The organism is Streptomyces sp. NPDC127119 (genome assembly GCF_042677425.1).
Classification (GTDB): domain Bacteria; phylum Actinomycetota; class Actinomycetes; order Streptomycetales; family Streptomycetaceae; genus Streptomyces.
This window is the reverse complement of record NZ_JBHXTO010000054.1, coordinates 1-52651: the sequence shown is the minus strand read 5'-3', so window position 1 is coordinate 52651 and position 52651 is coordinate 1. Positions and strand designations below refer to the sequence as shown.

The window sequence follows — 52651 nt, the reverse complement described above, 5'->3', positions numbered from 1 at the left end:
GTCTGACAATTCCCGCCCTCCGGGCGACGACGGGAATTGCTCAGACAGGCCCTAGGGCGCCGGTTTCACCACCATCGCCGAGCCGCCGCCCCTGCGTACGGTCTCCGCGGCTGCCAGCCACTTGCCGTTCGGGAGGCGCTGGACGCCCGTCGCCGCGCCGATCTCCGGGTTCTGGCGGAAACCGTGGCCGATGCCTTCCAGCTGGGTCCTCAGCGGGCTGTTCCACAGGCCCGGTTCGAGCTCGGTGGTCGTCTGGTTGCGCTGGCTGGCCCGCGGGGCGGCGATCGCGTCGACGAGCGGCAGGCCCCGGTCGAGGAAGCCCGTCAGCGTCTGCAGCACGGTCGTGACGATGGTCGCGCCACCGGGTGAGCCGAGCGCCACCACCGGCTTCGCGTGGCGGTCGAGCACGATCGTCGGCGAGATCGACGAGCGCGGACGCTTGCCGGGCCCGGGCAGGTTCGGGTCGTGCACGGCCGGGCTCGCCGGGGCGAAGGAGAAGTCGGTCAGCTCGTTGTTGAGGAGGAACCCGCGGTCCGGGACGGTGATCCCGCTGCCGCCGGTCTGCTCGATGGTGAGCGTGTAGGCGACGACGTTGCCCCACTTGTCGGCCGCCGTCAGATGGGTCGTGTTCTCGCCCTCGTACGTCGTCGGCGCGGCCTTGCCCCCGGTCGCGCACGCCGCCGGGTCGCGCGGGTCGCCCGGCGCCAGCGGGCTGGTGAGCACCGCGTCGTCCTTGATCAGGCACTCGCGCGAGTCGGCGAACCGCTGCGACAGCAGTTCCTTCGTCGGTACGTCCTCGAAGGCGGGGTCGCCGACCCAGCGGCCCCGGTCCGCGAAGGCGATCCGGCTCGCCTCGATGTACCGGTGCAGGTACTGGACGTCGGAGGCCTTCGAAAGGTCGGTGTTCTCAAGGATGTTGAGCGCCTCACCGACCGTGGTGCCACCGGAGGAGGAGGGCGCGATGGAGTAGACGCCCAGACCGCGGTACGAGGTCTTCGTGGGCGCCTGCCGCTTCGCCCGGTACTTCGCCAGGTCCTTCAGCGTCAGGTCGCCGGGGCGGGCGTCGTATCCCGAAGCGGGGTCCACCGGCGGCTCGTTGACCGTGTCGACGATGTCCTCGGCCAGTTCGCCGCGGTACAGGGCGTCCACGCCCTTGCGGCCCAACTCCCGGTAGGTACGCGCCAGATCGGGGTTCTTGAACGTCGAGCCGACCACCGGCAGCGCGCCGCCCGGCAGGAACAGGTCGGCCGTGTCGGGGAAGTTCCTGAACCGGGCCTCGTTGGACTCGGTCTGCGAGCGGAACGTGGCGTCGACGGTGAACCCGTCCCGTGCCAGCCGCTCCGCGGGCTCCAGCAGCGGCCCGAGCCGCTTGCTGCCCCAACTGTCCAGCGCCGTCTGCCAGGTGGCCGGTGTACCGGGCGTGCCCACGCCCAGGCCGCTGGTCACCGCGTCCGCGAACGGGATCGGCTGCCCGTTCTCCAGGAAGAGCCCCGAGTCGGCCGTCAGGGGCGCCGTCTCCCGCCCGTCGATCGTATGCACCGTACGGGACTTGGCGTCGTAGTAGACGAAGTAGCCGCCTCCGCCGATGCCCGACGAGTACGGCTCGGTGACGCCGAGGGCCGCCGCCGTGGCGACGGCCGCGTCCACCGCGTTGCCGCCCTCGCGGAGGATCTCCACCCCGGCGGCCGAGGCGTCCGCGTCGACGCTCGCGACGGCTCCGCCGTAGCCGACGGCCACCGGCACCTTCCCGGCCGGTCCTGAACCGCTCCCGCCGGTCCCCGAGGAGGGCGGTGCCGCCCCCACCGACACCACAGCGGCCGACACCGCCAGCACAGCAAGTCTCCGCGCGACCGAGCGCCCCATCAGTACCTCCAGTCAGCGATTCCCTGCGCAGCGTAACTTCCTCGGCATGGCCGCGTCAGGCGCCTCTCGAACACGGATGCGCTTGCCCGCTAACATGCGCGCCCATGACTGACGACGTGCGCAACATCGTCCTCGGAGTGGTCGCGGCGGGCCTCAGCGCCTCGCTGGGCTGGCTCGCCCGGACCTACCTGTGGAAGCGCAGGCTCCGCCGCAAGCAGGTCTTCTTCGGGCTGCCCGACCACTCCGAGTCGCTGCTCGTGGTCAACCGCGACGCCGGCAGCCCCGACCTGGCCGTGCACCGCTACGACGTGTTCGCGCTGCTGGAGCTGTCCGCGCTCATCAAGGACTGCAACGCGCACGCCGACGTGATCACCCAGGACGCGGCCCGGCAGGGCTTCGGGGAGCGCACGGAGTTCTGTGTCGGCGGCCCGGGGTCCAACCGCCGGATGGCCGCCCATATGCAGGCCATGCTGCCGGGTGTGCGGGTGAACGTCGATCCGGAGCCGGGTCCGGACCGTCTGGCGTTCCAGATAGGCAGCGATCGCCACCGTATGCAGCCCGGGGTGGCCGAGTACGTCCTGCTCGCGCGGCTCACCGCCGGGCAGCCGGGCCTCGGCAGGCCCGTGTTCCTCTTCTGCGGGCAGCGCGCGATCACCAACCAGGCGGCGACCCGCTATCTGGCCCGCAACCACGAGCGGCTGTACCGCAAGCACGGCAACAGCTCCTTCGCGCTCCTTCTGAAGGTCGTGAACTCCCAGGCGTACGGGCCGGATGTCGTCGAGCTGGTCGCGGACGTCACCCGCGCCGCGCAGACGCCCCTGCCCGAGGGGGCCACCCGGACCACCACCCATCGTGCCGGGCAGTAGGGCGGTGGCGAGGGGAGCACAACCCGACCGGCGCAGCTGACCTTCTTCTCACCAGCGGCCGACGTACATGTCGGTCCCGCTGCGTGAGCAGTGATCCCCGGCTGCCGCCGGACGGGCCATTGCCCCTCGCTACCGCGTGCCCGGCAGCAGCGTCCCTGGGTCGGCCGAGGCGCCTTCGACAGCCTCTGTCACCGCGGGGATGAACGACAAAGCGTAGTCGAGACCGGGCGCGGCCCGTCCCCCGGCCTGGCGGAAGCCCTCACCGGCGCCGAGGCGCGGAACCGACGCGGGTTCAGGGCGTACACGTGCCGCACGTGCCGTACGGGTCATGATCACGCTCCCCCGCTCAGTGTGTGAGGATCTTGGAGAGAAAATCCTTGGCACGGTCGCTGCGTGGGTCGGTGAAGAACTCCTCGGGGGTGCGGTCCTCGACGATGCGGCCGTCGGCCATGAAGACGACCCGATTGGCCGCCGAACGCGCGAAGCCCATCTCGTGGGTGACGACCACCATCGTCATACCGTCGCGCGCGAGCTGTTGCATGACCTCCAGAACCTCGTTGATCATCTCCGGGTCGAGCGCCGAGGTCGGCTCGTCGAACAGGAGGGCCTTGGGATCCATCGCGAGGGCGCGGGCGATGGCCACGCGCTGCTGCTGACCGCCGGAGAGCTGCGCCGGGTACTTCGGCGCCTGCGAGGCTAGTCCCACCCTGTCGAGGAGTTCGAGCGAGCGCTTGTCGGCCTGGTCCCTCTTGCGGCCTCGTACCTTCATCTGCCCCAGGGAGACGTTCTGAAGGACCGTCTTGTGCGCGAAGAGGTTGAAGGACTGGAAGACCATCCCGACCTCGGCGCGGAGTTTCGCGAGTTCCCTGCCCTCCTCGGCCAGCGGCTGTCCGTCCAGCCTGATCTCACCCGACCCGATGGGCTCCAGACGGTTGATCGCCCTGCAGAGGGTCGACTTGCCCGACCCCGAGGGGCCGATGACCACGACCACCTCCCCCTTGCCGACGGTGAGGTCGATGTCCTGCAGGACATGCAGCTCCCCGAAGTACTTGTTGACGTGACGCAGCTCGATCAACGGATCGACGGCCATGCTCAGCCCTACCCACTCTCAGCAGTGTCGCGATTGCGGCAAACTATCCAGACGAGGATGGACTTAATACACGACACGCACTTTTCGGGCATTAGCCGTATTTACTTCGCCAGTACGGGCCAGGGCTTCACGCTTCCGCGACCTCGGCGTACAGCTGAGAGAGTTCGGGAACTCCGCTGGCCGCCCATTCACGGCCCGACACGACCACGTCGATCTCCCGGCCCGACACCAGCCGCACCACCGGCTGACCGTTGGGCCACACCTCCCAGAGCGCGCCGGGCACCGTACGCACGATGACCGTGCCGAGGTAGAGGCCGGCGTCGTTGCCGAGCCAGGGCAGGCTCTCCTCGTCGTCGCGCCAGCGTGGCAGCAGTTGGTCGAGTGCCTCCAACGAGGCGACGGTGTCGTCCAGTTCGATCCCCGCCTGATGGGCCTGGGAGCGGAGCAGTTCACATTCGGAGAGCAGTTCGGCCACCCCCTCGTGGTCGCTCTCGCTGTCCGAGAACACCGCGACCCCATGGGCGGGGCCCCGCTTCTTGCGCCAGTTGCCCAGGAAAGGGATGTTCATACACCCAGCCTTTCATCCATATCGCCCACCGCACCACAGGGCGCGCGGAATGCCTGTTCCCAGGGAGTTCGCACGCAGTTCGCGCCTGCCTCATTGACGGGACCACGTCGTCTCCTTAGCTTCACGGTGCATCCTGAGCGGGAGGAGTCGGTGTGCGCCGACGCGTGTGGAGTACCACCGTTGCCCTGACCCTGCTGTCAGTGCTGACGGCCGCGGTCCCGGCGACGGCCGCGGTCCCTGCGGCGGACGCGGTCCCTGCGGCGGACGCGGTCGCTCCGGTGGAGGTGGTCCGTGCGACGGCCGCTCCGGAGGTCAAGGAGCGCCCGCTGCCCCTGGAGCGGCACTTCGACAACACGGCCGTGAGCGACGACGCCCGGCCCGCCCAGGCGGACTTCGACGGCTCGGGCCGTTCCCTGTCGGCGCGGGACCTCACCGCCGCCGGCTGGACACCGGGACGCGCACTCACCGTCCAGGGCGCCCGGCTGACCTGGCCCCGCCGGACCCCGGGCCGGCCCGACAACGTACGCGCCGACGGCCAGTCCGTACGGGTACGCGGCCACGGTGACGCGCTCGCCTTCCTGGTCGCGGGCACGGGCGGCGGCGAGGAGAGCGGCACGGGCGTGGTGCGGTACCTCGACGGGTCCAGTTCCTCGTACCGGCTGAGCGCGTCGGACTGGCGCGGCGGCCCGCTCGCCACCAAGGCCGTGGCCCTGCCCCACGTCAACACCCCCGACGGCCAACTCGCCGAGAAGGCACGGCTGTACGTGGTGACCGTGCCGCTCGTCCGAGGGCGCGCGGTGGACTCCGTGGACCTGCCGGACAACGACGACCTGCATGTGTTCGCCCTGTCGGTACGCTCCGACAGCCTCGGCTGGACGGGCAGTTGGGCCGCGTCGACCTCCGGCTACCCGGCCGTCGGGCCCTGGACCGACCGGACACTGCGGCTGGTGGTGCACACCTCGGCGGGCGGGCCACGGGTACGGATCCGGCTCGACAACACCTTCGCGGCCACGCCCGTACGGATCGGGAGCGCGACGGTGGCGGTGCAGGCGTCCGGGGCGAGCCCGCGCGGCGCTCCCGTGCCGCTGTCCTTCGGGGGCTCCGCGGGCACCGGGATCCCCGCGGGGGCGCAGGCGTTCAGCGATCCGCTGGGCTTCGACGTGCCCGCGGACAGCAACCTCCTCGTGAGCTTCCACCTGCCCGGAACGGTGGCGGCGGCGCCCGTGCACAGCCTGGCCGTGCAGCAGTCGTACGTCAGCGAGCCCGGTGACCACGCCGGCGACACCGCCCCGGACGCATACACCTCGACGATCCTCAACTGGCCGCTGCTGACCGGTGTCGACGTGAGTGACGAACCGGGCGGTGGGTCAGGCGGCGGTGCAGACGGCGGGCCGGGGTCCGTCGTGGTGCTCGGGGACTCGATCACCGACGGCGAGAAGTCGACGCGCGACGCGAACCGGCGCTGGCCCGATCTGCTGGCCGACCGGCTCCGGGAGCAGAATGTGGTGCCGCACTATGGGGTGCTCAACCAGGGGATCTCGGCGAATCGTGTGGTCACGGACCGGTACGTCGGTGACGGTGTCTCCACCGACACGGGCGGGGTGAGCGCGCTGCACCGCCTCGACCGGGATGTCCTCGCACAGACGTCGGCGCGTACGGTCGTCGTCTTCCAGGGGATCAACGACGTCCGCTGGGGCGCCGGTGCCGAGCAGGTCGTGGAGGGGCTGAAGGAGGTCGCCGAGCGGGCGCACGGGCGGGGGCTGCGGGTGCTGGCCGCGACGATCGTGCCCTGTGAGGGCGAGGCTCGGTGCACCGCCGATGTCGATGCCCAGCGGAGTGCTGTGAACCGGTGGATCCGGTCCGGGGCGGCCGATGCCGGGTTCGACGGGGTGCTCGACTTCGACGCGGTGTTGCGGGATCCGGGGGATCCTGCGCGGCTTCTTCCTGTCTATGACAGTGGAGACCATCTGCACCCTGGCGATGCGGGGCTCGCTGCGCTGGCTTCGTCCGTGGATCTGGGGTTGTTGTAGGGGGTTCTTTGGGGCGGGGCGGATTTTGGGCAGGTCCGGTCGCTGTTCGGGTGCGGGCCGGATGTGGCTGGTCGCGCAGTTCCCCGCGCCCCTTACGGGGCTTGGGTCGTGTGTCCGGTGCGGGTCCGATGTGGCTGGGCGCGCAGTTCCCCGCGCCCCTTGCGGGGCTATACGTCCAGGTCCACTACCACCGGGGCGTGGTCCGAGGCGCCCTTGCCCTTGCGTTCCTCGCGGTCCACGTAGGAGTCGGTCACCGCCTTGGTGAAGGGGGCGTTGCCGTAGACCAGGTCGATGCGCATGCCCCGGTTCTTGGGGAAGCCGAGCTGGCGGTAGTCCCAGTACGTGAACGGGTGGTCGTACTTCAGGGGGCGCGGGACCACGTCCGTGAGGCCCGTGCCGCGCAGGGCGGTGAGCGCGGCGCGCTCGGGCTCCGTGACGTGCGTGGAGCCCTCGAAGACGGCCCGGTCGAAGACGTCGTCGTCCGTCGGAGCCACGTTGTAGTCGCCCATCACCGCGAAGGGGCGGCTGCCGGCCGCGTCGCCCGCGACGGCCGCCTTCAGGGCCTCGAACCACTGGAGCTTGTACGCGTAGTGCGGGTGGTCCACCTCGCGGCCGTTGGGCACGTAGACCGACCAGACGCGGACCGGCCCGCAGGTCGCGGAGACCGCGCGGGGCTCCTCGACGCCCTCGTAGCCCGGGTCGCCGGGCAGGCCCCGCACGATGTCCTCCAGGCCCACCCGGGACACCACCGCCACGCCGTTCCACCGCCCGGTCGCGTTCACCGCCGACTCGTAGCCCAGCTCGCGCAGCTCCTCGGTGGGGAACTGCTCGGCGGTGGTCTTCGTCTCCTGGATGCACAGCACGTCCGTGCCGCTGCTCTCCAGCCAGGCCAGCAGCCTCGGGAGACGGGCGGTGATCGAGTTCACGTTCCAGGTGGCGATACGCATGCCCCACAACCTACCGGGCGCCTCCGACAGTCGGAGATCGGCCACTCAGAGGTCGGCGGTCTCGCCCGGGGCCAGACGCAGGTGCTCGGAGCCGCCCAGGGTGCCGATCTGACGGTCGTAGGCGGGGCGCGCGAGGTCCGTGAGCAGGGCGTCGTGGATGTCGTACGCGCGCTGCGGCTTGACCTCCCTGACGTAGTCGATGACCTCGGAGATCTTGCTCCAGGGGGCCTGCACGGGCAGCAGCAGCGTCTCGACCGGGTGGTCGGGAAGGGTGAGCGCGTCGCCGGGGTGGAAGACGCGCCCGCCGTCGACGAGGTAGCCGACGTTCGTGATGCGCGGGATGTCCGGGTGGATCACGGCGTGCAGTTCGCCGTGGACCTGTACGTCGAAGCCCGCGGCGGTGAACGTGTCGCCGTGCCCGACGGTGTGCACCCGGCCCGGGAACGCGGCCGAGAGCTGGTCGGCGACCGACTTCAGGGTCCAGATCTCCGCCTGCGGGTTGGCGTCGAGACCGGCCCGCAGGTGCCCTTCGCTGAAGTGGTCGGGGTGCTCGTGCGTGACGAGGATCGCGTCCGCGCCGACCGCGGCGTCCTCCTCGCTGAAGACCCCGGGATCGATGACGAGTGTGCGGCCGTCCTTCTCCAGGCGGACGCAGGCGTGCGACTTCTTTGTGAACTTCATGCCTTCCATCCTGCCTCCGCCCGTCGGCGCGGGCCCACCCGAGGGGGCCCTTTCCCGCCGCTCACTCCTGCGGAGTGGTCTCCTCGCGGATGACCTGCTGGGCCACCTTGAAGGCGCTGTTCGCGGCCGGTACGCCGCAGTAGACGGCCGCCTGGAGGAGTACCTCCTTGATCTCCACGGGGGTGAGCCCGTTGCGGAGGGCGGCCCGGGTGTGGAAGGCCAGCTCGTCGAGGTGGCCGCCCGCGACCAGGGCGGTGAGGGTGACGCAGCTGCGCGAGCGCCGGTCGAGGCCCGGCCGGTCCCAGATCTCGCCCCACGCGTAGCGCGTGATGAACTCCTGGAAGTCCCCGGAAAACTCGTCGGCCTGGGCCAGCGCCCGGTCCACATGGGCGTCCCCGAGCACCTCACGGCGGACCTTGAGGCCCGCGTCGTACGGATCGGACCTGCCCAGCAGCGCCTCGGGCTGCGGGGCCGGGGCGATCTCGGCGACGGGTGACGCCTGCTGCGGCACGGAGAGCACCGGGCTCGCCTGCGGGACCACGACCGACATCTGCCCGGTCGACGAGTCGTAGGCGGGCTGCTGCCAGGCCGTGGAGAAGTGCCGTACGAGGAGGTCCGTGACCGCCGCCGGCTGCTCCACGGGGACCAGGTGGGAGGCGCCGGGCACGACCGCGAGGCGGGCGTCGGGTATCCCGGCGACCAGGGTGCGGGCTTCGGCGGGGCCGGTCACCTGGTCGTCCGAACCGACCAGGACGAGCGTGGGCACACCGATGCGGCCGAGGTCGGCACGGATGTCGAACGCGGCGAGCGCCTCGCAGGCGGCGATGTAGCAGCCCGGGTCGGTGGTGCGGACCATCTGGACGGCCCACTCGGTGATCGCGGGCTGTGCCGCGGCGAACCCGGTCGTGAACCAGCGCTCGGGGGACGACCGCGCGATGGGGTCCAGGCCGTTCGACCGGACGATCACACCGCGCTGCCGGAACTCGTCGGCCGTGCCGAAGCGCGGGGAGGCCGCGATCAGCGTGAGCGAGGCGAGGCGCTCGGGGCGGCGCAGCGCCAGCTCGGCCCCCACGGCTCCGCCGAGCGCGCAGCCCGCGTAGCCGAACCGCTGGACGCCGAGCCCGTCGAGGGTGGCGAGCAGCCGTTCGGCGAGCTCGGTGACCGAGCCGGTCGGGTGCGCGGGTGCGCCGCCGTGACCGGGCAGGTCGTAGCGGAAGACCCGCCACTGCTTGGCCAGCTCCGGGACCTGCCGGTCCCACATGTGCCAGGTGGTGCCCAGTGAGGGACCCAAGATCAGGACAGGTGCGTCTTCCGGCCCGTCAAAGCGGTATTGAAGGGTGTTGGTCTGTGCGTCGCTCACCCGACTCACGCTCCCACATCTCACGATTTCTCACGCACTTGGGTCGGATCCCCGTGCAAGGCGTCCCACGTTGTGGCAGCCTCGCGAAGATCCTCCGCACCGGCCTTCACAACTCGCCGAGGGGCAGCCGGGTGGCAAGGGACCCCGGCCGCACCGCGCGTCATCGTACAGATGGACCCTACGAACCTTCAGGGGCTCGGGGCGACGGCCGGGGCTCCCCGTGGAGGTGGGCGTCGCGGGGCGCGGGTCACACCGCCCGGACCGGGTGCCGGACGACCGCGTCGAAGAGATAGCCCTGGGTGTTGTGGACGGTGGTCTGCGGCTGGGTGCGGCCCGTGGTGTCGGTCGCACGGGCCAGGAGTGTGTACGTTCCCGGGGTCGCCGGACGCCAGTCGGCGGACCAGCGGACCCAGTCGGCGCGGCGCGGGGCGTCGTGCAGACGGGCGCGCCGCCAGCTCGAACCGCCGTCGGTGCTCACGTCGACGCGCGCCACGGCGCCCGCGCCCGACCACGAACGGCCGGTGAGCCGGTGCTCGGCGGCGGCCTCCACGCTTGCGTTCCATGGGAGTTCGAAGGCCGACTTGAGCGTCTGACGGCTGAGCGGGGCGCTGCCGCCCGCCGGGTACGCGTCGCCGAACAGCCGGTAGAAGTCGGTGTTCCACGGGGAGTACAGCGGCTGGGCGGAGACCTCGATGTCACCGACCCACTTGATCGACGCGATCCCGATCCAGGACGGCACGAGAACCCGTACGGGACCGCCGTGGTCCGGCGGGAGCGGCTCGCCGTTCATCTCGTACGCGAGCAGCACGTCGTCCAGGGCCTTCGACAGGGGCAGCGGGCGGCGGACGCGGCCGAGGTTCGTGCCGTCCGCCGTGACGTAGTCGGCGTCCAGGCCGCGGGGCAGGACGTCCACGGCGCCGCGGCTCAGCCCGGCGCGGCGCAGCACCTCGCCGAGCCGTACCCCGCGCCAGCGGGCCACGCCGATCGCGCCCAGGGTCCACGCCGTGCCGGACACGGTCTGGCCCTGCTGTGTCGTGAAGAAGCTGCGGCCGTTGCCCGCGCACTCCACGAACGCGCTGCGGGTGGTGGCGGGCAGGCACTTGAGGTCGTCGAGCGTGAACTCGGCGGACCCGCCGCCCGCGAGGCCGTCTCCCCAGACGGTGACACTCCAGGCGTTCGCGTCCAGGACGGGGGTGGCGGTGTGGTTGCGGACGAAGAAGCGGTCCGTGGGGGTGTGGTGGCCGGTGCCCGCCAGTGCCTCGAACCTGGTCTCGGCGTTCGTACCGCGCGCGGTGAACCAGACGTCGGGAAGCGGCTTGACTATCCCGGGGACGGCGGCGGCGGACGCGCGGTCGGTGGTCGCGGCGGCTGTCCCGGGAGCGGCCACGGCGGGTGCGGCGAAACCGGCGGTGGCCGCGGTGGTTGTGGTGGCCAGTCCGGTGGCGGCCAGCAGGCGGAGCATGTCGCGTCGCTCGATGCCGTCGGCCCTGGCCTCGCCCGTGAGCCACTGACGGAGTCTGCGACGGTCGTAGACGGACTCTTCATCGCGCGTGCCGGTACGGGAGTCGGTACGCGAGTCGGTACGAGACATGGGTGGGCTCCTGCCTGTCGGGGGTTCACGGGCACGGGTGCGGAGGCGGTGGGGTGACCGCGGGCCCGCGGGTACGGCATAACTCGCCGGGCCCTCGGGCCTGGGGGTGGAGGTGGGCCGCAGGAGGAGAAGTGCGGCCGGGAGCGCGGTTACGGGCTCGGTGAAGATCAACAACAGCCGTGCGGCGTACGCACGCTGAACCGCGGAGCAGGGCGGCACCGGCTGAGGATCATGGGCGCCATGGTACGAGGCCACGCGCCGACTCGCCGGTGAATCGCGGGAGTCGGGCGCGCTCAGACGTCGGTCGGCGAGCCCAGGCCGGTGAGGGCGCCGACCGGGTCCAGGTCGGGGGTGCCGCGGGGCCACCAGTCGTCGTGGCCCGGTTCCGACTCGTACGCGTACCAGAGGCCGTCGTGGCCCAGACGGAGCTGTATGTGGCCGTGGGGGTGCGTGAGGTGGTTGTGCCAGGGACGGAAGGCGGGGAAGTCGGCCGCGAGGAGGAGGGGGCGGGCCCGGTCGAAACGGCCCGCCGGAGGGTCCCAGGCCTCTTCGAGGACGGCGAGCCCTTCGAGCCCGCCCTGGCGCCATGCGGCGACCGCGCGGGCCAGGTCTCCCGGGGTGCGACGCGCGGCGGTGGCCAGGTCCGCGTAGAGGGCGCGGGTGGTGGCGGTGAGGCCGGAACCCGGGCGGGTGGCGGCGAGCCGGACGGCGTCCTGCCAGAGCGTCAGCTCGGCCAGGGGGTCGCGGCCGGTGGTGAGCAGCGCGTGCGCGCGGGCGGCCGCGTCGGTGGCCAACTGGTCCAGCGCGAACGGGTCGGGCCCGCCGGGCGACGCCGGGTAGGCCGGGGGCTGTTCGGGATGCGCGGGCGGCGGCAGCGGGGCCGGCAGGGCCGCCCGTACGCGGCGCTCGACCGCCTCGCGCGCCGGAACTCCGGGAAGTGCCGGCTCCTCGGCGGCGCGGGCCGAACGGGCGGCCAGCGTGGCGTTGCGCCGGGACAGCTCGTCCAGCAGTTCGCGCTCGCCCCGGCCGCGCAACAGGAGGAGCACGAACGGGTCTTCGTCCAGCAGCCGCGCGGTCTGGTAGCAGAGGGCCGCCGCGTGCTTGCAGGGGTGACCGGAGTCGGGGCAACTGCAGCGCGGGACCAGGTCGCCGGGGCCGGGGAGCAGGTCCACCCCGCAGTCGGCGAGTGCCTGGGGCAGCTCCTTGTCGAGCAACGCGGCGATGTGGGCCGGGCGTTCGGCGGCGGCGCCGAGGAATCGCTCCCAGTCGTCGTCCGAGAGCGTACGCATCCGGATCTGCACGCGGTACGGCCGCGGACGGCTCCCGTGCACATAGGCGAGCACGAGCCCCGGCGTGACCGTGACCGCGTCGACGTGTCCCTCCCCCGCGTACGCCTTCCCCCGCCCGAGCCGCGCCGCGTCGAGCGCCATCTCCTCCAGCGCGGCGACCCACGCGTTGCCCCACCACGTCTCGGCGAACCCGCCCCCCTCACGCCGCGCACGCTTCGGTGGCGGGAACGTACGCCGCAGCTCACCGTCCCGGGCGGGGGCGGCCATGGAACGACCCGCTGCGGGGGCGCTGCGCTGTGCGGGGGCCGGGGGCTTGCCGGGGACGGCGAAGATGCCGGGGGCGGGCTCGGCAGGGGGATGTGGGTGGGGGTGGGCGGCTTCGGAGCTGAGGGGGCCGGCGTCGGCACCGGCTTCGGAACCGGCTTCCGTGGCCGTGCCGGACTCGTCCGCCCGCTCTTCCCTCTCCAGCCGGGACGACAGATCGAGGCTGTTGCCCAGCATCTCGGCCAGTTCCCGTACATGGGCCGCGGCCTCGCGGCTCGGACCGGTGGGACGCGCCGGACGAGAGCCGGGGGCGGTGACCGCGGCGCCCCCGCGCCGCTTCCTGGACGCCCCGACTCCCTTGTCCTGCGCGGCAGTTCGCTCCCGCTCCGCCTGGATGCGCGCGGCACGCAGCGCCTCCCGGGCCACGTCGCCGGGCCGCGAGGCTTCGGAGGGAACGTCGGGCCGGTCGGCCGCGGGCGGCGCGGAGACCTCGTCGGGTCGGCCGACCGCCTCCGGCTCGGCGATCGCATCGGACACGGAGGCCGCATCGGACCCCGCGTCGGGCAGCCCTGTCGCCGTCGCCTCGGACGCCGGGCGTGAGCCACGGGCCTCCGGCTGCTGGGTGTCCACGGAGCCCGGTGCTCCTCCCCCGCCCTCGGTCCCCGCGGCGGTGTCACCGCCGGTACGGCTCACCGCTCGCCGCAGTGCCTCGCGCGCGGCGTCGCCCGGGCGGGGCCCGGATGCCGCGGTTCCGTCGACGGCTCGGCGGCGTGGCTCCACGGCTGCCGGGGGCGCTTTCGAGGCCGGAGCCACGGAGGACTCCCCCGAGCCCGGACCTGAGCCCGATTCCGAGCCCAGGCCCGAGTCCGAGGTCGCTTCAGCTCGGCGGGCTTCCCGCAGGGCCCGTCGGGCGGCGTCGGCGGGTCGCGTCCCCTCGGCCGCCGGGCGGGAGCCGTGCACCGAAGACGCCACATCGTCGTGGGCGGGGGCGGGGGCCTGGGCCTCGGCTTGAGGCGTCCTGTCGTCAGCGGCCCGGCTTTCCGCACGGGACGCACCCGGCGACGCCGCCGGCGGGCGCTCGTCCGTCCCCTCACCGTCCGTACCCGGCTGATCCGTCGGAGACATCACGTGGACCTCCGCAGTGACACCAGGTCGGACAGGTCGCGGTCGGTCAGTTCCGTCAGGGACGCCTCGCCGGAGCCGAGGATCGCGTCCGCCAGGGCCCGCTTGGAGGCGAGCATGTCGGCGATGCGGTCCTCGACGGTGCCCTCGGTGATGAGGCGGTGCACCTGGACGGGCTGGGTCTGGCCGATGCGGTAGGCGCGGTCGGTGGCCTGTTCCTCGACGGCCGGGTTCCACCAGCGGTCGAAGTGGATGACATGCCCCGCGCGCGTGAGGTTGAGACCCGTACCGGCGGCCTTCAGCGACAGGATCAGGATCGGCGTCGCCCCGCTCTGGAAGCGGTCCACCATGTGTTCGCGCTCGAACACCGGCGTGCCGCCGTGGAGCAGTTCGACGGGGACCGCGCGTGCCGTGAGGTGGTTCGTGATCAGCCGGGCCATCCCCACGTACTGGGTGAAGACGAGGGCCGAGCCGTCCTCGGCGAGCAGCGTGTCCAACAGCTCGTCGAGCAGGGCCAGTTTGCCGGAACGGGCGGCCTGTCGAGCCGTTCCGGAGCCACTGGGGAGCCCGTCGGGCTCCTCCTTCAGATACAGCGCGGGGTGGTCGCAGATCTGCTTGAGCGCGGTGAGGAGCTTGAGGACGAGGCCCCGTCTGGCGATGCCCTGCGTGGTCTCGATGGCGAGCATCGACTCGCGGACCACGGCCTCGTACAGGGAGGCCTGTTCGCGGCTGAGGGGGACGGGGTGGTCCGTCTCCGTCTTGGGCGGCAGTTCGGGGACGATGCCCGGGTCGGACTTCTTGCGCCGGAGGAGGAAGGGCCGGATCAGCCGGGCGAGGCGGGCCACGGCCTCCTCGTCCTCGCCGTTCTCCACGGCGCGCGCGTGCCGGGCGCGGAAGGACTTCAGGGGGCCGAGGAGTCCCGGGGTCGTCCAGTCGAGCAGGGCCCACAGCTCGGAGAGGTTGTTCTCCACCGGTGTGCCGCTCAGCGCGACCCTGGCCGGTGCGGAGATGGTCCGCAGGGCCTTGGCCGTCGCCGAGTACGGGTTCTTGACGTGCTGGGCCTCGTCCGCGACGACCATGCCCCAGGTCTGCTCGGCGAGCCGCGGTGCCGTCGAACGCATCGTCCCGTAGGTGGTCAGGACGAAGCCTCCGTCCATGTCCGCCAGGGAGCGCTCCGGTCCGTGGAAACGGCGCACGGGCACGCCGGGGGCGAACCGCTCGATCTCCCGCTGCCAGTTGCCGAGCAGCGAGGCGGGGCAGATGACGAGGGTCGGCTCGGTACGCGCCCGCTTCAGATGGAGGGCGATGACGGTGATGGTCTTGCCGAGTCCCATGTCGTCGGCGAGGCAGCCGCCCAGGCCGAGCGAGGTCATGAGGTCGAGCCAGGCCAGCCCGCGCAGCTGGTAGTCGCGGAGGGTCGCCCGCAGGCCGGGCGGCGGTTCGGCGGGGCGCAGTCCGGCCGTGAGGCGGTCGCGCAGCGCGGCGAGCGCTCCGACGGGCACCGCCTCGACGCTCTCCCCGTCGACCTCCACACTGCCGCTGAGGGCCGCGGAGAGGGCGTCGACCGGGTCGAGCAGGCCCAGTTCGCGTTTGCGGGCCTTGCGGACGAGGGCCGGGTCGACGAGCACCCACTGGTCCCGCAGCCGGACGACGGGGCGGTGCGCCTCGGCGAGGGCGTCCATCTCCGCCTCGCTGAGCGGGTCGCCGCCCAGGGCCAGCTGCCAGCGGAACTGGAGCAGTTCCTCACTCTCGAAGAAGCCCGTCCCGTCCGTGGCCGAGCCCGGCGCGGGGCGGACGACCGCCGCCGCGCTCAGGTCCTGGGCGAGGTCGCGCGGCCAGTGCACGGCGACCCCAGCCGCGCCGAGGCGGGTGGCCGCCACACCGAGCAGGTCCGACAGCTCGTCCTCGGACAGGGCCAGTACGTCCGGCACGTCCTGCGCGGACAGCCGGTCCAGGGGCGGCCAGACGCGGGCCGCGCGGCGCACGGCCAGGGCCGCGTCGACCCGGGCGCGCGGGCCGAACGTGGCGTCCGCGGTGCCCGCCCACAGGGCCGCCGCGTCGACGACGAGAGTGGGGTCGGCGAGGCTGTGCACCTGGACGACGGCCGCGCCCGCCCGCCGCGCGCCCTCGCCGTCGTCGAAGAGCTCGTCCGCGGACAGGTCGAGACGCAGGGAGATGCGGACCCCGGCGTCCATGCCGGCGGCGACCTCCGCCGCCCAGTCCTGGGCGCCCGGCAGCCGCTGGGCCCCGCTCGCCGCGAAGGGCCTCCCCGCCGCGTACGGAGCGGCCGGGGTGCGGGGCAGGGCGTCGGCGACCGCGTCCAGGAAGGCGCGTGTCAGCGCTTCCGGCTCGGGCAGCCTGAGCGGGCCACTGCCCGGCAGGGGGACGGCGTGTCCCTCGTACGGGAGGGCCGCGGCGATCGCCCTGAGGTGGGCGATGTCGTCCGGGTCCAGGGGGCCCGCACGCCACGCGTCGACCCCTTCGGGGGTCAGGCCGGGCAGCAGCCGGCCGCGTGCAACGAGCCGCAGCGCGTGCAGGGCGGCGGCTCCCCAGCAGGCCGTGGCGGGGTGGGCGGCGGGGTCGCTCCTGGCCCGCACCAGAAGTGGCAGGGCCTCGGTGACCGGCATGGTCAGCGCGGGGACCGCGTGCCGTCGTGCCCCCGTGCCGTGCCGTCGTACGACCGTCAGCTCGGTGTCCGGTGTGGGGAGCGGGAGGTCGCCGTCCGGGTCCCAGAAGGCCATCCGTCCGCCGCGGGGCAACGGGGCGGGCAGGAACACCGCGGCCAGCCGGAGGGAGACCTCGGGCTTCGGCCCGGCGCCGGGGCCGGCCTCGGCACGGGGCTCCCCCGTGCTCGTCCCCTCACCCGTCCCCGTACTCGTACGCGTCCCCGCGGTCATGCTCCCGGCCACCTCCCTCGCCCGCTCTCGTCCCGGTCGGATCGATCGTCTTCGACTCTACGGGCCGGGTCTGACAACGCGGCCCGTCGGCCGGAAGGGGCAGGTGGTCGGGGCGTGGTCGCGGTGGCTTCGGGGTGGGTCAGGGGGTCGTTCTGGAGACCACGTAGACCATGGGATGGCCGGGCTTCGCCCAGTCCACGACGATGTGCTGCGTGGGCATCGGGTTCTTCCGTGCGTGGTTCAGGCCCGACCAGGGACCGGGCCCGGTGAACTCCCAGCCGACGACCCGCCGGTCGCGTGCGCTGATGGCGAGTTCGTCCTTCTCCAGGGCGTCGAGGCTGGTCCCGATGGTCTTGAGGAACTTCTCCAGGCCCTCGTCGCTGGTGAGGAACTGGACGTAGAGACGGCTGGTCTTCCAGTTGTTCGTCTCGTAGTACGCGACCTCGGCCGAGTAGCCGGGGATGGGCACCTGGTACAGGCGGCGCTGGACCCGGGAGGGCCAGCCCGGGGTGAGCCCGGTCGCCGAGTACTTCGCCTCCTTGTCCTTGCCGCTGTCACGGCTCTGGTTGGCGGAGATCACCAGATAGCCCGCCGGGACACCGATGAGCAGCACGATGATCAGCAGGGTCAGGGCGCGGCGGCGGATCCTGTGGCCCGGCTCCTCGGGCGGGCGCGGCGGCTCGTCCGGGGGTGAGGCCTGGCGCGGCAGCGAGGCCGTCATCACAGCGTCTCCTGCGCCTCGCGGCGCGACTCGGCGTACCGCTCGTAGCGCTCGTACCGCTCGACGCGGCGCCGGTTGGCGCGCCGGAAGCGGCGGGCCACGAGGCGGGCCAGGTCCGCGGCGCCGACCATGCCGGCCTCGGGGCCGAGCTGGGCGCGGGCGATCCGGGCCTCGGGGCGGTAGCCGCGGCCGGTCAGATGGCGGCGGAAGGCGTCGCGCGCGGGGCCGATCAGGAGGTCGTCGGCCGCGCTGACGCCGCCGCCGATGACGAAGCAGGAGGGGTCGAGGGCCGCCGCGAGGTTCGCGATGCCGACGCCCAGCCACTGGCCGATGTCCTGGAGCAGCTCGATGCACATCGCGTCGCCCTCACGGGCCAGCTCGGTGATCATCGGGCCGGTGATCTCGGCGATGTTTCCCTTGACGTGCTCGATGATGCCGTAGGCCACCGGGGAGTCGGCGGCGGCGAGTTCGCGGGCCTCGCGGACCAGGGCGTTGCCGGAGCTGTACTGCTCCCAGCAGCCGCGGTTGCCGCACGGGCAGCGGTGACCGCCGGGCACGACCTGCATATGGCCGAACTCGCCCGCCACCCCGAACTTGCCGCGCTTGACCTGCCCGTCCTCCAGGATCGCGCCGCCGATCCCGGTGCCGAGCGTGATCATGACGAGGTGGTCCTCGCCGCGGCCCGCGCCGAAGCGCCACTCCGCCCAGGCGGCGGCGTTCGCGTCGTTGTCCACCAGGACGGGGACGGCGAGGCGGCCCGCCAGGCGGTCCCGCAGGGGTTCGTTGCGCCAGGAGAGGTGGGGTGCGAACAGGACCCGGTTGCGCTCCGCGTCGACCCAGCCGGCCGCGCCGATGCCGACCGCGTGCACGTCGTGGCGGTCGGAGAGGTCCAGGACCAGTTCGAGGATGGTGTCCTCGACGACCTTGGGGCTCTTGGACTTGTCGGGGGTCTCGGTGCGGACCTTCTCCAGGATGTTGCCGTCCGCGTCCACGACGCCCGCCATCACCTTCGTGCCGCCGATGTCGATGCCGACGGTGGGGACGCGCGGTGCCGTCAGGTGGGAACGGCGCTCGCGCGTGCCCACGGTGCGCAGGGCGGTGGCACGGCGGGAGCCGATGGGGGCGCCCGCGGCTCTGGCGGAGCCGAGCGCCCTGGGCAGGGCGAGGTCGCGGTAGGTGCTCATCGCGCCGATTCTGCCCCACGCTGCCGCTCGGCCGCACGGCGGCGTCCTTCGCCGCGCACGGGGCGCCCTGGGGTGGTGCCGGTGATTCGCTGCCTGCGGGAGCGTCGTGGCTGGTCGCGCAGTTCCCCGCGCCCCTGAAAGAGGCCCCGGCCGGGCGAGCCCAGGCGGTGGAGCCGCAGATCGACGCGGCCCCGCGCCCCCTGCGGGGCACCACCCGGGGCGCCCTACGAGGCGCTGCCCTCCAGTTCGTGGCGGAGGTCGTCCAGTTCGTTGCCGCCCGCCATTTGGCGGGTCAGTTCGTCCAGGGTGATCTCTTCCCGGGTGTGGTTGCCGACCATGGTGCCGCGTTTGAGGAGGACGAAGCGATTGCCGACGAGGTACGCGTGATGGGGGTTGTGGGTGATCAAGACGACACCCAGGCCCGCGTCACGTGCGGCGGCCACATATTTGAGGACCACACCGGACTGTTTGACGCCCAGCGCCGCGGTGGGCTCGTCGAGGACGAGGACCTTCGCGCCGAAGTGGACGGCCCGGGCGATCGCCACGCACTGGCGCTCGCCGCCCGAGAGGGTGCCGATGGGCTGGTCGACGTCCCGCAGGTCGATGCCCATGCGCAGGAGTTCCGCGTGGGTCGTGCGGCGCATGAGGTCGACGTCCAGGCGCTTGAAGGGGCCGGACCCCTTGCGGGGCTCGGAGCCGAGGAAGAAGTTGCGCCAGACCGGCATCAGGGGGACGACGGCGAGGTCCTGGTAGACCGTGGCGATACCGCGGTCCAGGGCCTCCCGCGGGGACGCCGGGCGGGTGTCCTCGCCCTCGATGCGGAAGGTGCCCGCGTCGTGCTGGTGGAGCCCCGCGATGATCTTGATCAGGGTCGACTTGCCGGCGCCGTTGTCGCCGAGGACGCAGGTGATCTCCCCCGCGTGGACCTCCAGCGAGACACCCTCCAGGGCGCGGATGTTGCCGTAGTACTTACTGACGTCGTCGAGCTCGACCAGGGGCGTGCGCCCGGTGGACGTCGTCGTGGCGGGCTGCGTCATGCCGTGGCCTCCGCGCGCTTGCGGACCCAGGCGTTCAGCAGGGTCGCGAGGAGCAGCATCGCCCCGAGGAAGAACTTGAACCAGTCGGGATTCCACTCGGCGAACACGATGCCCTTGTCGGTCATACCGAAGATCAGCGCGCCGACCGCCGAGCCGATGGCGGAGCCGTACCCGCCGGTGATCAGGCAGCCGCCGATGACGGCCGCGATGATGTACGTCAGCTCCTTGCCGACGCCCTCTCCCGACTGCACGGCGTCGAAGGAGAAGAGCAGGTGCTGTCCGGCGATCCAGGCGGCGAAGGACACCCCCATGTAGAGGCCGATTTTGGTCGCGGCGACGGGTACGCCCACCGCGCGGGCCGCTTCCTTTCCGCCACCGACGGCGAAGATCCAGTTGCCGACGCGGGTGCGCAGCAGGATCCAGGAGGCGAGGGCGACCAGGCCCAGCCACCACAGGATGGTGACCTTGAAGTCGACGCCGCCGACGGTGAGGACGGACGCGAAGAGGGCCTTGGCGGAGGCGAAGCCCTCCATGTCGGCGATCGTCTTGGTGGAGACGGTGCCGCTGATCAGCTTGGTGAAGCCGAGGTTCATCCCGGTCAGCATGAGGAAGGTGCCGAGCGTGATGATGAAGCTGGGCAGCTTGGTGCGGGTGAGCATGAACCCGTTGAAGAAGCCGATCGCGAGGGTGACGAGGAGCGAGACCCCGACGCCCACCCAGACGTTCGCGGTCATCTGGTAGCTGAACATCGACGAGATCAGCGCGGACGACGTCACCATGACGCCGGCGGACAGGTCGAACTCGCCGCCGATCATCAGCAGGGCGACGGGCACCGCCATGATGCCGATGGTGGAGGCCGCGTACAGCACGGTGCTGAGCCCCGCGGCCCGTACGAAACCGTCCGCGATCAGCGCGAAGAAGAGGAAGACGGCGAGCGCGCCGACCACCGAGCCCAGCTCGGGCCGGCCCAGCAGCCTGTGCAGCGGCGAGGTCCGCAGCAGCCGGTCGTCCGCGGTGGAGCCCGTGGAACCCCCGGGGGGCGTGGGAGGCGTGGGGTTCGTCGCGGTCATCGGGTGCCCCGGTCCGCGTAGCTCTCCAGCTCTGCGGCCTGGTCCTTGGTGATGATCTGCGGGCCGGTGAGGACGGGGCGTCCGCCGCCGAGGGTGTCGGCGTTGTACCGGTACAGCCAGAGCAGGTCCACGGCCTCGTACCCCTGGAGGTACGGCTGCTGGTCGACGGCGAAGCCGAGGGTGCCGTCCTTGAGGGAGGCGGCGACCTTGGCGTTCAGGTCGAAGGTGTCGATCTCGGCCTTGCTGCCCGCGTCCTCCTTGGCCTTGACCGCGGTGTCCGCGTAGGGCGCGCCGAGGGTGACGACGGCGTCGACCGCGGTGTCCGCCTGGAGCTTGGCGCCGATGGAGGACTGGACGGCCGACATGTCGGTGCCCTCCACGTAGATGTTCCGCACGGTGCCGTCGAAGGTCTTCTTCACGCCCGCGCAGCGCTGCTCATGGCCGACATTGCCCTGTTCGTGGAGGACGCAGAGGGCCGTTTTCCGGCCACGCCTGTTCAGCTCGTCCCCGACGGCCTCGCCGGCGATCGTCTCGTCCTGCCCGATGTGGGTGAGCGCGCCGAACTCCTTGGACTTCTCGGATCCCGAGTTCACGGTGATCACGGGGATGCCCGCCTTCACGGCGCGCGCGACCGCGCTCTTCATGGCGTCGGGCTTGGCGAGGGTGACGACGATGCCGTCGACGCCCTTGTCCACGGCTGCGTCCACGAGCTGCGCCTGCTGCTGTCCCTCGTCGTCGTGGGAGTACAGGAACTTGATGTTGTCCTTGTCGGCGGCCTGCTGGGCGCCGTTCTGGACGATGTCCCAGAAGGTGTCGCCATCACCCGAGTGGGTGATCATCGCGACGGTCCAGCGCGGCGTGCTCACCGCGCCCCCGCCCTGGGCCGACGCCGCCTTGCGGGCGTCCTCGGCGCGCTTGCCGCCGGTGCTGCTGCACCCGGCCAGGGATGCGCCCAGCGCCCCTGCCACCGCGATGCTGACCCAGGTCCGAAACCGTGCCACGAGGCCGTGCCCTTCTTGATGTCCGATACATGAAACAACCAAGTATCGGATACGGAGTGAAGGATTCCGGACAGCGGGGCCGTCGACACCGCCACGCGGGCATGCGCGGGAGTGCGTGGAGTCGTACCAGCTCAGGGGCGGACGAGCAGCTGGAACTCGAAGGAGTAGCGCGAGGCGCGGTAGGTGTGCGAGCCGAACTCGACGGCGCGGCCCGTGTCGTCGAAGGTGGTGCGCTGCATGGTGAGCAGCGGGGCGCCGGCGGACTCGTCGAGGCGCTCGGCCTCCACGGCGGTGGCGGCCCGTGCGCCGACGGACTGGCGGGCGCTGTGCAGGGTGATGCCCGCGACGCGCATCAGCCGGTACAGACCGGTGGCCTCCAACTGTGCGCTGTCCAGGTCGAGCAGGCCGGGCGGCAGATGGTTGCAGAGGTACGCCATCGGGTCGCCGTGGGCCAGCCGCAGCCGCTCCACCCGGTGCACCTCGCTGCCCTCCGCCACCGACAGGGCCGCCGCCACCTCGGCCGTCGCCGGGACGACGGTGTTGACGAGGACACGGGTCGCCGGACGCTGACCGGCCGCCTCCAGGTCGTCGTAGAGGCTGCTGAGTTCCAGGGGGCGCTTGACCTGGCTGTGGACGACCTGGGTGCCGACACCCCGACGGCGTACGAGGAGGCCCTTGTCCACCAGCGACTGGATGGCCTGGCGGACCGTGGGGCGGGACAGACCGAGGCGTCCGGCGAGCTCGATCTCGTTGCCCAGCAGGCTGCCCGGGGTGAGGGCACCGCGCTCGATCGCCGCTTCGAGTTGCTGGGCCAGCTGGAAGTACAGCGGTACCGGGCTGTTCCGGTCGACGCTGAGCTGGAGCGGCGTGGTCGGGTCCACATCTGGTTTGGGCACGGGCCCGAGCGTAGCTCCGGTGCATGTTGACGGGAAGTTGTGAGGTTCGATTGTCCGGACAAAGAGTTGACAGGGTGTAGGGTTCGCCCTCAACTTTGTCGCATGCGCATCGGACTCATCGGGACGGGTCGTATCGGTACATTTCATGCGACCGCCCTCAGCCGCCACCGCGAGGTGGGCGGCTCCCTCATCGTCACGGACGCGGATCCCGCACGAGCACGCCGGCTCGCGGACCGCTTAGGTGCCACCGCGGCACCCGGCGTGGACGAAATCTTCACCTGGGGGGTGGACGCCGTGGTCATCACCGCGGCCACCTCGGCACACGGCGAACTGATCGGTCGGGCAGCCCGCGCCGGACTGCCCGTGTTCTGCGAGAAGCCCATCGCCCTCGACCTGACAGGCACCCTCACGGCCATCGCGGAGGTCGAGGCCGCCGGAACGATCCTGCAAATGGGCTTCCAGCGGCGCTTCGACTCGGGGTACGCCGCCGCGCGGGAGGTGGTGCGGTCGGGGCAGCTCGGCCGACTGCACACCGTACGGGCCATGACCTCGGACCAGTCGCCGCCGCCGGCCGAGCATCTGCCGCTCTCCGGCGGGCTGTATCGGGACACCCTCGTGCACGACTTCGACATGCTGCGGTGGGTCACCGGGCGTGAGATCACCGAGGTCTACGCGATGGGATCGGACGCCGGGCCCGCGATGTTCCGCGAGGCGGGTGACATCGACACGGCGGCGGCCGTCCTCACGCTGGACGACGGGACGCTCGCGACGGCCACGGCGACGCGGCTGAACGGGGCGGGTTACGACGTCCGCATGGAGCTGGCCGGGGAGCTGGACCAGATCGGGGTCGGGCTCGACGACCGTACGCCGATCGCCTCCACGGAGCCGGCGGGGCCGCCTGCGGCCACCAAGCCGTGGACGGGGTTCCTGGAACGGTTCGGGCCCGCGTACGAGGCTGAGCTGCACGCGTTCGTCGAGGTGGTGCGGGGGGAACGGGCGAATCCGTGCGACGGGCGTGAGGCGTTGCACGCGTTGCGGGTCGCGGAGGCGTGCGAGTTGTCTCGGCGCGGGCGCCGGTCTGTTCCGCTGTCGGAGATCCCGGGCGGCCGGGACTGATCGACTGGCAATCGGCCGCGGGTCGGGGGGTGCGGTGGAGGTGGGGTGCGTGGTCGGCTGCGACGCCGTCGTGGCCGGTCGCGCAGTTCCCCGCGCCCCTGAAAACCGGGGCTGCGCCCCAGCTTTTCACCCCAGGGCAAGCGACCCCGCCGAAGGGGCGCGGGGAACTGCGCGGCCAGCCCCCACCCGGCCGCAGACAACAAACCGGTCGGCACCATTCAGGGGCGCGGGGAACTGCGCGATCAGCCGCCGTCGGCCCGCAGACCGTGACGAAACGCGCACGCGTCAGCGGTCATCGGCGTCGTTGTCCAACAGGCCCGCGTCGTACGTCAGTAGCGCGATCTGGACGCGATTGTTGAGGCTCAGCTTCGCGAGGATTCGGGAGACGTGCGTCTTCACCGTGGCGACGCTCATGAACAGCCCCGCCGCGATCTCCGCGTTCGAACACCCCCGCCCCACCGCCACGGCGACCTCGCGTTCACGGTCGTTGAGTGCGGCGACCCGCGTACGCGCACCCGCACGCCGCGTGTCGGGCCCCGCCCCCGCGGCCTGTTCCATCAACTGCCTCGTCACGGCGGGCGACAGCACCGGATCACCCGCCGCGACCCGGCGCACCGCGTGCAGGATCTCCGCGGGCGGCGTGTCCTTGAGGACGAAGCCGGCCGCACCCGCCCGCAGCGCCCGCAGCACCTGTTCGTCGGCGTGGAAGGTGGTGAGGACGATGACCTGGGGAGCCTCCTCGCGGCCCCGGAGCCGTTCCGTGGCGACGAGCCCGTCCACCGTCGGCATCCTGATGTCCATGAGGACGACATCGGGGCGCGTGCGGTCGACGAGCGCCTCGACCTCGCTGCCGTCGGCGCCCTCCCCCACGATCTCCAGGTCGTCGGCGCCGCCCAGCATGAAGGACAGGCCGGCTCTGACCAGCGGGTCGTCGTCGACGAGGAGGAGACGGATCGGATTCATGCGCCCACCGTAGTGATCCGTCATCCCCAGGGCAGCCACGCGTGCACCAGGAAGCCGCCGTCCCCTTCGGGACCGTGTTCCAGGTGTCCGCCCGCCAGTGCGGCCCGCTCGGTGAGGCCGATGAGCCCCTGGCCGGAACCCGGGACATCCGGAACGTCGCCGGGCGGCGGCGGATTGCGTACGGAGACGGTGAGACCGGTGCCCGGGGCCCCGGCCACGGTGACCGTGACCTCCGCGCCGGGGGCGTGCTTACGGGCGTTGGTCAGGCACTCCTGGGCGATCCGGTACGTGGTGCGGCCCACCGAGGCGGGGATGGTCGCCGCGTCGACGACCCGGTTGTCGAGCGTGACCTTCATGTCGGCCTCCCGGCTCTCGGAGACCAGCCCCTCCAGCGCGCCGAACGTCGGCTGGGGCCGCCCCGACTCGTCGGCGTCGTCCCCGGAGGCCCGGAGCACCCCGATGATCTCCCGCAGGTCCTGCAGGGCCTCGTGGGCGCTCTCACGGATCACCCCGGAGGCCCGCGCGACCTCCGCCCGGGGGGCGTCCGGGCGGATCTCCAGCGCTCCGGCGTGCACGCTGAGCAGGGTCAGACGATGGGCGAGGACGTCGTGCATCTCGCGCGCGATCGCCTCCCGGGCCAGCCGCTGCGCCTGCTCGGCGCGCAGCGCCGCCTCGGTCTCGGCACGCCGTGCGCGGTCGCGCAGGCTCAGCATGAGCTGCCGCTTGGAGCGCGCGAGCATGCCCCAGCCGACCACCGCGCCGGTCAGCAGCACACCGAGTCCGACGACGGCCAAGTACGGGAGGTCGGCGTCGGGACGCCACCAGGAGAAGAAGGGCAGCAGGGCGAGCTGCGCGCCGCCCGTCCAGGCGACGTACTTGAAGGGGCGGTGCACGGCGAGCGTGAACAGGGCGACCAGTCCGGCGCCGCCCGCGGTGTTGGAGACGAAGCAGACCGGCACCATCGCGATGGCGAGGCCGAGCGGCCAGCGCCGCCTCAGCCAGACGGCCGCGCAGGCGACCGCGCCGAGCAACTGGTCGACGACCTCCAGAGCGTACGGGATGTTCGGGTCGCCGTCCGCCTGGTCCGCGCCGAGCAGGCCCACCCCGACGGCGATCAGGAAACAGGCGAAGTCGACGGCCCAGTCCCGCGCGGTGCGCCGGGGGCGGCCCTTGCGGTCGGTGTTCTCCGGGTCCAGCTCCGAGGTGACGGCCGACGGCAGAAACCACCGGCGGACCGGGGGGTTCGGGGGCTTCGGCAGCGGCGCGATATCACTCACAGTCGGCAATCTACGCATCGATGCGCGCCGGTGCCGCCTCCGTCGCCCGGTCCGCTACCAAAGTCGCGGACACGTCAGACTTTCGGCGCGATCCCGGGCGCCGTACCGGGACTTCCGCCGTGTGCGGCGCGACCCGTGGCCGATGAATCCGCCGGGGCCGCGGGGCGAGCATCCTCGTATGAAGCAGGTTCTGGAGTTTCTCGGTGTGATCGCCCTCCTGCAGGGCGGGGTCGGCCTGGTCCACGAGCTCACCGGCCGGCTGCGCGGCTGGGGCCTCGTACAGGGGCTCGACTTTCTCGACGGCCGCGAGATCTACGGGAGCGTCGCGCTGCTCGTGCTGTCGTTCGCGCTGTTCGCGGCGGCCGAGAGCCAGAAGTCCGGCTGAGCAGGTCCCGTCCCCCCCGGGGGGGCAGTTGGTGTTGGCAGCGGGTCACTGCATGGGGGCTGCGCCCCCTCGCCCCCGTATCGCGCTCCGCGCTCGTCCTCAAACGCCGGACGGGCTGAAAGGCAGCGGACGCGCTGAGGTACCCAGGGGCGCGGGGAACTGCGCAATCCTTCGGACCCGCCCCCACCGAACCCGCAGGCAAAACCCCCTAGCCCTACCCGCCGAGCTGCCGGTGTCGGGCCGTCAGCCCCGACACCCCCTCCTCCGTCAGCGCCCCGAACAGCCGCAGGCGCGAGATTCCGCCGTCCGGATAGATGTCCACGCGCGCGTGCGTGCCCACGGCCGCCGTGGGGAGGACGAAGCGGTGGTTCGTGTCGGGCTGGAGGCGGGTTCGGGGCAGGGCTTCCTGCCAGTCTCCGTCCGCGCCGTCGCGGACGGAGACCGATGCCCAGCCCGCGGAGTTGCCCTTCAGATACGCCGTGTCGATCTCGATCGCGCGGATCTCGGACCGTGCGACGAGCTGGTAGCGGATCCAATCGTGGCCCCGGTCGCGCCGCCGCCGTGTCTCCCAGCCGTCGTCCATCTTGTGGGAGCGGCCGGGCTGGATGGTGTTGGTGGGCGGCGAGTAGAAGCGGTTGGAGGCGTCCTCCACGTGGCCGCCGTTCTCCAGGGCGACCACGTCGAAGCTGCCGAGGACGGACAGCCACCGCGGGTCGGGGACGACCTCGCCGTGGACGCGGAGGCGCGCGATGCCGCCGTCCGGGTGCTGGTTGACGCGGAGGTGGGTGACGAGTTGTCCGGCGTCGACGGCGAACCCGTTGGCCGCGTGGCCGCCGACCTCCGTACGGGGTACGAGAGTTGTCCACTTGACGTCGTCCGCGAGGAGGTCCTCGGGGGACGGCGAGCCGGGTACCGAGGTCCCTTCGACGGACACCGCCTGCGGGTAGTTGCCGCGGAAGTGGGCGGTGTCGACGACGATCCCGTGCACGACTCCGGGGGCGCCGAGGCGTACGAGCGCCCAGTCGTGGTCGTCGTCCGTGGGCCAGGGATGCTCGGCGGAGGTACCGCGTCGGCGGCGGGTCTCCCAGCCGTCCATGACCTTGCCCTTGTGCCCGAAGCGCTCGGGGTCGAACTCGGCCGGCTCGGGCAGCAGCAGGTTCTCGCGGTGGGCGAAGAACTCGTCGTTGGCGGCGACGACCGCGGCGCCGAGCTGCCGGTCCGCGAGGTTGGCGTACCGGGTGAAGGGGAAGTCGGCGGTGCGGTGGTCCGCGTACGGGTCACCGCCTCCGTAGGGGTTCGCGTCGCCGGTGAAACGAGCCGGAGAGGGCTGCTGCTCGGTCACGTGATCAGGTCTTCCTTTCGGGGTCGGCCGCCGCGGATGCGGGGCGGTTGCGGGACGTCGGCGTGTGACTGCCCGTGGCTGTGGCTGTCTATGGCTGTGACTGCCTTCGGCGGGAGAGGAGTTGGCCGGCCGGTGCGGTGAACTCTCCGTCGGACACCACGCGTTCACCGCGCAGCCAGGTGGAGCGGACCACGCCGTACAGGGTCCGGCCCGCGTACGCGGTGACGCGGTTGCGGTGCTGGAGCGCCGCCGGGTCGACGGTGAACGTCTCGTCGGGCGCGAGGACCGCGAAGTCGGCGTCGCGGCCCGCCTCGATGGCGCCCTTGCGGTCGTCGAGGCCGACCAGTTCCGCCGTGCCCGAGGACATCCAGCGGACCACGTCCTCCAGGGTGTGCCCTCGCTTGCGGGCCTCCGTCCAGACGGCCGACAGGCTGAGCTGGAGCCCGGAGATGCCGCCCCACGCGGTCGCGAAGTCGTCGGTCTTCAGGTCGGCCGTGGACGGCGAGTGGTCGGTGACCACGCAGTCGATCGTGCCGTCGGCCAGCGCCTGCCACAGGAGGTCCTGGTTCGCGGCCTCGCGGATGGGCGGGCAGCACTTGAACTCGCTCGCCCCGTCCGGGACTTCCTCGGCGGTGAGTGTCAGATAGTGCGGACAGGTCTCCGCCGTGACCCGTACGCCCTCGCGCTTGGCTGCCGCGATCAGCGGGAGCGCGTCGCTGGACGACAGGTGCAGGACGTGGACACGGGCGTCGAGGCGACCGGCCTGGGCGATGACGTTCGCGATGGCGGTGTCCTCGGCGTCGCGCGGTCGCGAGGCCAGGAAGTCGGCGTACTTGCGGCCGCTCTTCTGCGGGGCCGCCGCGAGGTGGTGCGGGTCCTCGGCGTGGACGATCAGCAGTCCGCCGAATCCGGCGATCTCCGCGAGGGACTGGGCGAGTTGGTCCTGGTCCAGCTCGGGGAACTCGTCGACCCCGGAGGGTGACAGGAACGCCTTGAAGCCGAAGACGCCCGCGTCGTGCAGCGGCCGCAGATCCTTGACGTTGTCGGGCAGGGCGCCGCCCCAGAACCCGACGTCGATGTGCGCCTTGGCACGGGCGACGTCCTCCTTCGTACGGAGGTGGCCGACCGTCGTGGTGGGCGGCAGGGAGTTGAGGGGCATGTCGACCAGGGTCGTGATGCCGCCGGCCGCCGCGGCGCGCGTGGCGGTCCAGAAGCCCTCCCACTCCGTGCGGCCCGGATCGTTGACGTGCACGTGGGTGTCGACGAGTCCGGGCAGCAGGACGTCGTCACCGAAGTCCTCCAGCCGGGCCCCGGCGGGCACCTCGGCGTCGTGCGCGAGCACGGCCGTGATCCGTCCCGCGGAGACGGCGACCGAGGCCGCGCGCGTCCCTTCCGGAGTGATGACGCGCGTCGAGCGCAGGACCAGTTGGACCAAGCCGTCGTCGGACACCGGGACCCCTTTCCATGCCGGACGTCTCGTATCGGAGGCCCCGTACCGGAAGCCTCGTGCCGGACGTCCACCGCCGCCGTTAACTTCCGCGTAACGAAATTCAACGTTCTGTTGAAGGAGTCTTCACTCCGCACCCCATGCCGTCAAGAGCCGGCCTCGACACCGACCCCGCACACGTCAGCCACTGGACGTTTCCACCAAGCGGAAATACACTTCCGTAGAGCAGAACTTAATCTCACGCAGCCGTGCAGTCAACCAACTGCCGGGTAGGCTTCCCACCTGCCTGCCCGTCTGAAAGGACCGCGCCCGTGCCGACGCCCAGCGCCAGCGACGCCTCCGCCGAGGTCGCCACCAAGCCGGCTGCCGCCGGCGGTGGCGTCCAGTCCCTAGAGCGCGCCTTCGACCTGCTGGAGCGGATGGCGGACGCGGGTGGCGAGGTCGGACTGAGCGAGCTGTCCGCGAGCAGCGGGCTGCCCCTGCCCACCATCCACCGCCTGATGCGCACGCTCGTGGTCTGCGGTTACGTACGCCAGCAGACCAATCGACGCTATGCGCTCGGCCCGCGCCTGATCCGGCTCGGCGAGTCCGCGTCGCGGCTGCTCGGCACCTGGGCCCGGCCCTATCTGGCCCGGCTGGTCGAGGAGACCGGCGAGACGGCGAACATGGCCCTGCTCGACGGCGACGAGATCGTGTACGTGGCACAGGTGCCGTCGAAGCACTCGATGCGGATGTTCACCGAGGTGGGCCGCCGGGTGCTGCCGCACTCCACCGGCGTCGGCAAGGCGCTGCTGGCCCACGTCCCGGCCGACGAGGTGCGCGCCCTGCTGTCCCGTACGGGCATGCCCGCCGCCACGGACAAGACGATCACGACTCCGGACGGCTTCCTGAACGCGCTCGAAGAGGTGCGCCGCGCCGGTTACGCGGTGGACGACAACGAGCAGGAGATCGGGGTCCGCTGTCTCGCGGTCTCCGTGCCCAACTCCCCCACGGCCGCGGCGATTTCCATCTCCGGACCGGCCGGCCGTGTCACGGAGACGGCCACCGAGCGGATCGTGCCCGTGCTGCAGCAGGTCGCGGTGGAGCTGTCCGAGGCACTGGCGAACTCGGGCCCGGCGGCCTGAGCGGTCCCCAACCAGCCTGCCCCGCGCGGGAGTTACCGGCGCGGCGGCTCTCCGAAGAGCTCGACCGCGCTGCGTACCGCGGCGAGTCCGGTCGCCAGCGCGCTGACCGAGCCGATGGAACCGGCGACCAGCAGGAGCGAGCGGCGCAGGCGCGGGATCTCGGGGAGGCCGCCGACGGCCATCGCGGCGAGCGCCGCGAGTTCGTCCTCCGCGATGCCGCGATCGGGGAACTCGGCCGGGAGCGCGGCGAGTTCGCGGCGCAGTCTGGACACGGCGGCACGCAACTCCGCCACTCTCGGATCTTCGTCGCTGCCGGTCACTGACCTCTGTCCCAAGCTCCGCAACACAGCTCTCCCCCTGGCACGCCGCCCGCCGCCCGGCACACGGCCCGACCTCTCCCGCCCGACCGCCCCGAGGCGTCGGTCGGGCGCCGGGGACGCGGGCAAGTAAACGCCACCCGGTGCGGTGGGCGCCACCGCACGGACCGAAATTCAGGCCCCGGACATCCTGATCCCGCCCGCGAGTCAGGTATGCAGGAGGAATGACGGACAACGACGGCCAGGTGGCCGGACTGCTGCTCGCCGCGGGCGGCGGCCGACGCCTCGGCGGACGGCCCAAGGCGCTCCTCGAACACCGCGGGCGCCCCCTGGTGGAGTACGCGGCCGGGGTGCTGCGCGAGGCCGGCTGCACCCGGATCCATGTGGTCCTCGGAGCGCGGGCGGACACCGTACGGGAGCGGGCCGACCTCGCCGGGTGCGTACTGGTGGACAACCCGGAGTGGGAGGAGGGGATGGGGTCCTCGCTGCGGGCCGGGCTGGAGTCCCTGCGGGGTACGGGGGCCCCGGCCGCCCTGGTGTCCCTGGTCGACCAGCCGGGCATCGGACCGCGGGCCACGGCGCGGCTGCTGGCCGCCCTCCGCTCCCCCGCGACGCTCGCCTCCGCCTCGTACGAGGGGAAGCGGGGCCACCCCGTCCTGCTCGGCGCCGACCACTGGGCGGGGATCGCCGCGACTGCGACCGGCGACCAGGGGGCACGCGCCTATCTGAAGGCGCACGCGGACGCGATCACTCTGGTCGAGTGCGCGGACGTGGCGCGGCCCTACGACATCGACACGGCGGCGGACCTCGCCCGGTACCTAGAGTGAGCGGGATGGCACTGAGCGCCGCCTTGTCTCGATCCGGAGAGTCTCGACGTCAACAAAACATTGAACTTCCACCATGAGGAAACTAGTATCCACTGATCAGAAGCGCCCGGCCCCTCGACGGGCGTTCACCGCCGTAACCCGGTCGACTGGCACCCGGTGCCACGTTCGCTGAAGGAAGTGACAGCTCATGTCCGCACCAGCGCCGTCCCCGCTGGCCCTCGTCGACGCCGAGCCCCTGCCCCGGCAGGAGGAGGTCCTGACCGACGCGGCCCTCGCCTTCGTCGCCGAGTTGCACCGGCGGTTCACGCCCAGGCGTGACGAGCTCCTGGCCCGCCGCGGCGAGCGCCGTGCCGAGATCGCCCGTACCTCCACGCTCGACTTCCTCCCCGAGACGGCCGCCGTCCGCGCGGACGACTCCTGGCGGGTGGCCCCGTCGCCCGAGGCCCTGAACGACCGCCGGGTGGAGATCACCGGTCCCACCGACCGCAAGATGACCATCAACGCGCTCAACTCGGGTGCCAAGGTGTGGCTCGCGGACTTCGAGGACGCCTCCGCTCCGACCTGGGAGAACGTGATCCTGGGCCAGGTCAACCTGATCGACGCCTACACCCGTTCGATCGACTTCACTGACGAGCGCACCGGCAAGTCGTACGCGCTGAAGGCGCCGGAGGAACTGGCGACGGTCGTGACGCGCCCGCGCGGCTGGCACCTGGACGAGCGTCATCTCGTCGACGCCGACGGCACCCCGGTCCCGGGCGCGCTCGTCGACTTCGGCCTGTACTTCTTCCACAACGCGCAGCGGCTCATCGACCTCGGCAAGGGCCCCTACTTCTATCTCCCGAAGACGGAGTCGTACCTGGAGGCCCGCCTCTGGAACGAGGTGTTCGTCTTCGCCCAGGACCATGTCGGCATCCCGCAGGGCACCGTCCGCGCGACCGTCCTGATCGAGACGATCACGGCGGCGTACGAGATGGAGGAGATCCTCTACGAACTGCGCGACCACGCCTCGGGGTTGAACGCGGGCCGCTGGGACTACCTCTTCTCCATCGTGAAGAACTTCCGTGACGGCGGGCGGAAGTTCGTCCTGCCGGACCGCAACGCGGTGACGATGACCGCCCCGTTCATGCGCGCGTACACCGAACTCCTCGTCCGCACCTGCCACAAGCGCGGGGCGCACGCGATCGGCGGCATGGCCGCGTTCATCCCGTCGCGGCGCGACGAAGAGGTCAACAAGGTCGCCTTCGAGAAGGTCAAGGCGGACAAGGACCGGGAGGCGGGCGACGGTTTCGACGGGTCGTGGGTGGCCCACCCGGACCTCGTGCCGATCGCGATGGCGTCCTTCGACGCCGTGCTCGGCGACCGGCCGAACCAGAAGGACCGGCTGCGCGAGGAGGTCGACGTGAAGGCCGCCGACCTGATCGCCGTCGACTCCCTCGACGCCAGTCCCACGTACGACGGGCTGGTCAACGCCGTTCAGGTCGGCATCCGTTACATCGAGGCGTGGCTGCGCGGGCTCGGTGCCGTCGCCATCTTCAATCTGATGGAGGACGCGGCCACGGCGGAGATCTCGCGCTCGCAGATCTGGCAGTGGATCAACGCGGGCGTGGAGTTCGAGCACGCCGGGGAGTCCGTGAAGGCGACGCCCGAACTGGCCCGCGAGATCGCGGCGCGCGAACTGGCCGACATCCGCGCCGAGATCGGCGAGGAGGCCTTCGCGGCCGGGCGCTGGCAGCAGGCGCACGACCTGCTGCTCACGGTCGCGCTCGACGAGGACTACGCGGACTTCCTGACGCTGCCCGCGTACGAGCAGCTGACCGGCTGAGCGCCGGCCCGGACAGGTACTACCGCTCCGAGTGGCCCAGGGACTTCTCCGGGGCCACTCGGTCGCGTACCAGGCGCTTCACGGCCGTCGGCTCGGGGAAACCCTGCTCACGGCGGTCCCAGACCACCTCGTCGTCGACACGTACGACGAAGACGCCGCCGGTGCCGGGCTTGAGTGCCAGCTCGGTCAGTTCCTGCTCGAAGGTGGTGAGCAGTTCCTGGGCGAGCCAGGAGGCGCGGGGCAGCCAGCGGCACTGGGTGCAGTACTCGATCTGCACGCGGTGCGGCTGCCCGGACGGGACCGAGGGCGGGGTCTCGGGGGTCGAGGTCGCGGCAATCGGGTTCGCGGGGGTCGTGTCGTCCGTGGTCATCCGAGGTGTACCGACCAATCCTGTTGCGCCGCCGGTTTGCCGTGCAGGTCGGGGACCCGCTTGAGCCAGTCCGGCCGGCCCTGCTGTGTCTTCGCGGCCCGGCGGGCGTCCTCGTCCGCGAGCTGTTCCCGGGTGGGGAAGTCGGTGGGGAGCCAGGCCGCGGAGGCCCTGACCCGGGCGAGGAGATAGCCGACGTACGCGTCGCGGACCTCGTCGGGCGTCGCGAAACCGGGCTCGTCGGCGAGCCAGGCGTCGGGCACCTCGGCCGTGATCGCGCGCAGCAGTTCCTCCGTGACCCGGGGCGCGAGTTCGGCGTCCGCGGCGCGGGTGTCGGGGGTGTGGCCGCCGAGCGCGTGCTGCCGGAAGTCGTACGCCTTCTCCGGTGACGACTTCTCCGGGGCCGACGCGTCCCAGCGGTGGTGGAAGACCAGCGCGGCCCCGTGGTCGATCAGCCAGAGCTTCGGGGGCGCGACGCCGAGCGTGGGCCAGATCATCAGGTTCGAGCTGTGCCTCGTGCGGTCCACGTTGACCGTGAGGGCGTCCAGCCAGACGATCCGGCCCGCTTCCAGCGGGTCGACGTCGAACGTCTGCGCGATCTCGGGGGTGAAGTCCACCGCGCCCGACAGATAGTCCATGCCGAGGTTGAGCCCGGCGCTGGCCCGCAGCAGGTCCTGGACCTCCTGGTGCGGTTCGTCCGCGGCGATCGCCGGATCGAAGTCCACCAGCACCAGCTCGGGGAACCGCAGTCCCAGAGCGCGGGCCAGTTCCCCCACGATCACCTCGGCGACCAGCGCTTTCAGCCCCTGCGCCGAGCCGGTGAACTTCACGACGTACGTCCCCAGGTCGTCGGCCTCGACGACTCCGGGCACGGAGCCGCCCGCCCGCAGCGGGGTCACGTATCGGTCGGCGGTCACTTGGCGCAGCACATCCGCCACTGTAATTCAGCCGCCCGAGATGTCGGCCGGGCGCCCGCGGCGCCGGTCAGGCGTCCGGCGTGCGCAGGGGGTTCGGGACCGGCCGGTAGCGTGCGTCGGCGCCGTCCGCCCCGGTCCAGCGCAGCAGCAGGTTCGTCTTGCCGGGCAGGCTCGGGAAACGGAGGAGTTCTGTCACCTCGGGCAGCTCCTGGGCGTACCGCGCCAGCTCCCGGCGCGCGGGCTCCCACGGGTCGAGCCCCGGATACCGCTCGCGCAGGGCGTCCGCGATCTCCAGCAGGTTGTTCACGACCAGGCAGTACACCAGCCGCTCCCACCCGGCCGCCCGTGTCACGTCCGGCAGCAGCTTCACGCCCTCGGCGTCCCGGAACAGCGCCTGCACGGGGGTGCCGTCCGCGTCCACGGCCACCACCGTGTTCTGCAGATGCGCTTCGAGTACGACCCCGTGCCGGGCGAACAACTCCAGTGCGGGCGGGACGACTTGGCGCAGATACTCGGTCCACCAGGCAGCCGGATCGGCGAGGGTGTCCAGAGGGTTTCCGTCGAAACCGGCCAGGTCGGCCGTGCCCGGTGGGTCGTACGGGCCTCCCCCGCCCTCCGTCAGCGCGGCCGCCAGCAGCGGAGTCGAACCGGGGGTCACATGCCCGCCCAGACCGTCACGCACGAGAACGGCCAGCTCCTCGAAGGCGAAGTCCGCCGTGCGGTACCCGCGGTCGCTCAGCCAGGCCGCGCCGCCGGGGAGGGTGCGGAAGGCCTCCGTCACGGCGGCGTCCGTACGCCGCAGCGCGAGGAGGTCGTGCCGCCACAGGCGCCGGATGTCGTTCGTGATGCGGACGTCGAGGCTGAACTTCACGAAGAGGTCGGCGTCGGGAACGTACAGGGTGCGGATGGCCGCCGTGGGCCAGGCGGACCACGGCGAAGGCCCGAGGTGTACGAGGCGGCCGTCGGCGAACGCCTCGCGGATCTCCGGGCTGCCGCCGACGAGGTCGAGCTGCCACGGGTGGGCGGGGAGCAGCCGGTAGCCGTCGGGGGCTTCGCCGAGGGCGTCCAGGGCGCTCGTGTCGCCGTCCTGCACGCAGACGTCCTCGCGCAGGCCGAGGAGTGTCAGCGGGAAGTCGGCGTACGCCTCGGGGGCGTACGGGAGCCAGCCGGTGGCCGGGCCGCCGCCGCGCGCCTTGGGGGCGGGGTGGTGGGGATGCCCGGTGATCAGGGACTGCTCGGAGCGGCGGTACGGGTCCGGCGGCGGGACCGTGCCCGCCCTGGCCGCCAGGATCGCCGCCACCGCGTCCCGGCTGTCGGTCATCTCGGCGGGCAGCTCGGAGTTGGACAGCCCGGTGTACTGGCGCAGCTCCTCGGCGGCGAGCTTGACCAGTTCGGCGTGGCCGAGCCGCTGCCAGGTGCCTTCGTCGAACAGCTCCGGGTCGCGGGGCCGGCGCCCGTCGCGCACGCGCAGAAGCCGCTCCCCGGCGGGCAGCCGGTACACGCGCCGGGCGCCGGACACGTGCTCCGGGCCCGGCTCGGGCGCGGTCTCGGGCTCCGGCTCCGGCTCCGGCGCGCCGATCTCCCGCAGCAGGCAGTTGAGCAGCGGTGCCGCCGCGATCGCGTCCGCCGCTTCGGCGACGCCGTCGGTGTCCTGCGCGCAGGACACGGAGGGCCCGGACGGGATGGGGGGCATGGGCTGCATGGGTGGCACGGGGGGCATGTGATCCACGCGATCCGTTCGTTGCATACGGTGCACTTGCGCTGAGTATGTCCGGATGTCCGGCGTCGTACCCGGCCGGACGGCGTCCCCTCACCCTAGGAGCCCCTGTGCATCCTCCCCGCACCCCGGCCGAGACCGAGACCGCTCTCGCCGCCGAGCTGCGCACGGTACGCCCCGACCTGCTCTCCCCGTACGCGGCCGAACTCCCCGGCGCCCGGTCGGCCGTGCTGACCCGGTTGTGGCGCGGGCTCGCCCTTGAGCCGCTGCCGTGGGTCACGCACCGCGAGGCCGCGCACGACGGTCCGACGCTGCGGCTGGCCGACGGCCGCCGACTGCACGGGCCGCGCCCGGACGCGTACGCGACGGCCTCGACCGTCACGGAGGTCGAGCTGGACGGGACGGCGTACGACCATCCGGCGGCGCTGATGACGGCGCTCGGGCTTCCGCACGGGCGGCCCTTCGCCGCCGAACTCGCCGACAGCGTGGCCTCGTTGGCCCTTTCGCGCGCCAACCAGGCACCTGGGAAAGCCCCGTCGGAGGGGCCGCACCCGCTCTGGGAGTGGGAGCAGCGGGTCGTCGACGGGCATCCCTTCCATCCCAACTGCCGTTCCCGGCCCGGGTTCTCGGTGGCCGAGCAGCTGGCGTACGCCCCCGAGCACCGGCCGGTGGTGCGGCTGGGCCTGGTCGCCGTACGGGAGGACGACTGCCGGTCGACGGGCGAGTGGCCGTACCGGGAGGCGGGGCGGCTGCTGATCCCCGTCCATCCGTGGCAGGCCCGGCATGTGCTGAAGGACGAGAAGCCCGTCGGGGACGGGATGGCCGCACATCCCCTGATGTCGCTGCGCACCCTGGCCGTGCCGGACGGACCGCACGTCAAGACCGCGCTCAGCGCCCGGCTGACGTCCTCCGTGCGGGACATCTCGGTGTACTCGATCACGTCGGCGGCGACCGTGTCGGCGTTCATGGAGTCGATGGCCGGGCGCCTGGACGGGCTGCTGCACATCACCCGGACCCTGGGCGCGGTCACCGCAGGCTCCGCCGACCTGGCGGCCGTCTCACGGGAGTCCCCCGAGCTGTACGCGGGGGCGGGCGAGCAGGTCGTCCCGGTGGCCGCTCTCGCCGCGGGTGTCCTGCCCCGGCCCCCGCGCTGGCTGGCGCAGTTCAGCCGGCTCGCGCTCACCGTGGGGCTGCGGCTGCTCGACCTCGGCGTCGCCCTGGAGGCGCACGGCCAGAACCTGCTCGTCGTACTCTCCCCCGCCGGTGACCCGGTGCGGCTCGTGTACCGCGATCTGGCGGACATCCGGATCAGCCCGGCCCGGCTCGCCCGCCACGGCATCCCGGCCCCCGACCTGACGGGCCGTATCGTCACGGACGACGCAGCCGTCCTGCGCAGCAAACTCTTCGGCTCGCTCGTCGCGGGCACACTGGCGGCGACGGCGGGTTCGACACCGGCGCTGCGCGAGGCACTGTCCACGGCGGTACGGGACCTGCCGCGCACCCCGGATCTCGCGGCGCTGCTCGAACAGCCGCTGCCCGCCAAGGCGTTGACGCTGATGAGGCTGTCGCCGGAGCGGCCCGGCGACCTCTGGGCCCGGCTGCCCAACCCCCTCGAAGACCCGCTCGTTTTGAAGCGCGGTGCCTTTGATCAATAGGATCCGTCGATGATCACAAGACAACGGCTGGCGGCGGGCGCCTGCGCCCTGCTCGCCACCCTGGCGGCCGGGATCGCGCTCCCGCCCGACGCCGTCGCCGACGAGCCCTCGGGTACCGCCGCACCCAAGGTGAACCTGCTTCTCGACGTCAGCGGCTCCATGAGGGCACGGGACATCGACGGCCAGTCCCGGATGGCGGCAGCGAAGCAGGCCTTCAACGAGGTCCTCGACGCGACCCCCGAAGAGGTCGAGCTGGGCATACGCACACTCGGCGCCAACTACCGCGGCGACGACCGCAAGACAGGCTGCAAGGACACCGAACAGCTCTACCCCGTGGGGCCGTTGGACCGTACCGAGGCGAAGACGGCGGTCGCGACCCTGTCGCCCACCGGCTGGACCCCGATCGGCCCCGCGCTCCTCAAGGCCGCCGACGACCTCGAAGGCGGTGAGGGCTCCCGCCGTATCGTCCTCATCAGCGACGGCGAGGACACCTGCGCCCCGCTGGACCCGTGCGAGGTGGCACGCGAGATCGCCGCCAAGGGGATCGGCCTCACCATCGACACGCTGGGTCTGGTGCCGAACACCAAGCTCCGGCAGCAGCTGAGCTGCATCGCGGAGGCGACCGGCGGCACGTACACCTCGGTCGAGCACACCGACGAACTCACCGACAAGGTAAACCAGTTGGTCGACCGTGCGGCCGACCCGGTGGTCACACCCGTCGCCGTCGAAGGCGCCGACGCGTGCGCGAAGGCACCCGAGGTCAAGTCGGGGCTGTACACCGACCGTGAGGAGTTCGGGCAGCACCGCTGGTACCGCGTGGACCTGCCGGCCGGCTCCGAACTGCGCGCCTCGGTGAGCGTCGCGGCCGACCGCCAGGTCGACCGCGACTACGGGGTGTCGCTGCGGGCGGTCACCACGAACGGCCGTGAGATCGTGCGCGGCGAGACCACCGGCACCGGGCGGACCGACGTCATGTCGGCCGGTCTGCGCTATCCCAAGGCGGAGAGCGACGACTCCGACGACTCCGGGTCCGCGAGCGAGGTCGTGTGCCTCCAGGTCGCCAACTCCTTCTCGGCGGCCTCCGGCGTGAAGACCACACCCGGTCTGCCGCTCGAACTGACCATCGACATCGTGGACGGGCCCGACGCGTCGAGCGACGTGGCCTCCTTCGGCCTCGGCCGCGGCTGGTGGCTGCTCGGCGCACTGGTGCTCACCGGCTTCCTCGCGGGTGTGCTGTGGGGTTGGGTCTCGCGCTGGCGGGTCGCGGTCTGGAGGACCAACTGATGCGTACGAAGCTTGTGTTGAGAGCGGCGAGCGCGGGACTGCTGCTGCTCGGGGTCGCGGCGGTTCCCGCGGTGGCCGACTCCTCCCCCTCCGCGAGCCCGTCGGACGACTCCGACGCGCCCACCTCGGCGGGGACGTCCTTCCGTACGGCGGCCGAGGTCGACCAGGGGCAGCGGGCGACCGCAGGAGCGTCCACGGGCGACTACCTGTACTGGTCGTTCCCCGCCGACGCCGGGCAGCGGCCGACGGTGAAGGCGAAGGTGAAACTGCCGGACTCGCATGCCTCCGCGACCTGGCAGATCGATGTGTACGACGGGCTGCGGCGGCGTCAGGCCTGCCAGTACGGGGCGCAGACGCGGACCGCGGCGCAGGACGCCGGCTCGGTGGAGCTGTCCTGCACGCTGCGTACGGTGCGGGCCTGGTCCGAGCCGTGGGCCGACGATCCGCTGCCGGGGACGTACTACATCCGGCTGACCACGGTCGGACTGACCGCTGCCGACCTCGGGCTGCCGGTGACCACCGAGGTGCGGGTCGACTCCAAGGAGATCGGCGGGGCGGCGGCGGTCGACGGCTCGCTGTCCGAGCCGTTGGTTCCGGGGATCGCGGTCAAGGCCGCGGCCGAGGCCGAGTCGGGCGACGAGGAGTCCGACTCGCCCGCGGCCGTGCTGTCCAGCATCGAGCCGGATGACGGGTGGGCCTCCGGGTGGTGGTCCGACCGGTGGGTCTGGACGGGGATCGGGGGTGTGCTCGCCGCTCTCGCGGGGATCGGGGGCTACGCACTGACACGCGGAGCGGGGCGGCCGCGGCCGTAGCGTTGGGCACGTCACCGGTGTGCGGGTGCGTCGTGGTTGGCCGCGCCGTTCCCCGCGCCCCTTCGGGGCCGTGCGTGCGTCGTCGGCTGCGGGTCCGTCGTGGCTGGCCGCGCCGTTCCCCGCGCCCCTTCGGGGGTGGCCGTGCGTCGTCACCTGCGGGTGCGTCGTGGCTTGTCGCGCAGTTCCTCGCGCCCCTGAGGGGGCCCGGCCAGGGCCGCCCGAGGGGCGCGGGGAACTGCGCGGCCAACCACAGCGCACCCGCAGCCGACAACGGCCCCAGGCCCCGTCCCACCCAGGGGCGCGGGGAACTGCGCGGCCGGCCACAGCGGACCCGCGGGCGAATACGGGCCCGGGGTCCCCAAGAGCCCGTGGGCCGGCGACGCACCCGGGTGGGTCACGGCTCGCGCAGTGCCTTTGACAGAGGGCTGTCGCCCGAGACCGCCACGCGGTGCGTGCGTATCGCCTCCGCGAGTGTCAGGTCGCCGCGGCACAGCGCCGTGCACGTCTCCGTGTCCAGGGCGAGCCGAGCGTCCGGCGCAGAGGGCGCGGACCCCTCCCCGTAGACCGGCTGCTCCCCGGCCACGGCCCCGGCACGGACGTAGAACTCGCCCTCGTCCAGGCGGACTTGGACGACCCCCTCACCGAACCCCTCCAACGCCCGCAACAGCGGCAGCGCGAACCAGTGCGCCCGCACCGCGTCCGTGGGCCGCCGTTCCCCGAGCAGCGGCGCCCCCCACTCCCCGAGCGCCTGCAGCACGGGCAGCAACTCCCGCCCACGGCCGGTGAGTTCGTACACGTACACCGCCCCCGGCGGCGGCATCCGGCGGCGCGTCGTCAGACCGTCCCGTTCCATGTCCTTGAGCCGGGAGGCGAGCACATCCGTGCTCACCCCGGGCAGATCGGCATGCAGGTCCGTGTAGCGGCGCGGCCCGGCCAGCAGCTCGCGGACGATCAGGAGGGTCCAGCGGTCACCGACGGCGTCGAGCGCCCGGGCAGCGGAACAGTACTGGTCGTAGCTTCGGCGAGGTGACATGCGACGCAGTCTAGACAACTTGTTGGACTTTCCAAGCGTGAACTTGGTAAAACCAAGCAACACCACAACCTGGAGGTGCGCACCGCATGGAGTTCCGGCAGTCGAGCAAGCTCAGCGAGGTCTGTTACGAGATCCGGGGCCCGGTCATCGAGCACGCGAACGCCCTGGAGGAGGCAGGCCACAGCGTGCTGCGCCTCAACACGGGCAACCCCGCGGCCTTCGGCTTCGAGGCCCCGCCGGAGATCCTCCAGGACATGATCCGGATGCTCCCGCAGGCACACGGCTACACGGACTCGCGCGGCGTCCTGTCGGCCCGCCGCGCCGTGGCGCAGCGCTACCAGGAACGCGGCCTCGAAGTCGACGTGGACGACGTCTTCCTGGGCAACGGCGTCTCCGAACTCGTCTCGATGGCCGTCCAGGCCCTCCTGGAGGACGGCGACGAAGTCCTCATCCCCGCACCGGACTTCCCGCTCTGGACGGCGGTGACGACCCTCGCGGGCGGCAAGGCCGTGCACTACCTGTGCGACGAACAGGCCGACTGGTACCCGGACCTCGACGACATGGCGTCGAAGATCACGGACCGCACGAAGGCCGTCGTCATCATCAACCCGAACAACCCCACCGGCGCGGTCTACCCCAAGGAGATCATCGAGGGCATCCTCGACCTGGCCCGCCGGCACGGTCTGATGGTGTTCGCGGACGAGATCTACGACCAGATCCTGTACGACGACGCCGTGCACCACACGGCCGCCGCGCTCGCCCCCGACCTGGTGGTCCTCACCTTCTGCGGCCTGTCGAAGACGTACCGCGTGGCGGGTTTCCGCTCCGGCTGGATGGTGGTGACGGGGCCGCGCCAGCACGCGAAGAGCTATCTGGAGGGCCTCACCATGCTGGCCTCCATGCGGCTGTGCGCCAACGCCCCGGCGCAGTACGCCATCCAGGCCGCGCTCGGCGGCCGGCAGTCCATCCACGAACTCACCGCGCCCGGCGGCCGGTTGCGCGAGCAGCGTGACATCGCGTGGGAGAAGCTGAACGAGATCCCCGGCGTCTCCTGTGTGAAACCGAAGGGCGCGCTGTACGCGTTCGCGCGGCTCGACCCCTCGGTCCACAAGATCCACGACGACGAGAAGTTCGTCCTCGACCTGCTGCTGCGCGAGAAGATCCAGGTGGTCCAGGGCACCGGTTTCAACTGGCCGCGCCCCGACCACTTCCGCATCCTCACCCTCCCGTACGCCGACGACCTGGACGCGGCGATCAGCAGGATCGGCCGGTTCCTGAGCGGCTACCGGCAGTAGAGGGGAATGTCAGACCCAGGTCGTAGCCTTCGTCTTCGATGAAGAGTTCCGCTCTGGGGAAGGAGCACCCCGTGACCCGACCGCCGACCGCCGCGCAGCGGCGCGTCATCGACGCCGCCGATCCCGTGAGCGGGCGGCTCAGGGGTACGGAGGGCCAGCTCGCGGCGCTGGTGCGACACGGGCTGGCCTTCCGGCACCCCCGCCCGCCGCACGACCACTTCCTCACACCGGCCGGGTACCGGGTACGCGAGGAGCCGGCCGCCCCGGTGGCGGCCCCCGCCGAGGCCTCCGTACCCGCCGGTTCGGCCTCGGGCGTGTTCGCCGCGCGGGTGGGCGGCGAGGAGAGCGCCGACGCCGGGCCGTCACGCCTGCGTGAGGTGCGCGGCGCCTGGCAGGGGCTGCTGGAGATGCGCCGGATGACCAACACGGGCGGCGTCATGGACCGGCCGTGCGCATGGGAACGTACGCATCTGGTGCAGGCCGCCGCCCTGGCCCTGGAGGCGGCGGGACTGCGCCCGGCGGAGGCGGGCCCCGCCGCCGCGGGATACCGGGTGCGGGCGACACCCCAACCGGAGGCCGTCGCCGTGCGCGAGCCGGACGCGGCGGCGCTGCGGGAGTGCGCGACGACGCTGGAGAAGGCCGGCTGGCAGGTCAGCGAGCACGCAGAACCGCGCACGGGAGCGCGCTACCTACTGGCGTCGCCCCGCCGGTCCTGAAGACCCCAACGGCCTTGCGCGGACTGCCGGTTGCGCGGCCCCGCTGACGCCAGGTCATCGCCGAGACCTGCCGGCCCCGACCGGGTCACTCCGGCTGATGGCGGGCGTCGTACGCGGCGCGTGACTCGGCGATCGTGACGCGGTGTGGAACGTCCAGCACTCATACGGAGGCCGTGACCATGTCGCCCCGCCGCCCCTACCCGTTCCCGTCACCGACTCGGGGGCCAGCCCCCGAACCCCCGCTCCTCAAACGCCGGAGAGGCTGACCGATAGCCCGTCCGGCGTTTGAGGACGAGCGCGCAAGCGCGACAGGGGGTCTGGGGCGGAGCCCCAGGGTCGGGAAGGGCAAGGGCGGCGGGGGCGAGAAAACGCTTGACGGGTATACGTCACTCTCAATCTCTGGTAGGAAACTTTCCTAACAGTACGGAAGAGCGACTCCCACCCCCACTGGAGGTCCCGTGCACACCCCCCACACCCCCATGAGCTCCTCCCGTCGCACCATCCTCGCGATGATCGGAGCAACCCTGGTGGCAGGCCCAGCCCTCACCGGCACCCCCGCGAGCGCCCAAGGCACCGCGGCCCCCGGCCTCGACGACCCGGCGAAGAAGGAGATCGCCATGAAGCTGGTCTCCAGCGCGGAGAACTCCTCGCTGGACTGGAAGGCGCAGTACCAGTACATCGAGGACATCGGCGACGGCCGTGGCTACACCGCGGGCATCATCGGGTTCTGCTCGGGCACGCACGACATGCTCGACCTCGTCGAGCTGTACACCCAGCGCAAGCCGGGCAACCCGCTGGCCGGTTACCTGCCCGCCCTGCGCCGCGTCGACGGCTCCGACTCGCACGAGGGACTGGACCCCGGTTACCCGGACGCCTGGCGCCGGGCGGCCCAGGACCAGGCGTTCAAGCAGGCCCAGAACGACGAGCGGGACCGCGTCTACTTCAACCCCGCGGTCCAGCGCGGCAAGGCGGACGGCATCGGCACGCTCGGCCAGTTCACGTACTACGACGCCATCGTCATGCACGGCAACGGCGGCGACAGTACGAGCTTCGGGAGCATCCGCAACCGGGCGCTGGGCCGGGCCAGGCCCCCGGCCCAGGGCGGCGACGAGGTCACGTACCTCAACGCCTTCCTCGACGCCCGCGTGTGGGCGATGAAGCAGGAGGAGGCCCACTCGGACACCAGCCGCGTGGACACCGCCCAGCGGGTGTTCCTCAGGAACCGGAACCTGAACCTGAACCCGCCGCTGGACTGGCAGGTCTACGGGGACAGTTTCCACATCGGCTGAGGAGCCCGAGGAACCCGAGGAGCCTGAGGAACCCGGGAAACCGGGCCGGTGGCCGCTCGCTCGCGAACCGTCAGCGAGCGGCCACAGGCCCCGTGCCCGCAGCCGCACCCGGAGTCGTCGGAGCCGGAACCGAACCCGGCCCCACCCCCGGCCCCGGCTCCATCGGCGCCGTCACCTCGTCGCACTCACGGCTTGCGCCCAGGTGGTTGAAGACCAGGTTCAGCGCCACGGCCGCCACGCACCCGGTCGAGATCCCCGAGTCCAGGATGATCTTCGCGATCTCCGGGAACGCGTGGTAGAACTCCGGCGCGGTGATCGGGATGATGCCGACGGCCAGCGAGACCGCCACGATCAGGACGTTGTTGTCCTTCTCCAGGCCGGCCTTGACGAGGGTCTGGATACCGCTCGCGGCCACCGAGCCGAACAGCACCACGCCCGCCCCGCCGAGCACGGGCCGCGGGACCACGGCTATCAGCGACGCGGCCATGGGGCACAGGCCCATCAGGACGAGGAAGCCGCCGCCCGTGGCCACGACGTACCGGCTGCGGATGCGGGTCATCGCGACCAGGCCGATGTTCTGGGCGAAGGCGCTGCACATGAAGCCGTTGAACAGCGGGCTGACGGCCGAGCCCAGGGTGTCGGCCCGCAGGCCCGCCGCGATGGTCTTCTCATCGGCGGGGCGGCCCACTATCTCCCCCAACGCCAGCATGTCCGCGGTCGATTCGGTCATCGAGACGACCATCACCACGCACAGCGAGACGATCGCGGCGAGCTGGAACTGCGGGGCTCCGAAGTGGAACGGCGTCGGGAAGCCGACGACCGCCGCGTCGGCGACCGGCGCGAAGTCGGTGACACCGAACGGGATCGCGACGAGCGTGCCGGCGACCAGGCCCAGCAGTACGGCGATCTGCTTGACGAATCCGCGGGTGAAGCGGCGCAGCAGCAGGACGATGAGAAGGGTCGCGCCCGCCAGGCCCAGGTTGGTGGTCGAGCCGTAGTCGTGGGCGGCCGGGTCGGGTCCCTGGGCCCAGCCGAAGGCGACCGGCATCAGGGATATGCCGATGAGGGTGATGACCGTGCCGGTGACGACCGGCGGGAAGAAGCGGACCGCCTTGCTGAAGAAGGGGGCGGCGAGGAAGCCCAGAACACCCGCCACGATGACCGCGCCGAAGATGACCGGCAGGGCGTCGCGCTTGTCGTCGGTGGAGTTGACGACCGCGATCATCGGCGCGACCCCGGCGAAGGTGACGCCGTTGACGAAGGGCAGGCGGGCGCCGATCTTCCAGATGCCGAGGGTCTGCAGGAAGGTGGCGAGTCCCGCGGTGAACAGACAGGCACCGGTGAGGAAGGTCAGTTCGGTCGCGGTCAGGCCCACGGCCGCGCCCACGATCAGGGGTGGGGCGACCACTCCGGCGTACATGGCGGCCACGTGCTGCAGTCCGCTGGTCGCCATCTTCAGGGCGGGGAGTTTCTCGTCGACCGGGTGTTTCTCCGGGCTGGTCGCGCTTACGTCCGTACTGCTGGGCAGGTGCTGGGCAGCCACGGCGGCTCCTCCGGTCGGGTACACGTCGGCGTTGACGTGGGTGTCAGGGAGGTCTTGTTCTCTGGCAGGACTTTCTGGCGGGACGGCGCCCGTCACGGAGGGGGCGTGGCGGGGCGTACGGACGGAAGGGGACCGTTCCGGGGCGCGGGCAGTTCGTGCGCGCGCCCCGGAGACGGTCACCGCGGACCCCGTTCGGGTCGGCGGCCACCGGCCGAGGGCCGTCCCCCTCGGCCGGAGATCATGGCGGGGACGAGGTCAGGCCCGCGCGGCGATCCGCGCGAGGCGCTGGGCCTCGTCCCGCGTGGAGCGGGCGATGGCGTCCTCGTCGACGTTCAGCAGCCGGTTGTTCTCGACGATCTGCTCACCGTTCACGAAGGACGCGGTGACCGGCGCCGCGGCGCCGAAGACGAGTGCGGTGACCGGGTCGGCGATCGACGCGTGGGCCAGGGTGTCCAGCTTCCACAGCACGAGGTCGGCGAGCTTGCCCGGCTCCAGAGAGCCGATCTCCGGTGCACGGCCCAGGACTTGGGCTCCGCCGTACGTACCCAGCCGCAGCGCCTGACGGGCGTTCAGCGCGGCCTCTCGGTGGGCGCCGAGGCGGTTGATGAGCAGCGCGTTGCGCAGTTCGGTGTGCAGTTCGCCGGATTCGTTGGACGCCGTGCCGTCGACACCCAGGCCGACGGGGACGCCGGCCGCGAGCATGTCGGGCACCCGCGCGATCCCGGCCGCCAGGCGGGCGTTGGAGGAGGGACAGTGGGCCACCCCCGTCCTCGTACGGGCGAAGGCGGCGATGTCGGAGTCGTTCATGTGGACGCAGTGGGCCATCCACACGTCCTCGCCGAGCCAGCCGGTCGACTCGAAGTAGTCGGTCGGGCCCATGCCGAACAGTTCCTTGCAGAACTGCTCCTCCTCGACCGTCTCCGAGCCGTGGGTGTGCAGCCGCACCCCCTTGCGCCGGGCCAACTCGGCGCCCTGGCGCATGAGTTCGGTGGACACGGAGAAGGGTGAGCAGGGTGCGACGGCCACCTGGGTCATGGCGCCGAAGGAGGCGTCGTGGTGTTCGTCGACGGTCGCCTCGGTGGCGGCGAGAGCGCCTTCGAGGGTCTCGACGGCGAAGTCAGGCGGCAGCCCGCCGTCCTTCTCGCTGCGGTCCATGGACCCGCGGGCCAGGGTGAAGCGGACACCCGTCTCACGTGCGGCGCGGATGATCGAACCCGACAGGTCGCCGGAGCCCTCGGGGAACACGTAGTGGTGGTCCATGGCGGTGGTGACTCCGCCGCGGGCCATCATGCCGAGGGAGCCCTGGGCCGCCGCGTAGGTCATGCGCTCGTCGATGCGCGCCCAGGTCGGGTACAGGGCGACGAGCCAGTCGAAGAGGTTGTGGTCCGTGGCGAGGCCGCGGGTGATCCACTGGTAGAAGTGGTGATGGGTGTTGACCAGGCCCGGGGTGACGAGGTGGCCGGTCGCGTCGATCCGGCGTACGACGTTCTCCAGGCCCTCGGGGGCCTTGCCCGCACCCAGCGACTCGATGCGGTCGCCCGCCAGGACCAGATGGCCCGACGTGTACTCGGTGTCGTCGGCGTCCACGGTCGCGATCGAGCAGTTCTCGATGACGATCCGCCGGTCTGCTGCCATGGTTCGTCCTTCTGCCGTGCCGAAAAGGGTTGCCGCCAGGGGGAGTCGCTGACGGAGGCGGGTGCGTCAGAGGTTGCTGAGGTCCACCGGGATGAGCGCCTCGCAGCCGTCCCGCAGGATGGTCGCCTCGATCAGGCCGTACGGCCGGTCGGCGGCGAAGTACACCTCGTTGTCGTTCTTGAGGCCGAACGGCTCCAGGTCGACGAGGAAGTGGTGCTTGTTCGGCAGCGAGAAGCGGACCTCGTCGATCTCGTCGCGGTTCTCTATGATCCGCGCGCCCATCTGGTACAGGGTCTGCTGCAGCGACAGGGAGTACGTCTGCGCGAAGGCCTGGAGCATGTGCCCGCGCACCTGTGCGTAGGACTCCTCCCAGTCGGGCATCGGCTGCTCGTCGTCGGTCCAGTTGAACCGCCAGCGGCCGGAGACCTCGGTGGCGAGGATGCGGTCGTACGCCTCTTTCAGCGTCGTGTACTTGTCCTTGACGTAACCCCAGAATTCGGAGTTCGTCGAGTTCAGGACGACCAGGTCCTTGAGGCCGGAGACGACCTCCCACGAGGAGCCGTCGTACGTGATCTGCGTGACCCGGGTCTCCTGGCCCTTGCGGGCGAAGGAGTGCCCGCCCTCCTCGGCGCCGGCGGCCGACGGGTCCGCCTCCGGGGTGCCGATCCGCTCCCAGGAGTACTCCTCTATACGGATCCGGGCGGTGCGGATCGGCTCCTGCGAGGTCACGAAGTGCCGGGCGAGGTGGATGCCGAACTGCTCGGCGGACTCGATGCCGTGCTCCTTGGCGAAGGCGTACACCGTGTTCTTGGTGGTGTCCGTCGGCAGGACGTTCGCGTTGGAGCCCGAGTAGTGGACCTCCTCCATGTCACCGCTGAGGGCGACGGAGACGTTCAGGTCCTTGATGTGGTGGGTGGCGCCGTCCCGGGTGATCCGGACGACGCGGTTCTCGGCCTTGCCGTACTGGTTCTGCGCCAGGACAGCCGGACGGGCGGAACGGGGCTGGGTGGTCATGTCTGCTAGCTCCCTCGGTAAACGGAGTAGCCGAACGGGTTGAGCAGCAGCGGTACGTGATAGTGCTCCCCCGGGCTGACGGCGAACGTGATCGCCACCTCGGGGAAGAACACCGGTGCGGCACCGCTGTCCCGGTTCGCGGGGGCGTCCTGCTGCGCCTCGGCCTGGTTCTTCACGGGCTCGTTCTCGGGCTTGCTCTCGGGGTTCTTCTCGAAGTACGCCTCGACGGCGAAGTCGAGCCGTACGTGTGTGGTGCCCTCCGGCAGGGCCGGCAGGTCCTTGCACCGGCCGTCCGCGTCGGTCGCGGAGCCGCCGAGCGCCCGCCACCGCGCGTCACGGCCGGCACGGGCCGCGAGCAGGACGGCGACTTCCGCGGCGGGGCGGCCGACGCTGGTGTCCAGGATGTGCGTGGACACGGAAGCGACGGCGGCGACGGAAGCGGTGGTCTCGGTGGTCATGCGGGGGCGTCCTCTTCGACGAGTGGGGCGAGCCGGATGCGGTTGATCCTGCCCAGTTCGGTGCGCACGATCTCGCGCTCCTGTGCGGGCGTGTTGCCGCTGCGCTCCTTGAGCGCGTCACGCATCTGTTCGCCGGTGAGGCCGGTCGCGCAGATCAGGAAGACATGGCCGAACCTCTCCTGGTACGCCAGGTTCAGTTCGAGCATCTCCGCCTTGAGTGCGTCGGAGGCGCCGGCCATGCCGCGCTGTTCGCGGGATGAGGTCGGGTCGCCCGGCTTCGGGCGGCCGATCGGCGGGTGGCCGGCCATCGCCTCCGCCAGGTCGGCGTCGGTCAGGTCGGCCATCGCTGCGTCACTCCGTGCGAAGAGGTCGTCGCCGGTGGCGTACGGGCGGCCGGTGAGCAGGCTGTGCGCCCAGGCCGTCGAGGCGCACAGCTCGTGGAGGGCGGCGCGGGCCGCGGGTTCCTCCAGGGTGTTGAACCGGGCGAGGCCGCCGGGTGTCGTCGTACTCGAAGTCACGGCAAGCCTCCGTGGCCTTGTGCTGGACGGGCTGCGGTCAGCTAACGCTCTCGGAAACACCACGTCAACACTTTGTTGAAAAATCCAGGTAACGAAGACGTCCTTCGCCCGGGCGCCCCGATCCCGGGCCGGCCACCGTTCTCCCAGCTCAGGCCCTCTGCCCAGACGTCCGCTCAGGCGTCCTTCTCGCGGTTCAGGTAGTTGTAGACGGTGAACCGCGAGACGCCGAGCGCGCTCGCCACGGTCTCCACGCCGTGCCGCACGGAGAAGGCTCCGCGCGCCTCAAGGATGCGTACGACCTCCTGCTTGGCCTTGCGGTCCAGTTCGGCCAGCGGCTTGCCGCGCTTGCGCTCCAGGGCGGCCAGGATGTGGTCCAGCGAGTCGGCGAGCTGCGGCAGACGGACGGCCACGACGTCGACGCCCTCCCAGGAGAGCACCACGTCGTCGGGTCCCGCCTGGTCGGCGGGCAGCATCTCGGCACCCATGGCGTCGACCAGCGGCTTGACGGCCGACACGAAGGGGTCGTCCGCGGACCGGGTCACCGACCCTCCTCCCCGATCACGTTGAGCTGCAGCGAGACCCGGGTGGCGCCCGCGTCCAGGGCCTTGCGCAGCAGCGCGTCGACCGCGGTGAGCACCGAATCCGCCCCGCCCTCGGCGGTGTTGCCGAACGGACCGACGTCGACCGAGTCCAGTTCGGCCGCCTCGATGACCTCTCGGGCGACCAGCGCGTGCGGCGGCGCCTCGTCGAGGTCGAAGGGTTCGGTGGTGAACTCCACTCGCAATCGCACTGTGCCCCCATGGCATCACTCAGGTCCGTGTCTGCGACGGCCCAGGCCCGGCCGACCAGAAGGCGACCCTAGCCCACCCGGAACCCCCCTCCCGGCCGCCGAACGGGACCCGGACCCGACCAGGGACACGCCCGCTTTTCCCGCCGACCCCTCTTGACAAGGTTCCCCCACGAAGGCAGCCTTTCCATCAAGCAGAAAAGAACTTCCGCAATACGGAACTGCCGATGCGGGCCCCGCCACACGGGCCCGGCCATACGGACCTACTCGTCACGGAAGGGAGCGCCGACCCCTATGCCCGGTTTCTCGATGGACGCAGCCGCAGAGCAGCGCTTCAACGTCAACCTGTCGATCCTCTTCACCGAGCTGCCGCTCCTGGAGCGCCCCGCGGCCGCCGCGGCGGCGGGCTTCACCGCGGTCGAGCTCTGGTGGCCCTGGACCGACACCCCCACCCCCGACCGCGCGGGACTCGACGCCCTCAAGAAGGCCATCGAGGACGCGGGCGTACAGCTCACCGGCCTCAACTTCTACGCCGGGCAGCTGCCGGGCCCGGACCGGGGCGCACTGTCGATCCCCGGCGAGGAGTCCGAGCGGTTCCGCGCGAACATCGACGTGGCCGCGGACTTCGCCCGCTCACTGGGCTGCACGGCCCTCAACGCCCTGTACGGCAACCGCGTCGAGGGCGTCGACCCCGCCGAGCAGGACGAACTCGCCCTGGAGAACCTCGTACTGGCGGCCCGCGCGGCCGACCGCGTCGGCGCGGTCCTGCTGATCGAGACGCTCAACAAGCCGGAGTCGCCGCTCTATCCGCTGGTGAGCGCCGAGGCCGGGATCGCCGTCGTCGACAGGGTGAACGAGGCGACGGGACTCGGCAACGCCCGCTTCCTGATGGACCTCTACCACCTGTCCATGAACGGCGAGGACCTGCCGTCGGTGATCGAGCGGTACGCCGCCAGGACCGGCCATGTCCAGATCGCCGACAACCCGGGCCGCGGCGCACCCGGCACGGGCTCGCTCCCGCTGGCCGACCTGCTCGGCCTGCTGCGCAAGCAGGGGTACGAGGGCTGGGTCGGCCTGGAGTACAAGCCGGGCGACCGGCCGAGCGCCGACTCCTTCGACTGGCTCCCCCGCGGGGCCCGCGCCGCCCGCACCGCGCGATGAGCAGCAACTCCCTTTCATAGCAGCGTAGTTGGTCCAGCACAGCAGTTGACGCAGCACAGCAGCCAGCAGTCAGAGAGGCACCCTCATCATGAGCAATCCTGCCGACAGTTCCCACGCGTCCCGTCCGACGATCGCCTGGATCGGCCTCGGCATCATGGGCTCCCCCATGTCGGAGAACCTGATCAAGGCCGGCTACGACGTCACCGGGTTCACCCTGGAGCAGGACAAGCTGGACCGGCTGACCGCCGCGGGCGGCACCGCGGCCGGGTCGATAGCCGAGGCCGTACGGGACGCCGACGTCGTGATCACGATGGTGCCCGCCTCCCCGCAGGTCGAGGCCATCGCGTACGGGCCCGACGGCATCCTGGAGAACGCGCGGTCCGGCGCCCTCCTGATCGACATGTCCTCCATCACCCCGCAGACCTCCGTGGACCTGGCCGAGGCGGCGCGGGGCAAGGGCATCCGGGCCCTGGACGCCCCGGTGTCCGGCGGCGAGGCGGGCGCGGTCGAGGCCGTGCTGTCCATCATGGTCGGCGGCGAGCAGGCCGACTTCGACCAGGCCGAGCCGATCTTCGAAGCGCTGGGGAAGACCATCGTGCTGTGCGGTCCGCACGGCTCCGGCCAGACCGTGAAGGCCGCGAACCAGCTGATCGTCGCCGTGAACATCCAGGCGTGCGCCGAGGCCGTGGTCTTCCTGGAGAAGTCGGGCGTCGACCTGAAGGCGGCCCTGGACGTACTGAACGGCGGCCTCGCCGGCTCGACCGTACTGACCCGCAAGAAGGACAACTTCCTGAACCGCGACTTCAAGCCGGGGTTCCGCATCGACCTGCACCACAAGGACATGGGCATCGTCACGGACGCCGCCCGCAACGTCGGCGCCGCGCTGCCCGTCGGCGCCGTGGTCGCCCAGCTCGTCGCGTCCTTGCGCACCCAGGGCGACGGCGGCCTGGACCACTCCGCGCTGCTGCGCGCGGTCGAGCGCCTCTCCGGCGCGAAGGTCTGACCGCCCGCCCCCACGGACCCGGGCGGCGCCGGCGCTGACACCTGTCCTGTCGCGCCCAAGCGGCGGCGCCGCCCGGTACCAACAACTCCACAGCTGCGCCTGAGATCTGACGGGAGGTCAGGCCGCAGGCGCACCGCCCGCGAGGACCGTGGACCCGGATGAGGGGTAGTCCACGGAACGAGCGGGCAGGGCGAGGGCCGCGGCGGTGCGCACGCCAGTGCGGTGGTGAAGGTCCCGGGGCTCCCTTCTCGACATGAGGGAAGGGAAGCGTTGGGAACCGTCGCACCGCCGCGGTCCCGGCCGAGAACCGACGACGATGAGCGCCGAGTACGGAGAGTCCCGTACACGGC

General features: G+C 71.8%; 46 protein-coding genes. 15 read left to right on the top strand and 31 right to left on the bottom strand.

Annotated features, from left to right (window positions below; genetic code table 11):
• Positions 1-51: 51 nt before the first annotated feature.
• Entirely contained in the window at positions 52-1863 is a 1812-nt protein-coding gene (gene ggt / locus ACFVH5_RS23005; RefSeq protein ID WP_385835492.1) for a gamma-glutamyltransferase, read from the bottom strand.
• Between the two features lie 104 nt (positions 1864-1967).
• Here ggt and ACFVH5_RS23000 point away from each other — a divergent pair, with 104 nt between their 5' ends.
• Positions 1968-2729: a hypothetical protein gene (locus ACFVH5_RS23000; RefSeq protein WP_385835491.1), complete on the top strand. Its 762-nt coding sequence runs from the start codon at positions 1968-1970 to the stop codon at positions 2727-2729.
• A gap of 346 nt (positions 2730-3075) precedes the next feature.
• Here the strand turns inward: ACFVH5_RS23000 and ACFVH5_RS22995 are convergent, their stop codons facing one another.
• A complete protein-coding gene (locus ACFVH5_RS22995; protein WP_385835489.1) occupies positions 3076-3819 on the bottom strand; it encodes an amino acid ABC transporter ATP-binding protein in 744 nt (247 codons plus the stop codon).
• Positions 3820-3946: 127 nt separating this feature from the next.
• Entirely contained in the window at positions 3947-4387 is a 441-nt protein-coding gene (locus tag ACFVH5_RS22990; protein WP_210888516.1) for a DUF6278 family protein, read from the bottom strand.
• 152 nt (positions 4388-4539) lie between these two features.
• On the opposite strand from ACFVH5_RS22990, the gene ACFVH5_RS22985 reads away from it, so the two are divergent.
• Positions 4540-6417 (top strand): SGNH/GDSL hydrolase family protein, encoded by a 1878-nt coding sequence (locus tag ACFVH5_RS22985; protein ID WP_385835488.1) that lies wholly within the window; start codon positions 4540-4542, stop codon positions 6415-6417.
• 167 nt (positions 6418-6584) lie between these two features.
• Here the strand turns inward: ACFVH5_RS22985 and ACFVH5_RS22980 are convergent, their stop codons facing one another.
• The 12 genes from ACFVH5_RS22980 to ACFVH5_RS22925 form a co-directional block, all read right to left on the bottom strand.
• Positions 6585-7364 carry an exodeoxyribonuclease III gene (locus ACFVH5_RS22980; protein ID WP_385835486.1) on the bottom strand — a complete coding sequence of 260 codons (780 nt, stop codon included), beginning with the start codon at positions 7362-7364 and terminating at the stop codon, positions 6585-6587.
• Between the two features lie 45 nt (positions 7365-7409).
• Complete coding sequence (locus ACFVH5_RS22975) at positions 7410-8045, bottom strand: MBL fold metallo-hydrolase (protein ID WP_384806945.1); 636 nt, start codon at positions 8043-8045, stop codon at positions 7410-7412.
• Positions 8046-8106: 61 nt separating this feature from the next.
• On the bottom strand, positions 8107-9405 hold the full coding sequence (pcaC, locus tag ACFVH5_RS22970; RefSeq protein ID WP_385835485.1) for a 4-carboxymuconolactone decarboxylase: 1299 nt from the start codon (positions 9403-9405) through the stop codon (positions 8107-8109).
• A 247-nt stretch (positions 9406-9652) separates the two neighbouring features.
• Positions 9653-10996, bottom strand: a complete 1344-nt coding sequence (locus ACFVH5_RS22965; RefSeq protein WP_385835484.1) for a sulfite oxidase — start codon at positions 10994-10996, stop codon at positions 9653-9655.
• 293 nt (positions 10997-11289) lie between these two features.
• Positions 11290-13362: an SWIM zinc finger family protein gene (locus tag ACFVH5_RS22960; protein ID WP_385835483.1), complete on the bottom strand. Its 2073-nt coding sequence runs from the start codon at positions 13360-13362 to the stop codon at positions 11290-11292.
• 311 nt (positions 13363-13673) lie between these two features.
• On the bottom strand, positions 13674-16568 hold the full coding sequence (locus ACFVH5_RS22955) for an SNF2-related protein (protein ID WP_385835481.1): 2895 nt from the start codon (positions 16566-16568) through the stop codon (positions 13674-13676).
• Between the two features lie 139 nt (positions 16569-16707).
• A complete protein-coding gene (locus tag ACFVH5_RS22950; protein WP_384806933.1) occupies positions 16708-17289 on the bottom strand; it encodes a sugar kinase in 582 nt (193 codons plus the stop codon).
• The gene (locus ACFVH5_RS22945) at positions 17289-18473 is read right to left on the bottom strand and encodes an ROK family glucokinase (RefSeq protein WP_210888539.1); all 1185 of its coding nucleotides are present in this window, start codon (positions 18471-18473) and stop codon (positions 17289-17291) included. Before ACFVH5_RS22945 ends, ACFVH5_RS22950 begins: the two co-directional genes overlap by 1 nt.
• A 224-nt stretch (positions 18474-18697) precedes the next feature.
• On the bottom strand, positions 18698-19510 hold the full coding sequence (locus tag ACFVH5_RS22940) for an ATP-binding cassette domain-containing protein (RefSeq protein WP_384806929.1): 813 nt from the start codon (positions 19508-19510) through the stop codon (positions 18698-18700).
• Positions 19507-20580, bottom strand: a complete 1074-nt coding sequence (locus tag ACFVH5_RS22935) for an ABC transporter permease (protein WP_385835480.1) — start codon at positions 20578-20580, stop codon at positions 19507-19509. Before ACFVH5_RS22935 ends, ACFVH5_RS22940 begins: the two co-directional genes overlap by 4 nt.
• On the bottom strand, positions 20577-21581 hold the full coding sequence (locus ACFVH5_RS22930) for a sugar ABC transporter substrate-binding protein (RefSeq protein ID WP_385835479.1): 1005 nt from the start codon (positions 21579-21581) through the stop codon (positions 20577-20579). Before ACFVH5_RS22930 ends, ACFVH5_RS22935 begins: the two co-directional genes overlap by 4 nt.
• A 131-nt stretch (positions 21582-21712) precedes the next feature.
• Positions 21713-22462 carry a GntR family transcriptional regulator gene (locus tag ACFVH5_RS22925; protein WP_107016720.1) on the bottom strand — a complete coding sequence of 250 codons (750 nt, stop codon included), beginning with the start codon at positions 22460-22462 and terminating at the stop codon, positions 21713-21715.
• Between the two features lie 117 nt (positions 22463-22579).
• Between ACFVH5_RS22925 and ACFVH5_RS22920 the strand changes: the two genes are divergently transcribed.
• A complete protein-coding gene (locus ACFVH5_RS22920) occupies positions 22580-23593 on the top strand; it encodes a Gfo/Idh/MocA family oxidoreductase (protein WP_384806920.1) in 1014 nt (337 codons plus the stop codon).
• Positions 23594-23878: 285 nt separating this feature from the next.
• Here ACFVH5_RS22920 and ACFVH5_RS22915 read toward each other — a convergent pair whose 3' ends face one another.
• Positions 23879-24556: a response regulator gene (locus tag ACFVH5_RS22915; RefSeq protein ID WP_385835477.1), complete on the bottom strand. Its 678-nt coding sequence runs from the start codon at positions 24554-24556 to the stop codon at positions 23879-23881.
• A gap of 20 nt (positions 24557-24576) precedes the next feature.
• A complete protein-coding gene (locus ACFVH5_RS22910) occupies positions 24577-25842 on the bottom strand; it encodes a sensor histidine kinase (RefSeq protein WP_385835476.1) in 1266 nt (421 codons plus the stop codon).
• 169 nt (positions 25843-26011) lie between these two features.
• Here ACFVH5_RS22910 and ACFVH5_RS22905 point away from each other — a divergent pair, with 169 nt between their 5' ends.
• On the top strand, positions 26012-26218 hold the full coding sequence (locus ACFVH5_RS22905) for a hypothetical protein (protein ID WP_384806911.1): 207 nt from the start codon (positions 26012-26014) through the stop codon (positions 26216-26218).
• Positions 26219-26432: 214 nt separating this feature from the next.
• Here the strand turns inward: ACFVH5_RS22905 and alc are convergent, their stop codons facing one another.
• Together alc and allB are read right to left on the bottom strand one after the other, a co-directional pair.
• The gene (gene alc, locus ACFVH5_RS22900) at positions 26433-27560 is read right to left on the bottom strand and encodes an allantoicase (protein ID WP_385835475.1); all 1128 of its coding nucleotides are present in this window, start codon (positions 27558-27560) and stop codon (positions 26433-26435) included.
• Between the two features lie 88 nt (positions 27561-27648).
• Positions 27649-29010, bottom strand: coding sequence for an allantoinase AllB (gene allB, locus ACFVH5_RS22895; RefSeq protein ID WP_385835474.1), 1362 nt, complete (start codon positions 29008-29010; stop codon positions 27649-27651).
• Positions 29011-29318: 308 nt separating this feature from the next.
• On the opposite strand from allB, the gene ACFVH5_RS22890 reads away from it, so the two are divergent.
• Positions 29319-30131 (top strand): IclR family transcriptional regulator, encoded by an 813-nt coding sequence (locus tag ACFVH5_RS22890; protein WP_385835473.1) that lies wholly within the window; start codon positions 29319-29321, stop codon positions 30129-30131.
• A 32-nt stretch (positions 30132-30163) separates the two neighbouring features.
• Here the strand turns inward: ACFVH5_RS22890 and ACFVH5_RS22885 are convergent, their stop codons facing one another.
• Positions 30164-30478, bottom strand: a complete 315-nt coding sequence (locus ACFVH5_RS22885; RefSeq protein WP_385835471.1) for a DUF5955 family protein — start codon at positions 30476-30478, stop codon at positions 30164-30166.
• A 194-nt stretch (positions 30479-30672) separates the two neighbouring features.
• Between ACFVH5_RS22885 and ACFVH5_RS22880 the strand changes: the two genes are divergently transcribed.
• Together ACFVH5_RS22880 and aceB are read left to right on the top strand one after the other, a co-directional pair.
• Positions 30673-31275, top strand: coding sequence for an NTP transferase domain-containing protein (locus ACFVH5_RS22880; protein ID WP_385835470.1), 603 nt, complete (start codon positions 30673-30675; stop codon positions 31273-31275).
• A 187-nt stretch (positions 31276-31462) separates the two neighbouring features.
• Positions 31463-33097 carry a malate synthase A gene (gene aceB, locus ACFVH5_RS22875; RefSeq protein ID WP_385835469.1) on the top strand — a complete coding sequence of 545 codons (1635 nt, stop codon included), beginning with the start codon at positions 31463-31465 and terminating at the stop codon, positions 33095-33097.
• Between the two features lie 19 nt (positions 33098-33116).
• Here the strand turns inward: aceB and ACFVH5_RS22870 are convergent, their stop codons facing one another.
• Genes ACFVH5_RS22870 through ACFVH5_RS22860 form a run of 3 tightly spaced genes read right to left on the bottom strand, consistent with a single transcriptional unit; the run spans position 33117 to position 36074 of the window.
• Positions 33117-33434, bottom strand: coding sequence for a SelT/SelW/SelH family protein (locus tag ACFVH5_RS22870; protein WP_385835496.1), 318 nt, complete (start codon positions 33432-33434; stop codon positions 33117-33119).
• A gap of 29 nt (positions 33435-33463) precedes the next feature.
• The gene (locus ACFVH5_RS22865) at positions 33464-34393 is read right to left on the bottom strand and encodes a HipA family kinase (RefSeq protein WP_385835468.1); all 930 of its coding nucleotides are present in this window, start codon (positions 34391-34393) and stop codon (positions 33464-33466) included.
• A 55-nt stretch (positions 34394-34448) separates the two neighbouring features.
• A complete protein-coding gene (locus tag ACFVH5_RS22860) occupies positions 34449-36074 on the bottom strand; it encodes an IucA/IucC family protein (protein WP_385835466.1) in 1626 nt (541 codons plus the stop codon).
• 134 nt (positions 36075-36208) lie between these two features.
• On the opposite strand from ACFVH5_RS22860, the gene ACFVH5_RS22855 reads away from it, so the two are divergent.
• From ACFVH5_RS22855 to ACFVH5_RS22845, 3 genes are read left to right on the top strand one after another with little or no spacing between them, the layout of a single operon-like run.
• Positions 36209-37753: an IucA/IucC family protein gene (locus tag ACFVH5_RS22855; RefSeq protein ID WP_385835465.1), complete on the top strand. Its 1545-nt coding sequence runs from the start codon at positions 36209-36211 to the stop codon at positions 37751-37753.
• A gap of 9 nt (positions 37754-37762) precedes the next feature.
• Positions 37763-39037, top strand: coding sequence for a VWA domain-containing protein (locus tag ACFVH5_RS22850; protein ID WP_385835464.1), 1275 nt, complete (start codon positions 37763-37765; stop codon positions 39035-39037).
• The gene (locus ACFVH5_RS22845; protein WP_385835463.1) at positions 39037-39849 is read left to right on the top strand and encodes a hypothetical protein; all 813 of its coding nucleotides are present in this window, start codon (positions 39037-39039) and stop codon (positions 39847-39849) included. Before ACFVH5_RS22850 ends, ACFVH5_RS22845 begins: the two co-directional genes overlap by 1 nt.
• Positions 39850-40243: 394 nt before the next feature.
• Here ACFVH5_RS22845 and ACFVH5_RS22840 read toward each other — a convergent pair whose 3' ends face one another.
• A complete protein-coding gene (locus ACFVH5_RS22840) occupies positions 40244-40882 on the bottom strand; it encodes a winged helix-turn-helix transcriptional regulator (protein WP_385835461.1) in 639 nt (212 codons plus the stop codon).
• Between the two features lie 86 nt (positions 40883-40968).
• On the opposite strand from ACFVH5_RS22840, the gene ACFVH5_RS22835 reads away from it, so the two are divergent.
• The 3 genes from ACFVH5_RS22835 to ACFVH5_RS22825 all read left to right on the top strand — a co-directional run bounded on the left by ACFVH5_RS22835 (position 40969) and on the right by ACFVH5_RS22825 (position 44182).
• Positions 40969-42177 (top strand): pyridoxal phosphate-dependent aminotransferase, encoded by a 1209-nt coding sequence (locus ACFVH5_RS22835; RefSeq protein WP_385835460.1) that lies wholly within the window; start codon positions 40969-40971, stop codon positions 42175-42177.
• A gap of 71 nt (positions 42178-42248) precedes the next feature.
• Entirely contained in the window at positions 42249-42893 is a 645-nt protein-coding gene (locus ACFVH5_RS22830; RefSeq protein WP_385835459.1) for a hypothetical protein, read from the top strand.
• A 509-nt stretch (positions 42894-43402) separates the two neighbouring features.
• On the top strand, positions 43403-44182 hold the full coding sequence (locus ACFVH5_RS22825; RefSeq protein ID WP_385835458.1) for a chitosanase: 780 nt from the start codon (positions 43403-43405) through the stop codon (positions 44180-44182).
• Positions 44183-44252: 70 nt separating this feature from the next.
• Here the strand turns inward: ACFVH5_RS22825 and ACFVH5_RS22820 are convergent, their stop codons facing one another.
• From ACFVH5_RS22820 to ACFVH5_RS22790, 7 genes are all read right to left on the bottom strand, one after another.
• Entirely contained in the window at positions 44253-45635 is a 1383-nt protein-coding gene (locus ACFVH5_RS22820) for a nucleobase:cation symporter-2 family protein (RefSeq protein ID WP_385835494.1), read from the bottom strand.
• Positions 45636-45980: 345 nt separating this feature from the next.
• Positions 45981-47360, bottom strand: a complete 1380-nt coding sequence (locus tag ACFVH5_RS22815) for an 8-oxoguanine deaminase (RefSeq protein WP_385835457.1) — start codon at positions 47358-47360, stop codon at positions 45981-45983.
• 66 nt (positions 47361-47426) lie between these two features.
• The gene (gene pucL, locus ACFVH5_RS22810; protein WP_384815871.1) at positions 47427-48374 is read right to left on the bottom strand and encodes a factor-independent urate hydroxylase; all 948 of its coding nucleotides are present in this window, start codon (positions 48372-48374) and stop codon (positions 47427-47429) included.
• A 5-nt stretch (positions 48375-48379) separates the two neighbouring features.
• Complete coding sequence (locus ACFVH5_RS22805) at positions 48380-48832, bottom strand: hydroxyisourate hydrolase (protein ID WP_385835455.1); 453 nt, start codon at positions 48830-48832, stop codon at positions 48380-48382.
• Complete coding sequence (uraD, locus tag ACFVH5_RS22800) at positions 48829-49350, bottom strand: 2-oxo-4-hydroxy-4-carboxy-5-ureidoimidazoline decarboxylase (protein WP_384815876.1); 522 nt, start codon at positions 49348-49350, stop codon at positions 48829-48831. The genes ACFVH5_RS22805 and uraD overlap by 4 nt, the downstream gene beginning before the upstream one ends.
• Before the next feature lie 173 nt (positions 49351-49523).
• Positions 49524-49835 (bottom strand): helix-turn-helix domain-containing protein, encoded by a 312-nt coding sequence (locus tag ACFVH5_RS22795; protein ID WP_385835493.1) that lies wholly within the window; start codon positions 49833-49835, stop codon positions 49524-49526.
• 53 nt (positions 49836-49888) lie between these two features.
• On the bottom strand, positions 49889-50140 hold the full coding sequence (locus ACFVH5_RS22790; protein ID WP_384815879.1) for a hypothetical protein: 252 nt from the start codon (positions 50138-50140) through the stop codon (positions 49889-49891).
• A gap of 291 nt (positions 50141-50431) precedes the next feature.
• Between ACFVH5_RS22790 and ACFVH5_RS22785 the strand changes: the two genes are divergently transcribed.
• Both ACFVH5_RS22785 and ACFVH5_RS22780 read left to right on the top strand, forming a co-directional pair.
• Positions 50432-51298, top strand: a complete 867-nt coding sequence (locus ACFVH5_RS22785) for a TIM barrel protein (RefSeq protein ID WP_385835454.1) — start codon at positions 50432-50434, stop codon at positions 51296-51298.
• An 88-nt stretch (positions 51299-51386) separates the two neighbouring features.
• Positions 51387-52301: a 2-hydroxy-3-oxopropionate reductase gene (locus ACFVH5_RS22780; RefSeq protein WP_385835453.1), complete on the top strand. Its 915-nt coding sequence runs from the start codon at positions 51387-51389 to the stop codon at positions 52299-52301.
• Positions 52302-52651: the final 350 nt, after the last annotated feature.

Excerpts from the sequence above, each read along its gene's own strand:
- ggt (WP_385835492.1), bottom strand. The coding sequence starts at position 1,863 with ATGGGGCGCTCGGTCGCGCGGAGACTTGCTGTGCTGGCGGTGTCGGCC.
- ACFVH5_RS23000 (WP_385835491.1), top strand. The coding sequence starts at position 1,968 with ATGACTGACGACGTGCGCAACATCGTCCTCGGAGTGGTCGCGGCGGGC.
- ACFVH5_RS22995 (WP_385835489.1), bottom strand. The coding sequence starts at position 3,819 with ATGGCCGTCGATCCGTTGATCGAGCTGCGTCACGTCAACAAGTACTTC.
- ACFVH5_RS22990 (WP_210888516.1), bottom strand. The coding sequence starts at position 4,387 with ATGAACATCCCTTTCCTGGGCAACTGGCGCAAGAAGCGGGGCCCCGCC.
- ACFVH5_RS22980 (WP_385835486.1), bottom strand. The coding sequence starts at position 7,364 with ATGCGTATCGCCACCTGGAACGTGAACTCGATCACCGCCCGTCTCCCG.
- ACFVH5_RS22975 (WP_384806945.1), bottom strand. The coding sequence starts at position 8,045 with ATGAAGTTCACAAAGAAGTCGCACGCCTGCGTCCGCCTGGAGAAGGAC.
- ACFVH5_RS22965 (WP_385835484.1), bottom strand. The coding sequence starts at position 10,996 with ATGTCTCGTACCGACTCGCGTACCGACTCCCGTACCGGCACGCGCGAT.
- ACFVH5_RS22955 (WP_385835481.1), bottom strand. The coding sequence starts at position 16,568 with ATGACCGCGGGGACGCGTACGAGTACGGGGACGGGTGAGGGGACGAGC.
- ACFVH5_RS22950 (WP_384806933.1), bottom strand. The coding sequence starts at position 17,289 with ATGACGGCCTCGCTGCCGCGCCAGGCCTCACCCCCGGACGAGCCGCCG.
- ACFVH5_RS22945 (WP_210888539.1), bottom strand. The coding sequence starts at position 18,473 with ATGAGCACCTACCGCGACCTCGCCCTGCCCAGGGCGCTCGGCTCCGCC.
- ACFVH5_RS22940 (WP_384806929.1), bottom strand. The coding sequence starts at position 19,510 with ATGACGCAGCCCGCCACGACGACGTCCACCGGGCGCACGCCCCTGGTC.
- ACFVH5_RS22935 (WP_385835480.1), bottom strand. The coding sequence starts at position 20,580 with ATGACCGCGACGAACCCCACGCCTCCCACGCCCCCCGGGGGTTCCACG.
- ACFVH5_RS22920 (WP_384806920.1), top strand. The coding sequence starts at position 22,580 with ATGCGCATCGGACTCATCGGGACGGGTCGTATCGGTACATTTCATGCG.
- ACFVH5_RS22915 (WP_385835477.1), bottom strand. The coding sequence starts at position 24,556 with ATGAATCCGATCCGTCTCCTCCTCGTCGACGACGACCCGCTGGTCAGA.
- ACFVH5_RS22905 (WP_384806911.1), top strand. The coding sequence starts at position 26,012 with ATGAAGCAGGTTCTGGAGTTTCTCGGTGTGATCGCCCTCCTGCAGGGC.
- ACFVH5_RS22880 (WP_385835470.1), top strand. The coding sequence starts at position 30,673 with ATGACGGACAACGACGGCCAGGTGGCCGGACTGCTGCTCGCCGCGGGC.
- aceB (WP_385835469.1), top strand. The coding sequence starts at position 31,463 with ATGTCCGCACCAGCGCCGTCCCCGCTGGCCCTCGTCGACGCCGAGCCC.
- ACFVH5_RS22860 (WP_385835466.1), bottom strand. The coding sequence starts at position 36,074 with ATGCCCCCCATCCCGTCCGGGCCCTCCGTGTCCTGCGCGCAGGACACC.
- ACFVH5_RS22850 (WP_385835464.1), top strand. The coding sequence starts at position 37,763 with ATGATCACAAGACAACGGCTGGCGGCGGGCGCCTGCGCCCTGCTCGCC.
- ACFVH5_RS22845 (WP_385835463.1), top strand. The coding sequence starts at position 39,037 with ATGCGTACGAAGCTTGTGTTGAGAGCGGCGAGCGCGGGACTGCTGCTG.
- ACFVH5_RS22840 (WP_385835461.1), bottom strand. The coding sequence starts at position 40,882 with ATGTCACCTCGCCGAAGCTACGACCAGTACTGTTCCGCTGCCCGGGCG.
- ACFVH5_RS22835 (WP_385835460.1), top strand. The coding sequence starts at position 40,969 with ATGGAGTTCCGGCAGTCGAGCAAGCTCAGCGAGGTCTGTTACGAGATC.
- ACFVH5_RS22825 (WP_385835458.1), top strand. The coding sequence starts at position 43,403 with ATGATCGGAGCAACCCTGGTGGCAGGCCCAGCCCTCACCGGCACCCCC.
- ACFVH5_RS22820 (WP_385835494.1), bottom strand. The coding sequence starts at position 45,635 with ATGGCGACCAGCGGACTGCAGCACGTGGCCGCCATGTACGCCGGAGTG.
- ACFVH5_RS22815 (WP_385835457.1), bottom strand. The coding sequence starts at position 47,360 with ATGGCAGCAGACCGGCGGATCGTCATCGAGAACTGCTCGATCGCGACC.
- pucL (WP_384815871.1), bottom strand. The coding sequence starts at position 48,374 with ATGACCACCCAGCCCCGTTCCGCCCGTCCGGCTGTCCTGGCGCAGAAC.
- ACFVH5_RS22805 (WP_385835455.1), bottom strand. The coding sequence starts at position 48,832 with ATGACCACCGAGACCACCGCTTCCGTCGCCGCCGTCGCTTCCGTGTCC.
- ACFVH5_RS22795 (WP_385835493.1), bottom strand. The coding sequence starts at position 49,835 with ATGGGTGCCGAGATGCTGCCCGCCGACCAGGCGGGACCCGACGACGTG.
- ACFVH5_RS22785 (WP_385835454.1), top strand. The coding sequence starts at position 50,432 with ATGCCCGGTTTCTCGATGGACGCAGCCGCAGAGCAGCGCTTCAACGTC.
- ACFVH5_RS22780 (WP_385835453.1), top strand. The coding sequence starts at position 51,387 with ATGAGCAATCCTGCCGACAGTTCCCACGCGTCCCGTCCGACGATCGCC.